We start from the raw sequence: 54,614 nt of genomic DNA on the forward strand, positions 1-54,614 counted from the left end.
TTGGCCAGCTTTTGCGCCATCCGGTTGAAGCCGATGTTCACCTCGCGGATTTCACTGGTCACCACTTCTTCGTCCAGGTGGCTGGCGGCAAAGTCACCGTCCTTGACGCGGTTGGCCGCATAGGACAGCTGCTTGAGTGGCCGGTTGATCAGTCGTGCAATGGCGGCGGCTCCGGCCAGGGACAGTGCTCCTGCCGTGATGAGCCAGATCAACCATGTGCGGCCCCCGGCCGGGCTGAAGCGCGAGCGGTCCATCAGCAGCCAGTTGGGGTCTCCGTTGATGTTGAAACCCACCCACAAGCCGGTCTCGCCATTGACGTTTTGCGCCACGATGGTGTCGGGCCCCAGGCGCTGGGTGAGCTCGTCGGTCAGGCGGTTGCCCAGGGCCGTGCCTTGGAGCAGTTCGAATTTGTCGGACGGCTCGCGCGGCAGGATGCGCACGCCTTCCTGGTCGGCCATGGTCTTGATGAGCGACACCCGGGCGATGGCGTCCGAGTGCACCAGCGCCGCGCGGCTGAGGTTGACCAGCGAGGCAATCTGCTGCGCGGTGTGCAGCGTGCGCGGCTCGAACTCCAGCGCACGCAGGGTCTGCAGCCAGGCCAGAATGCTCCCCACCAGCAGCAATGCCAGCAGGAAGAAGGTGCGCCAGAAAAGGTTGAGCCCCACGCGCGCACGGTGCTCGCGGGCCTGCCGCAGGGCTTCCAGGGGGGCGGGGCTGGTGGCGTCGGCAGGCCCGGTCACGGACTGCCGGGACGATGCTGAACGCGACCCCGGATTTCCGTCGGTTTTGCGCATAGGTAGCGGGTCAGCTCGTTCCGTCCGGCACGAACACGTAGCCCACCCCCCACACCGTCTGGATGTAGCGCGGCGCCGCGGCATCCACCTCTACGAGCTTGCGCAGGCGAGAGATCTGCACGTCCAGGCTGCGGTCAAAGGGCTCGAACTCGCGGCCACGGGCGAGCAGGGCAAGCTTCTCGCGCGACAGCGGCTGGCGGGGGTGGCGCACCAGTGCCTTGAGCATGGCGAATTCGCCGGTGGTCAGGGGCAACTCTTCGCCATTGCGCTGCAGTGCGCGGGTACCCAGATCGAATGTGAAGGGGCCGAAAGTGACCACCTCGTTGTCGCCAGAAGGGGCACCGGGTGCTTCCTGTGCGGGGCGGCGGCGCAGAACCGCGTGGATGCGGGCCAGCAGCTCGCGGGGGTTGAAAGGTTTGCCCAGGTAGTCGTCCGCACCCACTTCCAGGCCCACGATGCGGTCCACGTCCTCGCCCTTGGCGGTGAGCATGATGATGGGGGTGCGGTCGTTGGCAGCGCGCAGGCGGCGGCAGATGGAAAGCCCGTCTTCGCCCGGCATCATGAGGTCGAGCACGATGATGTCGACCGTCTCACGCAGCAGCAGGCGGTTCAGTGCCTTGCCGTCTTCAGCGACCATCACTTCAAAGCCTTCCTGGGTGAGGTAGCGGCGCAGCAGGTCGCGGATCCGTGCGTCATCGTCTACCACCAGAACTTTGTCGGTGCGATTGGTTGTTGTGGCCATCTTGATCCCAAGTCCAATTTGTAACAGAGCCGATTCTGACCAGTTGAAACGCCGAAGTTCGTGTTTTGGCCTCGGGTTTGACCAACTGTTACATGTTTTGCGCAGCTTCGCGATGGCAGCGAACACGCTTTATGGCCGGTGGGTCGCACTGCGGTTATGGTGACGATCCGCACAGCCCAAACCGGGCTCGCGCACCCGAAGCAAGGACGGAACTACCATGAAAAATACTACAAAATTAATAGCTGCAAGCGCTTTGATCGCTTGCGCTGGAGCCGCTTTTTCGCAAACCATGACCGCGCCAGAGCCGCGCAACGTCGTGCAGCTCTCGGCCTCCGGCACGGTGGAAGTCCAGCAGGATTTGCTGGTGCTCAATCTGGCCACCAGCAAGGAAGCCGCCGACGCTGCGACTGTGCAGACCCAGCTCAAGCAGGCGCTGGACGCGGCCCTGGCCGAAGCCAAACGCAACGCCCAGCCCGGGCAGATGGACGTGCGCACGGGGCCCTTCGGACTTTACCCACGCTATGGCAAGGACGGCAAGATCAACGGCTGGCAGGGCCGGGCCGAACTGGTGCTGGAGGGGCGTGACTTTTCACGCATCACGACCACGGCCGGCAAGATTCAGACACTGACGATCAACAACGTGGCGTTTGGTCTGTCGCGCGAGGCGCGCGCCAAGGTGGAGACGGAGGCGCAGACAGAGGCGATCGAACAGTTCAAGGCCCGGGCCGCCGAGCTGACCAAGGGTTTCGGCTTCACCCAATACAGCCTGAGGGAAGTGGCGGTGAACAGCAACGAGATGAACCCCGGACCACGCCCCCGCATGATGGCAGCCGAAGCCAAGATGGGCTCGTTCTCCGACGCGGCCGTGCCGGTGGAGGCTGGCAAGGCCCAGGTCATCGTGAACGTGTCGGGTTCCGTGCAGATGCGCTGATTTTCAAGCCAGATTAGCCGCCAGCGCTTACTGGATAAGCGCTGGTAGCTATCATTTTTGGGTGGTGTGATGACCCCGGTGCGCTGCAAGCGCAGCAGGGTGCCATGCGCTCATTGGGCGGCCCAGCCCCCATCCATGTTCCACGCTACGCCGCGCACATTGTTGGCGGCCGGCGAGCAGAAGAACACGGCTAGTTCGCCCAGCTCTTCCGGCGTGGTGAACTGCATCGAAGGCTCTTTCTCGCCCAGCAGCAACTTCTTGGCGTCCTCGTTGGACAGGCCCCGTTCCGCAGCCTTGGCATCGACCTGCTTTTGCACCAGCGGCGTGAGCACCCAGCCCGGGCAGATGGCGTTGCAGGTGACTCCGGTGGTGGCGTTCTCCAGGGCGGTGACCTTGGTCAGCCCCACGATGCCGTGCTTGGCCGCCACATAGGCAGACTTCTGTGCAGAGCCCACCAGGCCGTGCACCGACGCCACATTGATGATGCGGCCCCAGTTGGCAGCCTTCATGGCAGGCAGCGCAAGGCGCGAAGTATGAAAAGCGCTGGTGAGGTTGATGGCAATGATGGAATCCCAGCGCTCCACGGGAAAGTCTTCCACATTGGCCACGTGCTGGATGCCCGCGTTGTTCACCAGGATGTCCACGCGGCCAAATTGGCTTGCGCTGTACTTCATCATGTCCTCGATGTCGCTGGCGCGGCTCATGTCGGCCCCATGGTAGGCCACCTGGGCGCCAGCAGCTTCGCCCGCTGCCAGCACTTCGGCACGGGGGCCATCCACATCGCCAAATCCGTTGAGCACGATATTGGCGCCCTGGCGGGCGAGCGCCTTGGCGATGCCAAGACCAATGCCACTGGTAGAGCCGGTGACGAGGGCAGTTTTGCCTTTCAGCATGGGAGTCTCTCCGAATGAATTACGATGCAAAGCAAGGAAAAGTCGGCGCGCACGCTGGGCGATGCGGGCCGACTTTCACAAGCATTATCAAGCGCCGCTCCAGGATTTCGCACCCATGAATGAACCTACGCTGAACTACGTACTGTGCCCTGGTTCCGCGGCCCCACCGTCGTCTGCAGGCGCGGCCACGGCGGCAACATCGCAGCACCGCATGGCTTACTGGGAGTGGAATGCAACGGGCAATCCGGCCCACCCGCATGTGGTGGTGTGTGTGCATGGCCTCTCGCGGCAAGGGCGCGACTTTGACACCCTGGCGCGAACGCTGAGCGCGCATGCCCGCGTGATCTGCCCCGACGTGGTGGGGCGGGGCCGCAGCGACTGGCTGGCCGACCCGATGGGCTACCAGATTCCGCAATATGCAGCCGACATGCTGGCGTTGCTCGGCCAGATCCACCAGCAGGCACCCATTGCCACCTTGGATTGGGTGGGCACGAGCATGGGGGGGCTGATCGGCATGGGCGTCACGGGCCAGCCCGGGCTGCCGCCGCCCGTGCCCGTGCGCCGGCTGGTGCTGAACGACGTGGGGCCAGTGATCCAGTGGGAGGCGCTGCAGCGCATCGGGCAATACCTGGGGCAGACGGTGCGGTTTGAATCGCTGCAGCAGGCGGCCGATGCCATGTGGGCGATCTCTACCAGCTTCGGGCCGCACACGCCCGAGCAATGGCTGGAGCTGTCGCGCCACATGGTGCGTGAGCTGCCCGATGGGGGCCTGGTGCTCCATTACGACCCGGCAATCGCTGTACCGTTCAGGACATTGACCCAGGAGTCTGCGGCGGCGGGCGAGGCCACGCTCTGGCAGCTGTATGACCACATCACGGCCCGCACGCTGCTGCTGCGCGGTGCGCAGTCCGATCTGCTCTCGCACGAAACCGCGACGGCCATGGCCCTGCGGGGGCCGCGTGCGCGCCTGGTCGAATTTGACGGCGTAGGGCATGCGCCCACGCTGGTGGCGGCGGACCAGGTCGCTGCGGTCACACAGTTCCTCCTTGCGCAGGAAGGTGCTCTGGCCGGATGAAAACCCACCCTCCCGCTCAGGCGTCGCACGCTCCCCAGGCGGAGGCACTGCCACAGCTGCTGGCCGCCACCGCGCACACCCTGCCCGAGCAGGTGAACGCGCTGGCACGGGCCCGTGCCTTTGCGGAGCCGCTGATGGCCGGCGAAACGCTGGATTCGGGTGAGAACACCCTGGCCCACGCTGACGCCGTCGCCGCCATTCTCAAGAGCATCGGCGGTTCGGAGGCCATGCAGGCCGCCAGCTATCTGGTGCATGCCTGCATCCATCTGAACAAGCCCGAAGAGGTGATCGCCAAGGCCTTTGGCGCGAACTTTGCCGCCTTGGCGGTAGAAACCACCAAGCTGATGCGCGTGCAGCAGCAGGCCCGCGGTGCCGAGCACCTGGACGATCCCGCCGTGCAGACCGAGAACGTGCGCAAGATGCTGCTCGCCTTCTCGCGCGATCTGCGCGTGGTGATGCTGCGCCTGGCGTCGCGCCTGCAGACCCTGCGTTTTCATGCCGCCAGCAAGCTGCCCGTTGCGCCCAGTCTGGCGCGCGAATCCCTGCAGGTCTTTGCGCCGCTGGCCAACCGCCTGGGCATCTGGCAGGTGAAGTGGGAGCTGGAGGACCTGTCCTTCCGGTTTCTGGAGCCAGACACCTACAAGGAGGTGGCCCGACTGCTCGACGAAAAGCGCGGCGAGCGCGAGGTGTACATGGAGCAGCTGCGCGCGCGGCTTGAATCCGACCTGCGCGCCCGTAGTATCAGCGCCAGCGTGCAGGGCCGCCCCAAGCACATCTACAGCATCGTCAAGAAGATGCGCGGCAAGTCGCTCAATTTCGACCAGGTGTTCGATATCCGCGCCTTGCGGGTGGTCGTACCCAGCGTGAAAGATTGCTACGCAGCGCTGAGCTGGGTGCATGAGCAGTTCAAGCCCATCGTGGAGGAGTTTGACGATTACATCGCCAAGCCCAAACCCAATGGCTATCAGTCGCTGCACACCATCGTGCGCGACGACCATGGGAAACCCATCGAGATCCAGATCCGCACGCAGGCCATGCACGACCACGCCGAGCATGGGGTGGCTGCACACTGGGCCTACAAGGAAGCTGGCAGCAAAGGCTACGCGGGGGTGTCGGCCGCCGGCGAATATGACGCCAAAATTGCCGTGCTGCGCCAGCTGCTGGCGTGGGAGCGCGACCTCTCGGGCGCCGTGCCCAACCGGGGGCTCTTCGAGGACCGCATCTACGTGCTGACGCCCGATGCCGCCGTGGTTGAGTTGCCGCAAGGTGCCACCCCGGTGGACTTTGCCTATGCGGTGCATACCAGCCTGGGGCACCGGTGCCGGGGCGCCAAGGTGGACGGCGCCATGGTGCCGCTGAATACGCCTCTGCAAAACGGCCAGACGGTGGAAATTTCCACCGTGAAGGAGGGCCGCCCCTCCCGCGACTGGCTCAATGCCGAACTGGGCTACCTGACCAGCAACCGCGCCAAGGCCAAGGTGCGTGCGTGGTTCAACGCCCAGGCGACGCACGAGACGGTGGCTCGGGGGCGCGAGGCGGTCGAGAAACTGCTGCAGCGCGAAGGCAAAACTGCCATCAAGCTGGAAGACCTGGCGGTGCAGCTGGGGTTCAAGTCGGCCGACGGCCTGTTTGAAGTGGTGGGCAAGGACGAGTTTTCGCTGCGCAACATCGAAACCGTACTGCGCCCGCCCGAGCCGGTGGTGCCGCCCGATGATTTCCTGCTGCTGAAAAAGACGCGCACCAACGAATCGTCGCCCAAGGGGGGCGTGCTGGTGGTGGGTATCGACTCGCTGATGACGCAGCTGGCCAAGTGCTGCAAGCCTGCGCCGCCGGACGTGATCCGCGGATTCGTCACGCGCGGCAAGGGCGTGAGCGTGCACCGGGCGGATTGCAGCAACTTCCGCCAGATGGCGGCCCGCAACGCAGAGCGCGTGATCGACGTGGAGTGGGGCGCCCCGAAGGCCTCCGCCCTTGCTGCCGTCTACCCCGTGGATGTGGCGGTGGAGGCTGCAGACCGCCAGGGTCTGCTGCGCGATATTTCGGAAGTTTTTGCCCGCGAGAAGACCAACGTGATCGGCGTGCAGACGCAGTCTGTTAAAGGCACCGCATGGATGACCTTCACCGTGGAGGTGTCGGATTCGGGCCGGTTGAACAAGGTGCTGGGCATCGTGGCCGGGGTGCAGGGAGTGCGCTCGGCGCGCAGGCGCTGATCGGTTCCTGGGGCGCGAGGAGTCTTCGCAACGGTGCCTCGAGCGATTTGTCGAGCGCTGCGCTGAGGGCCCGTTTTTTATGGCTATAATCGTGGTCTAAACAACGACAGGCGCGTAGCTCAGCTGGTTAGAGCACCACCTTGACATGGTGGGGGTCGTTGGTTCGAGTCCAATCGCGCCTACCAAGTTTTTGTCCGAAGAAACCAGCTTCAGACGTTTCCAAAAAAACTTGCTGCAAGCACCTGCCTGCAAGCCATCTCTCAAGCCACCCCAGCGGGTGGCTTTTGTTTTTGTGCCCCTTGGGCGACGGGTTTCGAGGGACGTGCTTCTTCAGCCGAGCTCCCCGGCCCAAGGCAGATGCAGACCCTCTGCGGTCGTGATCGAGCGGGCCGCCCGCACAGCGCGCGCCGTGGCGATGGCCGTGGCCTCGGCGGCCATGGTGGCCAAGACCATCATCCCCACGCTCTTGCCGGCCCGGCCGGTTCCCAGGCTGAAAAGCGTGTCGCCGTCGGACATGGTGTGCACCGGGTTGATGCTGCGCGCCAGGCCGTCGTGGGCGGATACCGCCAGCCGGTGGGCCTGCACCTTGGTGATCACGGCATCCGTGGCCACCACCCCGATGGTGGTGTTGGTGCCTGCCAGGAGTGGTTGGGGGGCCTCGCCCCGCAGCAGGGCGCGGCGGGTGTCGCGCAGCCGCAGGCCGTCATCGGTGCGCGCACCGGCGATCACCTGGGCAGTGTCGGGGTCCACCACATCTCCCAGAGCATTGCAGGCGATGAGGGCGCCCACCGTGACTCCCTCTACCGTCACCGATGCGGTGCCGATGCCGCCTTTCATGGCGCGCTGCATTCCAAAGATCTTGCCTACGGCGGCGCCTGTTCCTGCGCCCACGTTGCCTTCTGCAGGATCTGTCGCAGATGCGGCATCGCAGGCGGCATAGCCGGCAGCGGCATCCGGGCGGATGCGCATGTCGCCCACCAGCAGGTCAAACAGCACGGCGGCGGGCACGATGGGCAGTCGGCCCACGGCCACGTCGAAGCCCACGCCGCGTTCCTCCAGCCAGCGCACGGCGCCGGTGGCGGCCTCCAGCCCCCAGGCGCTGCCGCCGGCCAGCACGATGGCGTGCACCTTTTCGACCAGGTTGCACGGGTCGAGCAGATCTGTCTCGCGCGTTCCGGGCGCTGCGCCGCGGACATCGACGCCGCCCACGGCACCTTCGCGCGCCATGATCACAGTGCAGCCCGTGGGGCGGCGCGTGTCGGTGAAGTGGCCTACCTCGATGCCGGCCACGCGGGTGATGCTGCCAGCGTCGCTGGCGGGAATGCGTGCGTTCATGGCGATGATTATGGTGCCCGGCGCCACCCCCTTCTTCGTGGGATCAGAGGATCTTCGCCCGGCGCAGCCGCAGCGCGTTGCTGATCACCGAGACCGAGCTCAGGCTCATGGCCAGCGCCGCAATCATGGGTGACAGCAGCCAGCCGGTGTACGGGTACAGCAGGCCCGCGGCCACCGGGATACCGAGGGCGTTGTAGACAAAAGCGAAGAGCAGGTTCTGCTTCATGTTGGCCACGGTGGCCACCGACAGAGCGCGTGCCGTGGCAATGCCGCGCAGATCGCCCTTGACGAGGGTGAGTTGCGCGCTGTTCATGGCGACGTCGGTGCCGGTGCCCATGGCAATGCCCACATCGGCACGCGCCAGCGCCGGTGCGTCGTTGATGCCGTCGCCCGCCATGGCCACGGTGCGGCCCTCCTTTTGCAGGCGCTCGACGAGCGCCAGCTTGTCGGCGGGTTTGACCTCGCCATGCACCTCATTAATGCCCAGCCGCTCGCCCACAGCGCGCGCCGTGGTCAGCCCGTCGCCGGTGGCCATCACCACGCGCAGGCCGGCGGCGCGCAGGGTGGACAGGGCTTCGGGTGTGCTGGCCTTGACGGGGTCGGACACCGCCAGCAGGCCGGCCAGCCGCCTGTTCACCGCCAGGTGCATCACGCTGGCGCCCTGGCTGCGCAAGGCCTCGGCCTGGGTGGCCAGCGGTGCCACATCCACGCCGCTTTGCTGCATCAGCACCGTGTTGCCCAACGCCAGTGCCTGCCCGGCGACGATGCCGCGCACCCCGATGCCGGAAGCGGAGTCGAACTGCTCGGGCTCGGTCAACGGCAAGCCGCGTTCGTGCGCCGCCTTGACGATGGCCGCCGCCAGCGGGTGCTCGCTGCCCTGGTCCAGGCTGGCGGCCAGGCGCAGTACGTCGTCTTCGACAAAACCGGCTGCGGCCACTGCGCGCTCGAAGGCCGGGCGGCCCTCGGTGAGGGTTCCGGTCTTGTCCACGATGAGGGTGTCGATCTTGCGCAGATTCTCGATGGCCGCCGCGTCGCGAAACAGCACACCGTGGGTGGCGCCGCGCCCGGTGGCAACCATGATGGACATGGGCGTGGCCAGGCCCAGCGCACAGGGGCAGGCGATGATGAGCACCGCCACGGCGTTGATCAGGCCATAGACCCAGCTCGGCTGCGGGCCGAACAGTCCCCAGCCAAAGAAGGTGAGCAGCGCCGCCGCCACCACTGCCATCACAAAATAGCCGGCCACGGTGTCGGCCATGCGCTGCATGGGCGCGCGCGAGCGCTGGGCCTGCGCCACCATCTGCACGATCTGCGACAGCACCGTGGCCGCGCCCACATGCTCCGAGCGCATGACCAGCGCGCCGCTGGTGTTGAGCGTGGCGCCGATGAGCTTGTCGCCCACGCGCTTGGTCACCGGCAGCGGCTCGCCGGTCAGCATGGATTCGTCGAGCGCGCTGCTGCCTTCCTCGACCACACCGTCCACCGGCACCTTCTCGCCGGGGCGCACGCGCAGCCGGTCGCCCACATGCACATGGGCCAGGGGAATGTCTTCTTCGGTGCCATCGGGCGCGATGCGTCGCGCCGTCTTGGGCGCCAGGCCGAGCAGCGATTTGATGGCGGCAGAGGTCTGCGAGCGCGCCTTCAACTCCAGAATCTGCCCCAGCAAGGTCAGCGAGATGATCACCGCCGCCGCTTCAAAGTACACCGCTACCCGCCCCATGGAAATGAACGAGTCGGGGAACACCTGCGGCGCCACGGTGGCCACCACGCTGTAGGCAAAGGCGGCGCTGGTGCCCAGGCCGATCAGCGTCCACATGTTGGGGCTGCGGTTCACCACCGACTGCACGCCGCGCACCAGAAACGGCCAGCCCGCCCACAGCGCAATCGGCAGCGTAAGCACCAGCTCGATCCAGCTTTGCACGGCCATGTCGAACCAGCCCAGCTGGTGGCCGAACATCGCCAGGAAGGTGACCACCACGGTGAGCGGCAGCGTCCACCAGAAGCGGCGCTGAAAGTCCACCAGCTCGGGATTCGCTTCCTCCGTCAGTTCGGGGATGAGCGGCTCCAGCGACATGCCGCACTTGGGGCAATTGCCGGGGTGGTCCTGCCGGATCTCGGGGTGCATGGGGCAGGTGTAGACCGTGCCGCCGCCTGCGGGCGCGCTGACGGGTGGCGCTGCAGATAAATGCCCGGGCCCAGGCGGGGTTTGAGCCCGACCATGTTGATGCACATGTTCGTGCCCGTGCCCGCTGCCTTCGGGCTGCAGCGTCATGTGGCACTTGGGGCAACTGCCGGGATGGTCTTGCCGCACCTCGGGGTGCATGGGGCAGGTGTAGAGGGTGCCAGGGGCCGCTGGGGCCTGCGCCGATGTGTGCTTCGCACGGGGGCCGTCGCGCGCAGGGCCCTGCGGGTGGCCGGGCGTGGGGATATCGGGCGGGTTCATGCGGGCCTTTCTGGCGGGGTGCACACGTAAAGGTGTGGGTGGTCAGCGCGCGGCTTCGATGCGGGTAATGAAGTACCCCGTACTTCGCCGCTCCACCCGGAAACGCACCTTGTCGCCCGGCTGGAAGGGCGCGAGCATGCTGGCGTCGTTCACGCGGAACACCATGGTCATGGGCGGCATGTCCAGGTTCTTGATTTCGCCGTGGCGCAGCGTGACCTTGAGTGTGCGCGGGTCCCAGCGGGTGATTTCGCCTTCGCTCAGCTCGCTCTGGTCCGCCGATGGATTGTCAGTGGCTCCCTGTGCGGCCGGAGCGGCAGCAGGGTGGTGGCTGTCATGGCCGTCCGCCGGGGCGGGGGCCTGCGCCAGGGCTGGACCCAGCGCGCAGGCCAGTAACAGGGCAGCTGTGGAGTGGGCGAGTGGTTTCATGACGGGGCCTTTGGGTTGTAGCTGTTGAAAACGCGGGTGGTGCCGTCGCGGGCGACCAGCAGCACATCGTAGGGGTCGCGGCGGTTGCCGTACACCGCGCCGTCCATGCCGGGCGAGCCCACGGGCATGCCGGGCACCGCAAGGCCCAGGGCTTTGGGTTTTTGCTGCAGAAGGGCGCGCACGTCACTGGCAGGCACATGGCCTTCCACCACATAGCCGCCAACGAGGGCGGTGTGGCACGAGCCGAGCTTTTGCGGCAGACCCAGGCGGGCACGCACGGCGTTGTTGCCGGTTTCGTGCACCTTCACGGCAAAGCCGTTGGCCTGCATGTGGTCCACCCAGTCCTGGCAGCAGCCGCAGTTGGGGTCTTTCCACACTTCCAGCGGTGTGGGCGTTTTGGGTGTTGCGCGGGACGCGCCGGGCAGCAGGGTGATGGCCGCGCCCGCAGCCAGCAAGGGTAGTGCCGTGGCGAGCCATTGGCGGCGTGCAGGGCTGGCTGCGGCGGATGCGCGGCGATGTTGGTGTACGGTGGTCATGGTTTCTCCTGGCGTTACTTGGTGCGGGGCAGCACGGTGATGGTGCCGGTCATGCCAGCCTGATAGTGGCCGGCGATCAGGCAGGCAAAGTCAAAGCTCCCGGCGCGGTTGAAGTGCCACACGATATCGCCGGTCTTGCCCGCCGCCACATGGGCCATGTAGGGCTCGTCGTGTTCCATGCCGGGGTGCTTTTTCATCATTTCGGCGTGGGCGTCCAGCTCGGCCTTGGTGCCGATCACGATCTCGTGCAGCACCTTGCCGCGGTTCTCGGCGCGCAGCCGCACGGTGTCGCCCTCGCGCACTTCGATGTGGTTCGGCGCAAAGCGCATGTCGTCGGTCATGCGCAGGGTGATGGTGCGGCGCACAGCCTTGGCGTCGCCCGCGATGCCCCAGTCCTTTTGCTCCTTGACCACCGGGCTGTTCGACGGGGTGTGATGAGCGTTTTCATGGCCAAAAGAGGTGCTGGCGCTTATACATAAAGCGCAAGCAGCTATCAATTTAATAGTGTTCATGGTGTGTCCTGATGGGAAAGGTTAGTGCTGGTGGCCGCTGGTGGGGGGTTTGCGTGCGTTGGCAGCGCCGGGTGCCGTGCCAGGGGCGTCGGTGCGCGCAGGGCGTGGGGTGGCGGCGGGGGTGCCCTGCCATTCGTAAGCCACGGTGCCTGCAGGGTGCTTGAAGTCGCCCGGGTCGCGGTAGTCGCCCGCTGGCTGGTCGGCCCGTACCTTGAATGAGGTGAACATGCCGCCCATCTCCACCGGGCCGAACTGTCCGGTGCCGGTCATCATGGGGAAGGTGTTGTCGGGCAGCGGCATTTCCATGGCACCCATGTCGGCCATGCCGCGCTCGCCCATCACCATGTAGTCGGGCACGATCTTTTGGATCTTGCCCACCAGGCCCCGGTGGTCCACGCCGATCATGGTGGGCACGTCGTGCCCCATGGCACCCATGGTGTGGTGGCTCTTGTGGCAGTGCAGGGCCCAGTCGCCCAGCTCGTCGGCAATGAAATCGATCTGCCGCATCTGGCCCACGGCGACATCGGTGGTCACCTCGGGCCAGCGGGCGCTTTTGGGCACGGGGCCGCCGTCGGTGCCGGTCACCTCGAATTCGTGTCCGTGGATGTGGATGGGGTGGTTCGTCATGGTGAGGTTGCCCACGCGGATGCGCACCCGGTCGCCCTGCCGCGCCACCAGCGGGCTGATGGCGGGGAAGACGCGGCTGTTCCAGCACCAGATGTTGTGGTCCAGCATGGTGTTGACCTTGGGGGTCATGCTGCCGGGTTCCACATCAAAGGCGTTCAGCAGAAAGGCGTAGTCGCGCTGCACCTTGGCAATCTGCGGATGCTGCCCTTTCGGGTGGGTGATCCACAAGCCCATCATGCCCATGGCCATCTGCACCATTTCATCGGCATGCGGGTGGTACATGAAGGTGCCCGGCCGGCGTGCCTCGAACTCGTAAACAAAGGTTTTTCCCGCAGGAATCGCTGGCTGGTTGAGCCCGCCCACACCGTCCATGCCATTGGGCAGACGCTGGCCGTGCCAGTGGATGGTGGTGTGCTCGGGCAGGCGGTTGGTGACGAAGATGCGCACGCGGTCACCTTCGACCACCTCGATCGTGGGGCCGGGGCTCTGGCCGTTGTACCCCCACATATTGACCATGAAGCCGGGCGCCACCTCGCGCACCACGGGCTCGGCGACCAGGTGGAACTCCTTGACGCCGGCGTTCATGCGCCACGGGGCGGTCCAGCCGTTAAGGGTGACCACTGGGTTATAGGGGCGGCCCGTCGGCGGGTGCAGGGGCGGCGCGGTGTCGGCGCTGGCCTGTGTGGCGGGCTCGGGCAGAGCGGCCAGGGCCACGCGGCTGACGGAGGCGGCAGCCACGGCGGTGGCGGCGCCGGAAAAGAAATTGCGGCGGTTCATGTCAGTGGCCTTGGGACTTGGTGGTGGTTGCGGCGCCGGGTGGCAAACCTTGCAAGGCGCCGGGCGACGTGCCGGTGAGCGCTAGCTGCAGGTCAGTCTCGGCCAGCCAGAAGTCACGCTGCGCTTCGATGGCGTTGGCCACGGCCTGGGTGCTGTTGCGGGCCTCGGCCAGCATGTCCCACACGCTGGCCAGCATGCCGTTGTAGCGCAGCGTGGTTTCGTCGGCGATGAACTGGCGCAGGGGCACCACTTCACTTTTCTGCTGGCGCGCCAGGTCGAGCGCGGTGCGGTAAGTGAGCCACGCGCTGCGCACCTCGCTGCGGGCGCGCACTGCGGTGTCCTGCAGCTGGGCGGCGGCTTGTTCGACCTCGGCCTGCGCGCGGGTGCGGGCGGCACCGCCCCAGTCGAACAGGGGCAGCGGCAACTCCAGCTCCCAGCCGCGTGTGGTGTCGCGGTGGCCACCATCGCGGTCGGTACTGGTGTTGCGGCTGTAGGCCAGCCCGATGTCGTCAAAGACGGCACCCGCGCGGCTCCAGCCCTGGCGTGTGGCCTGGGTGTCGAGCTGGCGGCGGGCGGCTTGCACATCCAGGCGCTCGCGCAGCGCGGTGGCTTCGATGCCGTCGGCAGGCAGCGGGCTCGCAGGCAGCGGGGGCAGTGGTGTGGCCAGGCGGTATTGCGCATGCAACCCCCACACTCCAAGGCGGCGGTTGAGCTGCTCACGCTCGGTGTTTGCCGCCAGCCGGGCGCGCGCCAGCTGGCTGCGTGCCTCTTGCAGCACCGCCTGTTCACGTGCGAGCTGCAGGCGGCTCCAGTTCCCCACCCGCACCATGCGGCGGGCCAGCTCGGTGCCAGCGTCTGCCGCATCTGCCATGCGCTCGTGCGCGGCGGCTAGCTGCTCGGCGGCCACCGCCCGCAACCAGGCGCGGCGGGTGTCGGCGGCGAGCTGCACCACGTCTTGTGCGGCTTGCAGGGTGGCGATTTGCAGGCGTTCGTTTTCACGGGCAGCGCGCCAGGGCATGGTGAGGAGGTCCAGCAGGCTGAAAGCCAGGGTGCGTTCAATTTCACGCTCGTGGCTGTTGGTAAAGCGTCCCAGCGACAGGTGGGGGTTGGGCAGGGTGATGGCCTGCACGCGCTCAGCGTCGCTGACACCCAGTGCCGCCAGTCGCGCTTGCAGGCCCGGATTGTTCAACAGCGCAATGCGCACGGCAGCGTCTTGGGTGAGTGGCTGTGCCAGCCAGCTCTCGATCGACTGCTGCGCTTGCGCGCGGGCTGCCGGGTCTGTGGCGGGCAGCGCCGCCTGTGGCACCACGGAGGTGCGGCCCGCCGTGAGCGCAGCGACATCGCCCCGCAGTCCATCGGGCGATACGCTGGCGCAGCCCGCCAGCAGGGCGGCACCACAGAGCACGGCCAGGTTCTGCAACGCACTCATGGCTTGCTCCCGTGCGAATGGTGGTGCGGGTGCATCGCCGGGGGGGTGAAGGGTGGCCCCCCGCATTCCCCATGTGCCGGTGCTGCGAGCTGTGTCCCGAATGGGGTGCACTGGCAGCGGGGGTGGCGGCAGGCTGGGCGGCCGCCTTTTGCTCCCAGGCCACGATATCTGCATGACCGCGCGGAAATTCGGCCACGGCATCGTGGCCTTGATGCCAGGTCTGGGGGGAAGGCGTTTCGATGTCAGGGGGCAGTACAGCCAGTGCGGGGTGCACGAGCGCGGTCACCGCGCCTTCAGGGTCGGCCGCATCGCGCGGATGCGCCGGGCCTTGGGCCAGGGCGATCCCGGGGCTGAGCAAGGCCAGGCAAAGTGCATGCCGAAGCGTAAATGGGAGAAAAACAGGTGCGCGCATGGCGATCTCCAGGCATTGAGAATGTTGCGCTGCCGCTGATGGCACCTCGTCGGGTGGGTTTCAGGCGTTGGCAGACGCACTTCTGGCGTGGGAGATCAGGCGATGGGCGGTTTGATGTCCGGCGCAGCGGGCGCGCTGTGAAAGGTGGTCGCGCCCTGTGGGGGCATTGGGTCCAGGGGGACAGGGGGTACGCGCGAAGGCGCTGATGGGGCAAGCATGGCCGAGTGGCAAATCTCGCAGGCGGAGCAGGTGCCTGCATGGTCCGCATGCAGGCCGCAGCCCTCCGAACCGCTTGCGCAGGGCTCGGCAGCGTCATACGCGAGAGTCACGTGACCAACGAAGACGCCGGCGTGATGACTGGACGTGCCCTGAGCCTCCACCGAGCCATGGTGATGGGCTGGCTCCTGGAGATGAGAACCCGCGGGCACCAACGGGGGTAGAACCCCTGCGGCCATGGCCATGCCGGTGAGTCCTCTGAGGACCAGCACCAACATCAGGAACATGAAAAAGCCGCGACGCATGCGAGAGATGATACGACGGCTGACCAGTTGGTTCTCACCCGTTCCGACGTTACCGAAGGGAAATGGGGCGCTATCTGCGCACTACACCGCCATGTAGCGTCCGGGCCGGTGGTTCATGGCGAGGACCAGGTTCAGGGCCACTGCACCGGCGATGGACCACGCGACCCGCAGGGGGTCGACCGTCCAGAGGGCCAGCAGCACGATACAGCAGTCCACCGCCATCTGCACCTTTCCGGCGCGCCATCCGTAGCGGTCCTGCAGGTACAGCGCCGCGATGCCCACGCCGCCGAGGCTGCAGCGGTGCCGGAACAGCACCAGAAAACCTGTCCCGGTGATCAGTCCCCCCGCAATGGCGGCATAAAGCGGTTGCAGCTGCGCAAACTGCAGAAACTGTGCCTGCATCTCTGACAGCAGCGAAAGCAGCAGGACGGCAGCAAAGGTCTTCACGGTGAATGCGCGCCCGAGCTTGCGCAATGCCAGCCAGTAAAACGGCAGGTTCAGCACAAAGAAGATCTTGCCGAAGCCGATGCCTGTGGCGTAGTGCAGCAGAAACGCAAGGCCCGCTGTGCCCCCGGTCAGAAGCCCCGCGCTGGTAAAAAATGCCACCCCCACGGAAATCAGCAGCACGCCGGTGAAGATGGCGACCGCGTCTTCTGTAAGCGTGTGGGGCACGGCAACGGGGGCAGCTTCCCGGGCGGGTGTCTTCGCCATGGGCGCGCCAAGGGGTGCGGAAGGGTTGGACATGGCAAATTGCAGGTAAATAGGGGATCCCACGGCATGCGCAGGCGGCGCAGCGTGAGGGCGATTGGACCTCCCGGGCGGCCGTCAGAACTTGTCCGTGGTCAATAAAACACCATTCGGCAGCGTGATTTGCCCCGCGCGCGCGATGGGCAGGGGCCCCCAGAGACAGATGTAACACCTGCAACCCAGGGCACCCGGGGGCTGGGGCGCCAGCGTTCCTGCGAAAATAGCAGGCTTTGCCGATTGCGGGGACCTTCTCCCCAAGGCGCCTGCACCCTCTGGCTGCTGCAGGCGCCCTGACCGGCCCCCACCGATGTACCAGCACCACAAACTCAACAGCTCAAGACTCGTTCTCCTGCTAAAGCAATGGGCGCATGCCCAGGGCGTGCAGCCGCGCCTGGACGTGGCCGAGCAGCTGAGCCAATGGCTCAGCACCGTGGATGCTGTCGCGCTGAGCCGTGCGCTGCACGCCCTGGAGTCCACGGATTCCCCGGCGATTCCCCACAAGCAGCACCCTGTGGACTCGCGCGCGCTGCAGGCGGCTTTCCAGTCCACCAGGGCGGAGCTGGTCGAGCTTGTCACCGTTCCGCCGGCCCCCGTCAAACCGGGGCGGCAGCGGGCCGACAACACCTCGCCCGACCAGCCGGACCCCCAGGCCGCAGCAGAGTTTGCCGTCCACGTGGCGCGGTATCTGGCACTGCACAAGCAGCTGGACGCGCGGGTGGCCGCCCTGCGGCTGCAACTGCGCCAAGGTTTGTCGGTGGGGCCGCCGGGCTTGCGCAGGCTCGCGGCTCTGGATGCCGTGTTGCAGCAGATGCTGGGCGCACGCGAGCAAAGGCTTTGGGCCTCATTACCCGGCCATCTGGAGCGGCGGATGGCGCAGCTGCGCACGGCCCATGAGCAGCATCTGAAGGCCGCAGGGCGGGACGACGATCCGCACCGGTGGTCGCTGCCGGGGGGCTGGCTGCATGCCTTTGAGCGCGACCTGCAGGCGCTGCTGCTGGCCGAGCTGCAGGTGCGGCTCGAACCCCTTGCGGGCTTGCTGGAAGCGGCACAGAACGACGCCCCCTGCTCCACGCACAGCGCCCCCAAAACCAGGAAGACCCCGGAACCGGAAACAGGAATGATCGAATGAACAAGAGTGTGATGGCTGCCATCTTTGCCACAGGCCTGGCCGTGGTGGGCTGGGTGGGCTGGGGCTTTGCCGGTTCCAGCCCGCTGGCGCTCACCATGACGGTGGTGATCGCCGCCGTCTATGTACTGGGCGCCTTTGAACTGATGCAATTCCGGGCCGCGACCTCGTCGCTATCGGCAGCTCTGGCCGGGCTGGGGCAGCAGTCCCTGGAGAACCTGGGCGGCTGGCTTGAGCGCCTGCATCCGTCCCTGCGCAACCCGGTACGACAGCGGATTGACGGGGAGCGTGTGCCGCTGCCGGGCCCTGCGCTGGCGCCCTACCTGGTGGGGCTCTTGGTCATGCTCGGCATGTTGGGTACCTTTCTCGGCATGGTGGTCACGTTCAAGGGTGCGGTGTTCGCATTGGAAGCCTCGTCCAGCCTGGAGTCGATCCGGGCGGCGCTGGCCGCGCCCATCAAGGGGCTGGGTCTGTCGTTTGGCACTTCGGTGGCCGGGGTGGCTGCGTCGGCCATGCTGGGGCTGATGTCCGCCTTGTGCCGCCGCGAGCGGCTGGCAGCGTTGCGCACGCTCGATGCCCGCATCGCCAGCGAGCTGCGCCCCTTCTCGGCGGCCCACCGGCGCCAGGAAATGTTCGAGGCCCTGAAGGCCCAGGCGCAGGCCATGCCGCTGATTGCGGAGCGCCTGCACGGCCTGATGGAAGGGCTGGAGCGCCGCCACGAGCAGTTAAACGGCCAATTGCAAGACCAGCAGCAGGTGTTTCATCGCGAAGCGGCCGCGGCCTACACCCAGCTCGCCACCACCGTGGGCGCATCCCTGCACGACAGTCTGGGCGCCAGCGCCCGCATGGCGGGTGAGACGATCCGCCCGGTGGTGGAGCAGGCCATGGCAACGCTGGCGCAAGAGGCCGAGCGCTCGCACCAGCGGCTGCGCGAGGCTACCGGTGTGCAGATGCATGCCCTCACTGCCCAATGGGAAGGCACGGCCCGCCAGGTGGCCGACACCTGGACGGAGGCCTTGCACCGCCACACGCAGACGCAGGACCAGCAGGCGGTGCAGTTGGGCAGCGCGCTGCAGTCCATCACCCAGATGCTGGAGCAGCGCACCACCGCGCTGGTGATCACATTGCAAGAGACAGTGGCCCAATCACAGGCGGCCCAACTGGCGGCGGACCAGCAGCGCCTTGCAGGTTGGAGCCAGTCCATGGAGGGCATGGCCAGCCGACTGGCGGAGAAATGGCAGCAGATGGGCGAACAAACGGCGCAGCAGCAGCGCGGCGTGTGTCAGGCGCTGGAGGGCGCTGCGGTGCAGCTTGACCAGTCGCTGCAGACCGCATCGCAGGCCTTCGAACAGCGCACCACGGCGCTGCTGGCTTCCTTGCAGGAGACGGTCGAGAAATCGCAGGCCGAACAGGCGGCGGCGGACACGCAGCGCCTTGCGGGCTGGAGCCAGTCCATGGAGGGCATGGCCAGCCGACTGGCGGAGCAATGGCAGCAGGTGGGCGAGCAAACGGCGCAGCAGCAGCGCGGCGTATGCCAGGCGCTGGAGGGCGCTGCGGCGCAGCTCACCGAGCGCATGACGGAGCAGGTGCACCAGGCCCTGGGCGGTGCCGCCCGGTTGATGGACCAGTCGGACGCACTGTTGCACACCCGCATCGAGGCCGAAGCCCAATGGGCCGAAACCCAGGCCCAGCGCATGGATGCGCTGGCGGGCGTGTGGCGCACGGAATTGGTGGCGCTGCGGGATGCCGAGGCGGCACGTGGCCAGGCCGCAGTGGAGCGGCTCGATGCGTTGCAGGCCGCTGTGGCCGGGCACCTGGCCACCCTGGGTTCTGCGCTGGAAGCCCCACTCACGCGATTGCTGCAGACAGCGTCGGATGTGCCGCAGGCCGCGGCCGAGGTCATCACCCAGCTGCGCCAGGAGATGGCCCACCTGAGCGAACGCGACAACGCGGCCCTGGCAGAGCGCACGGCGATGATGGAGCAGCTGGGTGTGTTGCTCCAATCGGTGAACGAAGCCGCCGGGCAGCAGCGCGCGGCCATTGAATCGCTGGTGGGGTCTGCGGCCTCGGTGCTGGAGCAGGCGGGGCAGGAGTTTGCCCAGGCGCTCGGCGCGCAGGCGGGCAAGGTGGATGAAGTGTCCGCGCATGTGGCCGCCAGCGCGGTGGAGCTGTCGGGCCTGGGTGAGTCCTTTGGCCACGGCGTGGGCCTGTTCACGGCCAGCAACGAGAAGCTGATGGACAGCCTGCAGCGCATCGAAGTCGCCATTGGCCAGTCCATGAGCCGCAGCGATGAGCAGCTGGCCTACTACGTGGCACAAGCCCGCGAGGTGATCGACCTGAGCATTGCATCGCAGCAGGGCATCGTGGAAGACCTGCGCCGCCTCAACGGGCAGATGGCCGCAGCGGTGCACGGAGTCGCCGCGTGACCGGCCTGGACGACACGCTGGACGATGCCACCGAGCAGACGGCCCCGGTGTGGGCCGTGTTTGGCGATCTCATGGCGGGCTTGCTTGGTGCATTTGTGCTGATTCTGGTGGGCGTGCTGGTGGTGCAGATCGACCTCGTGGCCAGCCTCAAGCAGGAAGTGGAAAAGCGGCAGATGGAAGAAAAGCGCCGCATGGCGCTGGAGAAAGCGCTGGCGATTCCGCTGGCCAGCGGCCGCGTCACGGTCAATGAAGGCCGTATCGGCATCAGCGGCAGCGTGCTGTTTTCGGCAGGCTCTGCCGAGCTGCGCACTGAGGGCCGCCAGCTACTGCAAAGCCTTGTTGGACCGTTGAAGGTGTACCTGATGGAGCGCGACGAGATGCTGATGGTCAGCGGCTTCACCGACAACACCGCACTGCTGCAGGGGCGCCAGCAGCGTTTTGCCGACAACCTGGAGCTGTCTGCTCAACGTGCGTTGACGGTGACCCGAGCCCTCATCGACGAGGGCATGCCCTCATCCCAGGTGTTTGCCGCCGCCTTCGGTGCCGAGCAACCGGTGGCCGACAACGCCGACGAAAGCGGGCGGGCCCAGAACCGCCGCGTCGAGATGGCGCCTGTACCCCGCGCTGCACCTCCCAAATCTGCCCGCAATGAGTGAAAGCGAGCCATCGCTGGATTCGCTGCGGGCGGAGGGCGCACACCGCCACGACCCGGTGCGTTTCCGGTACCTGGAGGTTCTGGCCGCGCGCCTGCCCGCGCAGACACCGGCCGTGCAGCAGGTGCTGGCGGGCAGGCTGCAAGCCGCGATGGCGGACTACGCGGCGTGCGCCCGGGCGGCGGCCTCCCGACCGCAGGCTGCAACAGCGCCAGCCGGGGCACCCTCTGCACTGGAGGCGCTAAACGGCGACCTCGCTGCCCGCGCCCGGGCTGATGCAGATGCAGATGCAGTGTTGCTGGATGGTGGCGCCAGCGTTTCAGACATGAAGAGCGTGCGCCGCTTCGGCGAAGTCTGGTCGAAAATTTCTGCAGAGCAGCAGGTGGCCCAGGCCATCACGCGCGGGCCGGAGAACGCCGGGCCGCTCAATGCGCACCGGCTTGTGCTGCGTTCCCTGGCCTTGATGCGGTCGCTCTCGCCCGACTACCTGCGGCACTTTTTGTCGCAGATGGACACCCTGCTGTGGCTGGAGCAAGCCGCTGCAAAACCGGCCCGGACCCCTCTCAGGCCAGGCCGCGCGGCACGCTCTGCCAAGCCCTGAATGCCGCCGCGGCCCCGTGTTCAGACACCCACGTCGGTCGGCCACGCCGGGGCGATCGCCGTTTCTTCCAGCGCCTTCTGCATAAGCACCGTCACTTCAGCCGCCGGCACCATGGGTCTGAAGGCGCTCACATGGGATCTTCCGATGTTGCCCAGCGGCAGCCGTGCCAGCAGATGCCCCAGGGGCACCAGCGCCAGCCGCAGGAGCTGACCAGCGGCCTCGCGCGCATCGCGCAGGGCCAAGGCATAGCGCAGCATGGCGGTGTGTGAGCGCCAGTGCAGGGGCAACGAGGTCTGCCCCAGCACGTGCGCCGCCTCGAGCCATCGCCAGCGATGGGCCGGGGGTGCGTCAGGCTGGCGGGCAAAGCTGGTCAGCAGGTGGTCAAAAGCGGCGCGCCGGTGCTGCGCGTCAGGTGCAGGTCGCGGCGCGCTCAACGGGGTGGACAGGCGTTCACGCATGGCTCATTGCCCCTGGGTTTGCGGGCTTGCGTGGGTGCTGGCAAGCTCTTGCCGAGCGTGGCGAATCACGGTCCAGCCGCCGCTGATGGCCAGGCCCGCCATGACGGCCGCCACCGCCAGGTCGGGCCAGGCGGTGCCGGTGCCCAGCACGCCCAGGGCTGCGCCCATCACGGCCATGTTGCCCAGTGCATCGTTGCGGGTGCACAGCCACACACCGCGCATGTTGGCGTCGCCCTCCCGGTAGGCGTAGAGCAGGGCGGCCACGCCCAGGTTGGCGGCCAGTGCCAGCAGGCCTACGCTGCCCATGGTGACGGGCTCGGGCGGAACGCCTTGCAACGCACCCCAGGCCACGCGGCCGATTACGAACACGCCGAACGCCAGCATGCTGGCCCCCTTGAACAGCGCGGCGCGTGCGCGCCAGGTAAGCGCCATGGCCAGCACCCACAGCGACAGACCGTAGTTGGCGGCATCCCCCAGAAAATCGATGGCATCGGCCAGCAGCGATGCCGAACCTGATCGGGTGCCTGCCCCCAGTTCCACCACGAACATGGCAGCGTTGACCACCAGGGCGATCCACAGGATGCGACGATAGCGAGGGTCCGCGGTGGCGGCAGAGCCGGTGGTGCAATGGTCGTCATGGCAATGGGCAGACATGGGTTTCTCCGTTCAGTTGTGTAGGCGATGGCATGATTGGAAACCTTGAAGTCACTTGAAGGTCAAGCCATGGATCACAAGCTTGCGCATTTCCGCATCGGTGAAGCGGCTGAGCAGTCGGGCGTTTCGGCCGCCAACATCCGTTACTACGAAAAAGAAGGGTTGCTGCCGCTTGGGGCACGGGGCGAAAACAGCTACCGTTTGTACAGCGAGCACGATGTGCACCAGCTGCGTTTCATCCGCCTGTGCCGCGCCATGGACATGTCGCTGCAGGAGGTACGCACCCTGCAGGCGCTGGACTGGAGCCACAAGGCAGACTGTGATGCTGCGCGCGACACGCTGGACGCGCATCTGCAGCATGTGCGTTCCCGCCTCGCTGAGCTGCAAACGCTGGAGGCTGATCTGCTGGCATTGCGCAACCGGTGTGATGGCACCGACGGCACCTGCCACATCATCGAAGCCCTGCACGCACGCGCGGATGTCGCGCCCGCAGCGCCCATCACGGCAAGCGGTGCAAAGCGGCATGTCTAGGTCCTGGCTACGGTGTGAACAACTGTTACTCTCAAACGCCTGAAAATGCTACTAAAATGATAGCTGTTTGCGCTTTACCAATAAGCGCCAGAGGCATAAAACATGCAAATATTGCAGCACCCCACCGCGTGCGTAGCCCCCTGCGCATGCACCGCTATGATCCGCCCATGATTTCGCGTTTGCCCGGCCTCTCCCTGCCAGAACGTGTGTGGAATACCGCGCGGCGCTGGGCGATTGCCTGGTGGCGCATCCTTTATCTGGGGGCCGTGGTGCTGGTACTGGTGCTGTCGCCGTCCAGCTATGGCAAGGGCACGCGCAGGGCGCTGGCGCGCCACATTTACCTGGACACGGCCCCGGTGCTGCTGGGTTTCACGGTGCTGGCGGCGCTGCTCAGTCTGGTGCTCACGCGCATCGTGGTGGTTACGGCGCTCAGTTACGGGTTGTCCCGCTATGCGCTGGAAATGGTGATCCGGGTGCTGGTGCTGGAGCTGATCCCCCTCACGGCAGCGCTGTTTGTGGCCATGCGCTGCACGATACCCAATGGCACGCAGATCTCTCGACTGCGCCAGACCGGCCGCTTTCATGCCCTGCGCGTGAACGGTTTTGACCCGGTGCGCATCGAACTTCTGCCCCGCGTGATTGCAGGCGTCTTTGCCTGCATCACGCTGGCCGCGCTCAGCTGCGTGGTCGCCCTGGTGCTGGCCTACCTTGGGGTGTACGGCTTCAATCTGGCAGGGCTGCCCACCTACACACGCATGTTCGGCCAGGTGTTCACGCCCAGTGTCACCATGGTGTTCGCGCTCAAGACCGTGTTTTTCAGCCTGGCGGTGGCGCTGATCCCCATGGCGGCTGGCCTGTATGACACTGGCGACCGCACCCAGCCCGATTCGGAACTCGGCGGGCTGGCCCGCATGTTTGCGGTGCTGCTGCTGATCGAGGTCATCTCCCTCATGGGCAACTACTACTGATCCCGGGTCATCGCCGCAATCCTGCGCCCACCGTACCTCCCCCATAGATCCACGCCACGGCACCATGAACGACGAGCATCACGAACCCCGCCGAACGCCGCCCCCTGGGCCGGCCGAGGCTTCTCCGGCCACCGACGTACCGCCTGTGGAAACCCTGCGCCCGGTGGCCTATCTTGAGATCAAGGCTGCGGCGCTGTTGCTGTTTACCCTGGCGCTCATTCTGGGATCCGGCCTGTACCTGCTGTATGCACGCGGGGCGTTCGAGCCCACGCAGACCCTGGTGCTCACGGCCGACGACTCTGAAGGCGTGGTGGTGGGCATGGACATGACGTTTTCGGGTTTCCCCATTGGCCGTGTGCGCCGCATCGAACTGGCCGACACCGGCAATGCCCGCATCATCGTGGACGTGCCGCGCAAGGACGCGCACTGGCTGCGTGAGTCGAGCGTTTTCACCCTGGTGCGGGGCATTGTGGGGGGCACCAACATCCGCGCGTACACCGGCATGCTTGACGACAAGCTCCTGGCCGATGGCGCCGTACGCCCGGTGCTGCGCGGCGACGCCACGGCCGAGATTCCGCAGCTCATGGCCTCTGCCCGGGAGCTGCTGACCAACCTGAATGCGCTCAGCGCCCAGGACGGAGCCCTGGGCGGCAGCCTTGCCAACGTGCAGGCGCTGACCGAACGCCTCAACGGCCCGGGTGGAGTGCTGGGCGTGCTGATGGGCAACGAAACCGATGCGAAAAAAATTGTCTCCACGCTGGAACGCACCAATGCCCTGCTGGCGCGCCTGGACGGCATGGCTGCGCGCGCAGACCGGCAGGTGTTTGGTGCCGAGGGGAGCAAAGACGCCCTGGTGCCCGAGGTGCGCGCCACGGTGGCCCAGCTCAACGGGCTGCTTGCAGACACCCGCACAAGCCTGCAAAAGGTGGACGCCGTATTGGTGGAGGCACAGGCCATAGGCGCCAACGCCCGCGAAGCCACCACCGACCTGGGTGCCCTGCGTGCCGAGGTTGAAAGCAACCTGCGCAAGGTGGAAAGCCTGGTCAACGAAATCAACCGCAAATGGCCATTTGCCAAGGACACGGAGATCAAGCTGCCATGATGACCGATCACGCCGCCTTGCGTACTTTTGGCGCCATTCTGGGCGCAGCAGTGCTGTTGTCCGCTTGCTCCAGCAAACCTCCGGTGCCAGACTGGCAAATGAACGCACAGGCTTCCGTCCAGAAAGGAGTCGAAGCCTATCTGTCGGGCAATGCCCGGGTCGAGAAGCTTGAATGGGACCGCGCACGCGCGGAAGTAGCCCGCACAGGGCGCCCTGACCTCCTTGCGCGCCTCGAACTCATGCGCTGCGCAGCCCAAGTTGCAAGCCTGGTGCCAGGCACGTGCGAGCGCTTCGAGCCCCTGCGGGCCGACGCGGCGGAGCCCGAACGTGTGTACGCAGAGTACCTGGCGGGCCGTGTGCAGCCCAGCGCGGTGGCTTTGCTGCCCGAAGCGCAGCGCAAGGTGGCAGCGTCCTCCGACACGGCAGCTTTGGCCGCGGTGCAAGACCCGCTTTCCCGCCTGGTGGCGGCGGGCGTGCTGTTTCAGTCCGGTCGTGCCAGCCCCGAGGTAATTGTGATGGCGACAGACACTGCGTCAGCCCAAGGCTGGCGCAGGCCTTTGATGGCCTGGCTCAGTGTGGATCTGCGGCGCGCTGAAGCTGCGGGCGATCAGAGCGCGGCGGCAGCATTGCGTCGACGCCTCACCATCGTGGAGCAGGGGACTTCCCCCCGCTAGAAAACCCATCGGCCTCCACGCTGCGCCTAGTGAAGGCGTGCCTGCAACTGGTTCTCAATCGATTGGCGTTCGATGGTGAACTGCTGTGCGCTGATTTCGTTGGCTTCGTATTTTCTTGCGGTCGACAGCAGCAGGATCGTGTTTTCAAGCCGCGTGTCTTGTTGCAAAGACGGCGGAAGCGCTGTCAGCCGGTCAAAGCTTTGCTTGTACAGCTCACTCCACCGCAGTGCACCTGCCCGTGCCTGCGCGTGCGCGCCATCGTGCCACCGCACATACTCTTCCAGCGAGCCATCCCGAGGGCTGGTGCAGCCCGCCAAGGCGGCCATCAGGGCAACGACCGAAAGGGTTCTTGCAACCACTTCACGGCTAAGAACCATTTGAGAGATTCGACAACGTGTAGCCACGATCGCCCTCCGTTCTGCACATTCACCGAAAAACCCGGTGTGCAGCGTCGGATCGTACTCCGATGCTATGGTTTTTTCCAGCTACATGATCCGAAAGCGGTGGATTGTGCGTGGCGAGGTCACTCCAGGAAGCTGGAATCGACGAGCTGGTTAAGCCCACTGGGGAGCAACGGCATGGAGTCCGCCGATTGCACGGTGACATCCGGCATGAGCAGGGATGCAGCGGCAAGCACTGCGAGCACAACCGTACCGGCAAACGCAGCCAGAGCACGGGTTCGTGGTGTGAGAGGGCGGCGTTGCATGGTAGGTCCTTTGGTCAAATTCGAATGGGAGTCCCAATGAGCTCCCGGCAGCCTCAATGGCTGATGGGCAGGATTTCATCAAACCCACCGCCGGGCGTCTGTCAGACAACGGCGACTATCTCGACTCGACAGCCCGTGAAATGTTTCGTTTGGTTGCAAACGCCGAGCAGAGCGTCATCCAATGAGGGCCCGGCTCACGAGTCCAATGTCGTCTTGTTTGCATCACGTTCCATAAGGCAGCTGTCTGCGGCAGGCAGCCATTCAGGGGAGCGCATGCCTTCTGCGGGGACCGGACTGATGTATTGAAATCGGTGGTGGGGGTAAGTCTTTGACAGCGCAGCCCGCCCCTGCGGCGAAATGGCCAGCACTTTCGCCTTCTGCTCTGTGGCACCAATACCTGGCAGCTGCGCCTCCACCAGCCGCGCCGCCGCCAGCACCCGCAGTTTGTCGACCTCGCACGCAGTCTCGATGGTCATGGGCAGCTTGCTCTGTGCAACCACGAACAACAACTCCATGGGCATGGGAAGCTCCTTCAGAATAGAGCCATTTATTCTGAATCTGGCAATTGCGGTTGCCAACTATTTAAACTTTTTGCAACAACTACATGCGTGTGTTGCGATCCTTTTCGCGTTTGATCAGCGCATCGCCAACAAAAAAGCGCCCGAAGGGCGCTTTTTTTGATGACCGACTGGCGGGAGGGCGTCGTTCACATGACGGGCTGTAGGCCGCGTGGATTCTCGATTTTCTTGATTTGTTTTTCGAAGATACCACCAAAAATACCACCACGTCTCATCTACGGCTTTTCTGCCCTGAGTGAGTAGTTCAAAAAAAGCTTCTTGAGCATCCGGCGATTAGAGTATCTAGAAAAAAACGGTGCTACATGCTGATGACGACCCCTCCCGCGTCGCAGACACGTTGAGGCCGGCAGCCTGGGTCGTGCCCTCAAGGGCCTGATACGCATCCGGTCCCGTACGGTCAGTAAGGACGTCAGGTTCCTCGCTTTGTCTGGGCCCTCGCCAAAGAGTTTCTTAGCAAGGTCTGGCTTTTGCGCTCTAAGCCATCCATTACAAACTGAACACTTGATCTTGTCGGGACACCACCGCATCCCAGCCCACTCCCCGTTTAATGCGCACGCGCAGCGCGTCTGCGGCGTCCGGCACTCCATGCACTATGAAGATACGCCGAGGCGCGCGCCGAAAACCGCCGAGCCAACGCAGCAATTCATTGCTATCGGCATGCGCAGACAGCATGGGCAGCTCCGCAACCTCTGCCCGCACCGAGACCCATTGACCGTGAATCTTCACCTCGCGCGCGCCTTGGAGCAACGTGCGACCTCGCGTGCCCGCCGCCTGGAAGCCAGAGAACAGGATGGTGTTGCGGTGATCTGGCCCAAAGGCGGCGATGTGATGGAGCACTCGTCCGCCAGTGGCCATGCCACTTGCGGAGACGATCACCTTGGGAAAGGGTTGGATGGCGTCGGGAGCCTCGTAGTCGTTGACGTTCTGCGCCAATGGCAGCTTCTTGAATAGTGTCACGAGGTATCGGTAGCGCTCGATGCAGTTGGCCCAGTTCTGGAAGGTAACATTTCACTTTGATGGCGGCTGTGGAATTTTATCTCTCAGTCGAAAGCCGAGACGATCTAAAGACTCGCATTGGGCGTAGTTGAAGGCCAAATAAAACAAGGACTTACGTGGGCCTCCCAGGGTATTCCCGCGAGGCGCATGCACTGGCGCGCGATTTGCAATGAAGACTCGCCCCCGCCCATAAGCGTGCCGCGTTGTCTCTCCATCCCGATGCGGACAGGACAGCGTGGTGCTCACCACAAGTACCTGGAGACATTCGCCATGGAAACCTTCTACGAGGTCATGCGCCGCAAAGGCATTTCGCGCCGCAGCTTTCTCAAATACTGCTCGCTCACGGCCACTTCGCTGGGCTTGGCGCCGTCCTTCGTACCGCAGATCGCGCACGCCATGGAGAACAAGCCGCGCACACCGGTGCTTTGGTTGCATGGCCTGGAATGCACCTGCTGCACCGAGAGCTTCATCCGCAGCGCCCATCCGCTGGCCAAAGACGTTGTGCTGTCCATGATCTCGCTTGATTACGACGACACACTGATGGCCGCCGCAGGCCACCAGGCCGAGGCGATCCTCGAAGAGATCATGACCAAGTACAAGGGCCAGTACATCCTGGCCGTGGAAGGCAACCCGCCGCTCAACGAAGACGGCATGTTCTGCATCCAGTCCGGCAAGCCCTTCGTGGAGAAGCTCAAGCACGTCGCTAAGGACGCCAAGGCCATCATCGCCTGGGGCTCTTGCGCGTCCTGGGGTTGCGTGCAGGCGGCGAAGCCCAATCCGACGCAGGCCACGCCCATCCACAAGGTCATCACCGACAAGCCCATCATCAAGGTGCCGGGCTGCCCGCCCATTCCCGAGGTGATGACGGGCGTGATCACCTACATGCTCACCTTCGACCGCGTGCCCGAGCTCGACCGCCAGGGTCGCCCGAAGATGTTCTACAGCCAGCGCATCCATGACAAGTGCTACCGCCGCCCGCACTTCGATGCCGGCCAGTTCGTCGAGGCCTGGGACGACGATTCCGCGCGCAAGGGTTATTGCCTCTACAAGGTCGGTTGCAAGGGACCCACCACCTACAACGCCTGCTCCACTGTGCAGTGGAACGAGGGAACGAGCTTCCCGATCAAGGCCGGTCACGGCTGCATCGGCTGTTCGGAAGACGGCTTCTGGGACAAGGGCTCGTTCTACGACCGCCTGACCGACATCCATGCCTTCGGCATCGAGGCCAACGCCGACCAGATCGGTGGCACGGCGGCCGGTGTGGTTGGTGCGGCAGTGGCCGCGCATGCGGCGATTTCGGTGGCCAAGCGCGTGCGCGACAACAACAACGCCAGCAAGCCGGAAGACAAGCGCACACCCGCCGACCACTGACTGACCCCACGACGAGAACGAGGAAAAAATGGGTGCTTACGAAACTCAAGGCTTCCGCATGGACAACACCGGTCGGCGCATCGTCGTCGACCCGGTGACGCGGATCGAAGGCCACATGCGCTGCGAGGTGAACCTCGACAGCAACAACGTGATCCGCAATGCGGTCTCCACCGGCACCATGTGGCGCGGTCTGGAGGTGATTTTGAAAGGCCGCGACCCGCGCGACGCCTGGGCGTTCGTCGAGCGCATCTGTGGTGTCTGCACCGGTTGCCACGCGCTCGCGTCGGTGCGCGCGGTGGAAGACGCGCTGGACATCCGCATTCCGCTGAACGCCCACCTCATCCGCGAGATGATGGCCAAGACGCTGCAGGTGCACGACCACGCGGTGCACTTCTACCACCTGCACGCACTCGACTGGGTGGACGTGATCTCGTGCCTGAAGGCGGACCCGAAGAAGACGAGCGACCTGCAGCACATGGTGTCGCCGTCGCATCCGATGTCGTCGCCCGGTTATTTCCGTGATGTGCAGAACCGTTTGAAGAAGTTCGTGGAGAGCGGCCAGCTCGGCCCGTTCGCCAATGGCTACTGGGGTTCAAAGGCGTATGTTTTGCCGCCCGAGGCGAACCTGATGGCGGTGACACACTACCTGGAGGCACTGGACCTGCAGAAGGAATGGGTGAAGGTGCACACCATCTTCGGCGGCAAGAACCCACACCCCAACTACCTGGTGGGCGGCGTGCCGTGCGCGATCAACATCGACGGCGACGGCGCTGCGGGGGCCCCGATCAACATGGAGCGGCTGAATTTCGTGCAGGCCCGCATCCAGGAAATGATCGACTTCAACAACAACGTCTACGTGCCAGACGTGCTGGCCATCGGCACCATCTACAAGCAGGCGGGCTGGCTGTACGGTGGCGGCCTGTCGGCCACCAACGTGGCCGATTACGGTACGTACGAGAAGGTGCCTTACGACCACAGCACGCACCAGTTGCCGGGCGGCGTGATTCTGGATGGCGACTGGAACAAGATTCACGAGATCGACCCGCGCGATCCCGAGCAGGTGCAGGAGTTCGTGACGCACAGTTGGTACAAGTACGGCGACGAGACCAAGGGTCTGCACCCATGGGACGGCGTGACCGAGGCAAACTACAACCCCGAGGGGCCGAACTTCAAGGGCACGCGCACGAAGATCGAGCAGCTCGACGAATCGGCCAAATACTCGTGGATCAAGTCGCCTCGCTGGCGCGGCCACGCGGTGGAAGTGGGCCCGCTGTCGCGCTACATCCTGGGTTATGCGCACGCCACGCAAGGCAACAAGTATTGCCAGCGCGTGAAGCAGCAGGTGGACGAGGCGGCGGCGGCCATCAATAGCGGCATTCCGAAGGCGCTGGGCCTGCCCGAGACCAGGTACACCGCCAAGCAGCTCCTGCCGACCACCATTGGCCGCACGCTGGCGCGCGCACTGGAAAGCCAGTACGCCGCTGAAATGATGATGGACGACTTCAAGCAGATGGTCGACAACATCAAGGGCGGCGACAGTAGCACCGCCAACATCGAGAAGTGGGACCCGAAGACCTGGCCGAAGGAGGCCAAGGGCGTGGGCACGGTGGCTGCACCGCGCGGCATGCTGGGCCACTGGATCCGCATCAAGGACGGCAAGATCGAAAACTACCAGTGCGTGGTGCCCACCACCTGGAACGGCTCGCCGCGCGATCACAAGGGGCAGATCGGTGCCTTCGAGGCCTCGTTGATGAATACGCCAATGGTCAACCCTGAGCAGCCGCTGGAAATTCTGCGCACGCTGCACAGTTTCGACCCCTGCCTGGCCTGCTCCACGCACGTGATGAGCGAAGACGGGCAAGAAATGAGCCGCGTCACGGTGCGGTGAACATCCACCCCAGAACAACGAGGAGACTCCCATGAACGCAAAAACAACGCGCGGCCTGATCGCCGCCGCACTGCTCGCCGGCCTGGCCAGCACCTCGCAGGCCCACACCGGCCATGGCACCAGCAGTCTTTATGAGGGCCTGGTGCATCCCTTCGGCGCAGACCATCTTCTGGCCATGGTGGCCGTGGGCGTGTGGTCGGTCTCGGCGCTGCCGGCTGGTAAAGCCTGGCAGGGCCCGGTTGTGTTCCTGCTCGCGCTCATCGCCAGCGCCACGCTGGGCATGCTCGGCTTCACCGTGCCCTACCTGGAGCACGGCGTGTCGCTCTCGGTGGTGATGTTCGGCGCAATGCTGCTGCTCGCGCGCCGCGCCACCGTGACGCCTGCCATTGGCCTCGGGCTGATCGCAGCGGCCGCTTCGCTGCATGGCCTGGCGCACGGTTCCGAAACGCCCGAGAGCGGCTTTGCCGGCTACGCGGCGGGCTTCCTGATCACCACGGCGCTGCTGCATGGGGGTGGCGTGGGCATGGGCATGGGTATCAAGCGCTGGCTGGCCGAGCGCAGCGGCGTGGTGCTCGGTGGGCTGGGCGCGCTGCTGAGCGCGGCGGGCCTGTATCTCTTCGGGCAGCTTGCGGCCTGAGCCCACTCATTCCAGGAGGTCATCACTATGTCCGCCACACACCAACACACGCCTCACCACGCCACGGGTGCCGAGCGCGATGCGCTGGAACTGCAGCAGGGCCAGACGATCCGCTCGGTCTATGTGTACGAAGTGCCGGTGCGCCTCTGGCACTGGATCAATGCGCTCGCCATCACGGTGCTGTGCGTCACCGGCTATTTCATCGGTGTGCCGCTGCCTACCATGCCGGGCGAGGCCAGCGCGAACTACCTCATGGGCTACATCCGCTTCGCGCACTTTGCGGCTGGCTACATCATGGCCGTGGGGCTGGTGGGGCGCGCCTACTGGGCGCTCGTGGGCAACCACCACGCCAAGGAACTGTTCTGGGTGCCGGTGTTCCAGAAGGCGTACTGGCTCGAGGTGTTCAACATGTTGCGCTGGTACCTGTTTCTCATCCCGAAGCCGAACCAGTACGTGGGCCACAACCCGCTGGCGCGCTTTGCCATGTTCTTCTTCTACCTGATGCTGTCGATCTTCATGGTCGTGACCGGCTTCGCGTTGTACGGCGAGGGCTCGCAGATGGGCTCGTGGCAGGAGCGGATGTTTGGATGGGTGATCCCGCTGTTTGGTCAGAGTCAGGACGTGCACACCTGGCACCGCATGGGCATGTGGGGCGTGGTGTTGTTCGTCATCCTGCACATCTACGCCGCCATCCGCGAAGACATCATGGGCCGGCAGAGCATTGTGAGCACGATGATTTCCGGCCACCGCACGTTCAAGGAATGACGTGAGCCGCGCAGCCCGCTCCAGGTTCAGGGCGGCACCGGTGCAACCACCGGTGGGAGTGCCGCTGCGCGTGCCCACGCACCCAGGCCGCTTGCTGGCGCGCACCTGCCTGTTGCCGCTCTCGCTGAACCAGAGCGAAGCCGCGCGGCTGCTCGGCATGTCGCGCCGCCGGCTCCACGAGCTGGTGCACGGCCAGCGTGCCATGTCGCCCGACACCGCCATCCGCTGCGCGCGCGTGTTCCGCGTCGACGCCGCGTTCTGGCTGACGCAGCAGGCCGCCTGGGACAGCTTCCACGCCTGGAAGCGGCTGCGTTCCGCCTCTTCCCCTTCCTCATCCTTCTGATCTCCCAGTGAGCCCAGCCATGCGCCCCACCTCGCCCCAAACGACCTGTCACCCCGGTGGTGACACGCCGCCCACTTCCATCTGCGTGCTCGGCATCGGCAACCTGCTGTGGGCCGACGAGGGCTTTGGCGTGCGCTGCGTGGAAGCGCTGCAGCAGCGCCACGCGTTCGCGCCGCATGTGTCGCTGGTGGACGGTGGCACGCAGGGCCTGTACCTGATCCAGCACGTGCAGGAAGCGGACGCGCTGCTGATCTTCGACGCCATCGACTACGGCCTGGCGCCCGGCACGCTGAAGCTGGTGCGCGACGACGCGGTGCCGCGCTTCATGGGCGCGAAGAAGATGAGCCTGCACCAGACCGGCTTCCAGGAAGTGCTGTCGCTCGCGCAGCTCACGGGCAAGTACCCGTCGCGCGTGCTGCTGATCGGTTGCCAGCCGCAGGAGCTGGAAGACTACGGCGGCAGCCTGCGCCCGGTGGTGAAGGCCGCGATGGAAGAAGCGCTGTTGCTCGGCGTGGCCGAGATCGCGCGCTGGGGCGGCCAGCCCGCGCCGCGCTTGGCGCCGTTGAGCAGCCGCGAGACCGTAACCATGGACGAGCTTGCGCTCGCGGCCTACGAAACGCAGCGCCCCGCGCCGGAAGCGGCCTGCCGCGAAGGCGATGATCGCTTCTTCCCCAAAGAGGCGGCCTGACATGTGCATCGGCATTCCCATGCAAGTGACCGCTGTCGAGCCGGGCCATGCGGTGTGCGAAGGGCGCGGTGAACGCCGCCGCGTCAACACCGCACTGGTGGGTGACGTGGCGCCGGGCGACTGGCTGCTGGTGTTTCTGAGTGACGCGCGCGAGTGCATCGACGCCGCTCGCGCCAGCGAAGTCAACGCCACGCTGGATCTGGTGCTGGGCGCCATGCAGGGCGATGTATTGAGTGGCGATGCCGGCTTCGAGCTGCCTTCGCGCATGAGCGCCGAACAACTCCGCCAGCTTGCTGGCCCTTGATTTTCTGGAGACCTTCATGACCATCGAAACCGCTTTCCGCCCGCTGGCCGTCACCCCGCCCAGCACCGACCCCGCCGCGCCGCTGGTGATGCGCCTGGTGCGCGACTTCGGCGCCGCGCTGGTGGACGAAACCAGCGTGGCCGACTGGGCCGCGCTGCCCGGCGACCGCGTGCTGCTGCTCGCAGGCGACGCGGTGCGCTTCCCCGAAGGGCAGGACGTGGCCGCCGTGCTGCCCGAGCTGATGAAGGTGTTCCCCCAGCGCTTCGAAGTGGCCGCCGTGCCGCGCGACAGCGAAGACGCGGTGGCGCGCCGCTACGGCTCGCAGCGCTGGCCTTCGCTCCTCTTCTTCCGCGGCGGCCAGTACGTGACCGCCATCGCCGGCATGCAGGACTGGGACGTGTACCTGCAGGGCGTGGACGCCGCGCTGCGCATGCCGCCCTCACGCCCGCCCACCATCGGCATTCCGGTGGTGAGCAAGACCGCTTCTTCCAGCGACGCCGGCGGTTGCCACTGAACGCCACGCCTTCCCGCACCTTGCAAGGACACACCCCATGAAAGAATTCCCCATTCCCCTCGTGGCCCTGGGCCCCGGCACGCACACCGAGGACGATTCGCTCGACTACATGCCCATGCCGAAAGACATGGACACCTACCGCCCGCCGATGCTGCCCGAGCCCGAGGAACTCGCGGGCCTGGACCAGGCGCGCAACGCGCTGCAGCAGGTGCTGGCGCTGCTCGAGCGCGGCGCCAATGGCGGCGCGCCGGGCATGGTGCCGCTGGGCCGGCTGGCCCCGCGCGACTTCCAGGTCATCAACCAGGTGATGGGCGAGGGCGAGGCCAGTGCCATCGTGCAGCTGAGCGCAGGCAATCTGGAAGTGCGCGTGCAGGAATCGGTATTCGCCGGCGTCTGGCGGCTCATGACCTGGCGGCGCGGCGAGGGCGCAGACGAACCCGTGCTGGTGCCGGTGGACGACGCGATCGAGGTCGGCCCGGTGCCTTCGCTGTTCGCCGCCATCGCCGCCGAGGATGTGTGGGCCGAACAGCCCGTGTGGCGCGGCGAGCTGCCGCCCAACGTGCAGAACGCGCCACTGCTGGTGGACGAGATCCGCGACCAGGTGGCGCAGTGGCGGCCCGGCCAGGTGCCGCACGTGGTCAACCTCACGCTGCTGCCGGTGTCGCCGGAAGACATCGGCTTTCTGGACCACCAGCTCGGCACCGGCCGCGTGCTGATGCTGTCGCGCGGTTACGGCAACTGCCGCATCTCCAACACGCGCTTGCCGAACTGCTGGCGCGTGGTGTACTACAACTCCATGGACAAGGTCATCCTCAACACGGTGGAGGTGGTGGACATGCCCGAGGTGGCGATGGCCGCACCCGAAGACCTACGCGACTCGCACGACCGGCTGCGCGAGGTGATGGCCTGGCTGGAAGGGAGTTGAGCGTGGAACACTTCGAAGGCTTCGAGGGCTCCTACCTCGGCAACCGCGAGGTGCTGCGGCCGGACTCGCGCCTGGAATGCAAGATCTGCTGGTGGGTGTACGACCCCGCCACGGGCGACCCGCAATGGCAGATTCCCGCCGGCACGCCCTTCGCCGATCTGCCCTCGCACTGGCGCTGCCCGAACTGCGATTGCGAACCCGATCAGTTTCTGTTGCTTCCATGAACGCCGCCTTGCAAACCCGCGTGCAGACCCTGGTGGATTTCTACCGCCGGGTGCAGGTCGAGCGCATGCAGGGCATTCCCTTGCTGAACGCGGCGCTGTGCGTGGAAGCGGTGGGCTTCGAATGGGGCGCGGACGCCGAAGAGCCGGTGGCCGAGGGCGTGCTGATCACGCCGTGGTTCATGAGCCTGGTGCGCCTGCCCGCGCCACCGCTGCCGCACGGCAACCAGGTGGGCCGCAGCTTCGTGCGCAACTTCGGCAGCGAGCGTTTCGATTTCATCGGCGCGCACGATCCCGCCATCGGCTACCACGAGACCTGCGCGCTGTTCTCACCCATGGGCGAATTCACCACCCAGGCGCTGGCGCGCGAGACCGCGCAGGAAGCGCTGGCGTTGGCCCGACCCGCGCCGGTGGCCACGCCGGTGCCGGTTGAACCCGTGCCGGCGCGCCGGGCGTTCTTTCTCGGTCGGGGTGCGGGGGTGCGCGCATGAGCGCAGCGGCCATGCCCGGCCTGCAGCAGCTCGCGGGCGCGCTGCGCATCACCCCCGGTGCGCCGCCGCCACTCGGTTTGATGAGCACACGCCAGGACTGGGCCGCGCGCATGGGCCATGGCGTGCCGGCGGCGCGCCTGCCCGGCCTCATGGGCAGCCTGTTCAACCTCTGCAGCCAAGCGCACCGCCTGTGCAGCCAGCTCGCCATCGACGCCGCCGCGCCCGGCCTGTTGCCGCCACAGGAGCGCGTGGCCGAACAGTTGCGCCGCGAGACCGCGATGGAGCACGTGCGCCGCATCGGCCTGGACTGGCCGCGCCTGCTGGCCGATGGCGCCGCGCGCAGCGCACACGCCGCCAGCGCGCTGTCCGCGCTGCGCCACTGGCCTTCGCCCACGCAGGCCCTGCCCGAACCCTGGCCGCCGCTGCGCGAGTGGCTGCAACACACGCTGCTGCAGATGCCCGCCGCCGACTGGCTCGCGGCCTGGCAGGCCGGCGGCCCCGACTGGCTGCACACCTGGAGCCGCCGCCACACTCACCACTGGATGCCCGCGCTGGTGGCCGGCGCGCGCAGCAGCGCCGACGGTTTCGCGCCGCTGTCGCTCGACCACGCGCTGCGCCCGCACGCCGAGCCGCCCGGCCTGCGCATGCTGGGCGCCACGCTCGCGCTCAAGCCGCAGTTCGCGCTGCGCCCGCAGTGGCACGGCGCCTGCGCCCACACCGGCCCGTGGACGCGCCTGGCCGGCGCGGCCGACGACACACCGCGGTCACCCTGGGCGCTGCTGGGCAGCCGCCTGGCAGAGCTGTCGCGCCTTGCGCTCGACGGTGGCGACGCCTGGCTGCACTGGGGCGGGCTTTCCACCGGGCCGAACCGGGGTCTGGCCTGGGTGGAGATGGCGCGCGGCCTGCTGGTGCACCAGGTGGAGGTGGACCCGGTGTCCCAGCGCGTGCTGGCCTGCCGCGTGGTCGCGCCCACCGAATGGAATTTCCACCCGCAGGGCGAGGTGGCCCGGCACGTGGCCCGGCTCGACCCCGCCCTGCCCGAAGCCGCGCTCGCGCGGCGCGTGAACCTGCTGGTGGCCGCGTTCGACCCCTGCGTGCCGTTCGCCATCGAACACCGCGCGTTGCCCCGCGCCCAGGCACAGGAGGCCGGCCATGCATGAAGCCAGCCTGGCCGGCGGCGTGCTCCAGCTGGTGGAAGAGACCGCCGCGCGCGAAGGCTTCACGCGCCTGCTGGCGCTGCGCCTCGAAGCCGGCCAGCTCGCGGGCGTGGACGTGCGCGCGCTGCGCTTCGCGCTGGAGGCGCTGGCGCCCGGCACGCTGCTGGACGGCGCGCGCATCGAGATCGACGAACCGGCCGGCCAGGCCTGGTGCCTGGGCTGCTCGACGACTGTGGCCCTGGCGCAGCGCGGCGACGCCTGCCCGGCCTGCGGCAGCTTCCACCTGCAACCGACCGGCGGCAGCGAATTGCGCGTGCTCGACATGCAAGTGGCCGATGATTGAAATGCCTCACGAGACAGAACAGGAGACCCGACATGTGCGTCGTATGCGGATGCAGTGACAGCGGTGCCACGCACCCACACCCCTCACACCAGCACCACCACGCCCCGGCCACGGAAGCGCCGGTGCAGGTGAACCCGGCCAACGGCGACCTGCACTTCGGCGCGGGCTCGGCCCGCGTGTCGGTGCCGGGCATGAGCCAGGCGCGCGCGATCAAGCTGGAGACCGACATCCTCGGCGCGAACAACCGCGTGGCCGCGCAGAACCGCGCGCACTTCGAGTCGCACGGCGTCACAGCGCTCAACCTCGTCTCGAGCCCGGGCTCGGGCAAGACCACGCTGCTGTGCGCCACCATCGAAGCGCTGAAGGCGCACGCGCCGGGCCTGGCGGTGTCGGTGATCGAAGGCGACCAGCAGACCAGCTTCGACGCCGACCGCATCCGCGCCACCGGCGCACCGGCGATCCAGGTCAACACCGGCAAGGGCTGCCACCTCGACGCGCCCATGGTGTCCGAGGCCTTCGCGCGCCTGCACACGCACGACCACGGTCATGACCACGGCCACCACCACCCTCACGCGCACAGCCTGTTGTTCATCGAGAACGTGGGCAACCTGGTGTGCCCCGCCGTGTGGGACCTGGGCGAGGCCGCGAAGGTGGCGATCCTGTCGGTGACCGAGGGCGAGGACAAGCCGCTGAAGTATCCGGACATGTTCGCCGCCGCCTCGCTCATGGTGCTCAACAAGATCGACCTGCTGCAGCACGTGCGCTTCGACGTGGCGCGCTGCATCGAACTCGCGCGGCGCGTGAACCCGGGCATCGAGGTGATCCAGCTCTCGGCCACCACGGGTGAGGGCATGGACGCATGGCTGCACTGGCTGGACCACCGCATGGGCCACGACCACCACCATCACCACCACGACGAAACCCACGGCAGCGAAACCGCGCTGCGCGAGCGCGTGCGCCAGCTCGAGGCCGAACTCGCCCGCACACGCGAGGCCCTGAGCGCCACCACCGCGGGCTGACACCAGCATCATGGAACGCACCGCCCCTTCCGTGCTCGCCTGCGGCGCCTGGCTGAAGAACGCCGCGTGCCTGCTCGACGCGCGCGGGCAGGCCCACTGGTCGCCAGTGCACGGCGACCTGAGCGACCCGGTGGCCTGCGCCGCACTGGAAGCCTCGGCGAGCGCGCTGCTGGGCCGGCACGGCCAGCCGGTGCAGGCGGTGGCGCACGACCTGCACCCCGATTTCTTCAGCACCCGCTTCGCCGTGGAACTCGCGGACGCGCTGGGCGTGCCCGTCATCGGCGTGCAGCACCACCACGCGCACATCGCGGCGGTGGTGGCTGAACAGGGAATCGAAGGCCCGGTGATCGGTCTCGCGCTGGACGGCGTGGGCCTCGGGGACGACGGCGAAGCCTGGGGCGGCGAACTGTTGCTGGTGGACGGCGCGCGGCTGCGGCGCCTGGGCCACCTGCACCCGCTCGCGCTGCCCGGCGGCGACCGCGCTGCGCGCGAGCCCTGGCGCATGGCCGCGAGCGCGCTGCACGCGCTGGAGCGCGGCGACGAGATCGTGCCGCGCTTCGCCCCAGCGGTGGGCGAGGCCACGGCGAGCGGTGTGCGGCAGATGCTGGACCGCCGCCTGAACAGCCCGCTCACCAGCAGCACCGGCCGCTGGTTCGACGCCGCCGCCGCCGCGCTGGGCCTGAGCGTGCGCCAGACCGACGAGGCCGAGGCCGCGATCGCGCTGGAAGCGGCGGCCAGCCGCTGGCTTGCGCACCACGCGGGCCCCGAGCCGCTGGCCGACGCGCTGGTGGACCTGCTCACCGACACCCTGCCCGATGGCCAGCACCGCCTGGACCTTCGCGGTCTGTTCGCGCGCCTGCTCGACGTGCCCGCGGAGCGCGTGGACGAAGCGGCGGCGGGCTTTCACCTCGCGCTGGCCGACGCGCTGGCGCACTGGGCCACACAGGCCGCGCGCGCACACGGCACACGCACCGTGTGCCTGGGTGGCGGCTGCTTCTTCAACCGTGTGCTGCGCGAGCGCGTGAGCGAACGCCTGCGCGCCGCCGGCCTCGCGGTGCACCTGCCAGGCTCCAGCGGCTGTGGCGATGCCGGTCTCGCCCTCGGCCAGGCCTGGGTCGCGGCGCGCCAGCTCGAAGCCGGCACCGCACACCACAACGACACCCACGAAAAGGAATCTCAACCATGTGCCTAGCCATACCCGCGCGGCTGGTGGAGCTGCGACCCGACGACCAGGCCGTGGTCGACCTCGGTGGCATCCGCAAGGAGATCTCCATCGCCCTGGTCGCCGACGTGCAGGTGGGCGACTACGTGATCGTGCACGTGGGCCACGCCATCGGCACCATCGACCCCGAAGAGGCCGAGCGCACGCTCGCGATGTTCGCGGAGATGGCGCAGCTGAATGAAGACGTGGTGGTGGAGACGATCAAATGAAATACATCGACGAATTCCGCGACGGCGAACTCGCCCAGCAGATCGGCGCGCGCATCGCCGCCGAGGCCGACCCGGCGCGCACCTACAGCTTCATGGAGTTCTGCGGCGGCCACACGCACGCGATCTCGCGCTACGGCGTGATGGAGCTGCTGCCGCCCAACGTGAAGATGGTGCATGGCCCCGGCTGCCCGGTGTGCGTGCTGCCCATCGGCCGCATCGACCAGGCCATCGGCCTCGCGCTCGCGCAGGGCGCCATCGTCTGCACCTATGGCGACACCATGCGCGTGCCGGCTTCGGAAAGCCTTTCATTGATCCGCGCGAAGGCGCGCGGCGGCGACATCCGCATGGTGTATTCCGCCGCCGACGCGCTCACCATCGCGCGGCAGAACCCGCAGCGCGAGGTGGTGTTCTTCGCCATCGGTTTCGAGACCACCACGCCACCCACCGCCCTCACCCTGCAGCTCGCGAAGCGCGAAGGCCTGACCAACTTCAGCGTGCTGTGCTGCCACGTGCTCACGCCCTCGGCCATCACGCACATCCTCGAATCGCCCGAGGTGCGCCAGTACGGCACCGTGCCCATCGACGGCTTCGTCGGCCCCGCGCACGTGAGCATCGTGATCGGCTCCGGCCCCTACGAACACTTCGCCGGGGAATACCGCAAGCCGGTCGTCATCGCGGGGTTCGAACCGCTGGATGTGATGCAGGCCATCCTGATGCTGGTGCGCCAGGTCAACGAAGGCCGCGCGCAGGTGGAGAACCAGTTCCGCCGCGCCGTCACCTCCGAAGGCAACCTGAAGGCGCAGGCCGTGGTGTCCGAGGTGTTCGAGCTGCGGCCCAGCTTCGAATGGCGCGGCCTGGGCGAGGTGCCGTACAGCGCGCTGAAGATTCGCGAGGCCTACGCGGCCTTCGACGCCGAGCGCCGCTTTGCGCTCGACTACAAGCCGGTGGCCGACAACAAGGCCTGCGAGTGCGGCGCGATCCTGCGCGGCGTGAAGCGGCCGACCGACTGCAAGATCTTCGGCACCGTGTGCACGCCCGAGAACCCGGTGGGCTCGTGCATGGTGTCGAGCGAAGGCGCCTGCGCGGCGCACTACACCTACGGGCGCTTCCGCGACATTCCGGTCGTGGCCGCCACCGAGGAGGCCACACCATGAGAGCCGACATCGACCAGACCGCCAGCGGCGAGGCCCCGGCGCCGAAGCCGGTGAAGAAGAACTACACCCGACCGCTCGACATCAAACACGGCCGCGTGGACATGGGCCACGGCGCGGGCGGCAAGGCGGCGGCGCAGCTGATCGAGGAACTGTTCCTCGCCGCCTTCGACAACCCTTACCTGCGCCAGGGCGACGACGGCGCGCGCCTGCCGCTGCCCGCGTTCCCGAACGGCCAGGGCCGGCTGGTGATGGCCACCGACGGCCACGTGGTCTCGCCGCTGTTCTTTCCCGGCGGCGACGTGGGTTGCCTGTCGGTGCACGGCACGGTGAACGACGTGGCCATGTCCGGCGCCACGCCGCTGTGGCTGAGCGCGAGCTTCATCCTGGAAGAAGGTTTTCCGCTGGCCGAGCTGCAGCGCATCGTGCGTTCCATGGCGGCGGCCGCGCGCGCCGCCGGCGTGCCCATCGTCACCGGCGACACCAAGGTGGTGGAGAAGGGCAAGGGCGACGGCGTGTTCATCAGCACCACCGGCATCGGCGTGGTGCCGCCGGGCGTGGACATCGCCGGGCGCAACGCGCGCGCGGGCGACGTGCTGCTGCTCTCCGGCACCATCGGCGACCACGGCGTGGCGGTGCTCTCGCAGCGCGAGTCGCTCGCGTTCGAGACCACCATTGAAAGCGACACCGCCGCGCTGCACACGCTGGTGGCCGCCATGCTGCACGCCGCGCCGGGCGCGGTGCGCGTGCTGCGCGACCCCACGCGCGGCGGGCTGGCCACCACGCTGAACGAGATCGCGCGCCAGTCCGGCGTGGGCATGCTGCTGCAGGAGGCCGCCATTCCGGTGCGCGCCCAGGTGGACGCGGCCTGCGAACTGCTCGGCCTGGACCCGCTGTACGTGGCCAACGAAGGCAAGCTGGTCGCGGTGTGTGCGCCCGAGGCGGCCGACGCGGTGCTGGCCGCCATGCGCGCCCATCCACTGGGCGCCGAGGCCGCGCGCATCGGCGAGGTCACCACCGACCCGCACCACTTCGTGCAGATGGCCACGCGTTTCGGCGGGCGGCGCGTGGTCGACTGGCTCAGCGGTGAACAGCTTCCCAGGATATGTTGACCCCCCTGCGTCGCCTTCGGCGCCTCCCCCCGAGGGGGCGACAACTTGGGCCGGCGAAGCCGGACCCTCGTTGTCTCTGGATGAAAGCACTTCGCGCCGGAAGGAGTTGATGGTGTCTTCTCAGGTGTTCCAGAAAACCGCGCGCGGACGGGCCGAGATCGTGCAGCGCTCGGAGCGCGTGCCGGCCGCCATGCGCTCGGTGCTGATCATGGTGAACGGCAGCGACACGGTGCGCGCGCTGGCCGAGCGCGGTGTGCCGCAGGTGCGCGAACACATGCAGGCGCTGCTGGCGCTGGGGCTGATCGAACCGGTGGCACCGCCGGCCGCACCGTCACCACCGCCGCCTTCGCCCCCAACCGAGCTGGAACGCGAGCTGCCGGCGCCGGTGCACGAAGCGCTGTGCCGCCAGGCCCTGGCGCGGCTGGCGGCGCATTTCGGCGTGGACACGCCCGAGGTGGTGCAGCCCCTGCGCGCCGCGCGCACGGTGACTTCGTTCAACACCGCGCTGGACCACATCGAAACGCGGCTCTCGGCCCACATGGGCCGCAAGCACGCCGCGCGCGAGCTGCAGGGCCTGCGGCCACCCACATGAGCGCAGCACCCGGCGGCCTGCGCATCCTGTTGCTGTGCCACAGCTTCAACAGCCTCACGCAGCGCCTGTTCGCCGAGCTGCGCGCGCGCGGCCACACGGTGAGCGTGGAACTCGACATCAACGACCGCGTGACCGAAGAGGCCGTGGCGCTGTTCCGGCCCGACCTGCTGCTCGCGCCCTTTCTCAAGCGCCGCATACCGGCCAGCGTGTGGCAGGCGCTCACCTGCCTGGTGGTGCACCCCGGCCCACCGGGCGACCAGGGGCCGAGCGCGCTGGACTGGGCGGTGCTGCGCGGCGAGCGCACATGGGGCGTGACGGTGCTGCAGGCCAACGCCGATTTCGACGCCGGCCCGGTGTGGGCGCACGCGGCGTTTGCCATGCGCGAAGCTAGCAAGGGCAGCCTGTACCGCCGCGAGGTCACGCAGGCCGCGCTGCAGGCCACGCTCGCCGCCGTGCAGCGTTTCGGGAACGGCGAGCGCCATGGCGATGCACCACCACCCGCGCAATGGCGGCCCGCGATGCGGCAGGCCGACCGCGCCATCGACTGGGCGCGGCACGGCACCGCCGAGGTGCTGGCGCGGCTGCGCTGCGCCGACGGCCAGCCCGGCGTGCTCGATGCGCTCTGGGGCCACGCCTGCCACCTGGGCGACGGCCACGCCGCTTCTGCCGCCACGATGGCGGCTTTCGCGCACGCCGCGCCGGGTGAGGTGCTGGCGGTGCGCGATGGCGCGCTGCTGCGCCGCACGCGCGATGGCGGCGTGTGGATCGGCCAGGCGCGCCGCGTGGCCGACGGCGCACCCGGCTTCAAGCAGGCCGCGGCCGACGCCTTCGCCACCGAGGCCCTCGCCCTGCGCCGCCTGCCCGTGCCGCTGCAACGCGCCGACGACGAGTGGAGCGAGCTGCGCTACACCGAACACGGCCCCGACGGCGCGCGCGTGGGTTGCCTGCGCTTCGACTTCCACAACGGTGCGATGTCCATCGCGCGCTGCGAGCGCCTGCGCGACGCGCTGCTCGAACTGCGAGAGCGGCCGGTGCGCGTGCTCATGCTGCTGGGGGGTGAAGACTTCTTCAGCAACGGCATCGACCTCAACGCCATCGAGGCGGCCGCGCACCGGCCCGGCGACAGCGCGGCCGACGCCTCGTGGCGCCACATCCAGGCGATGAACGACGCGGCGCTCGCCGTGATCGAGACGCCGGACCGCCTCACCGTGAGCGTGCTGCGCGGCAACGCGGGCGCGGGCGGTGCCTTCCTGGCGCTGGCGGCGGACGAGGTGTGGGCGCACGGTGGCGTGGTGCTCAACCCGCACTACAAGAACATGGGCAACCTCTACGGCTCCGAGTACTGGACCTACCTGCTGCCGCGCCGCCTGAGTGAGGCCGGCGCGAAGGCGCTGATGGCGCAGCGCCTGCCGCTGCTGGCGCGCGAGGCCGCGGCGATGGGCCTGATCGACCACTGCGACGATGGGGCACGCGAGGGCTTCGAAACGCGCTGCCTGGAACGCGCGCTGGCGCTCGCGGCCTCCTACAATCTGCCGCAGAGGCTGGCGGCCCGCCAGGCCACCCGCGAGCGCGATGAAAACCTTCGCCCGCTGGCCCACCACCGCGAACAGGAACTCGCGCGCATGCACCGCAATTTCTACGGCTTCGATCCCAGCTACCACGTCGCGCGCCACCACTTCGTGCACAAGGTGCCGCACGCCTGGACGCCGCGCCACCTGGCCTTGCACCGATGAACGCGCCATTGCCCATCGACGCCCTGCCCACCGTGCTGGTGGTGGACGACGAGGTGCGCTCGCAGGACGCGATGCGCCGCACGCTGGACGAGGACTTCACCGTGTTCACCGCCAGCAGCGCCGACGAGGCGCGCGGCCTGCTGGAGCGCCAGCCGGTGAGTGTGATCCTGTGCGACCAGCGCATGCCGGGCATCACCGGCGTGGCCTTCCTCAAGGAAGTGCGCGAGCGCTGGCCCGAGGCGGTGCGCATCGTGATCTCGGGCTACACCGACAGCGAGGACATCATTGCCGGCATCAACGAGGCCGGCATCTACCAGTACATCCTCAAGCCCTGGGCGCCCGACCACCTGCTGGACTCGGTGCGCAACGCGGTGGAGGCGCAGTCGCTGCAGCGCCAGACCAGCCGGCTCGACCTGGAGCTGCGCACCAGCACCGGCGTGCTGCGCCAGCGCACCGCCACGCAGATCGACCGCGCGCGCGCCAGCTTCGGTTTCGACCGCATCGTGCGCGCGCCGGGCAGCCCGCTGGACGCCGTGTGCGCGATGTCGCAGCGCGTGGCGCGCTACGACATCGCGGTGCTCGTGCTCGGCGAGTCGGGCACCGGCAAGGAATTGCTGGCGCGCGCGGTGCACTACGCCTCGCCGCGCCTGACCGGCCCCTTCGTGGTGGAGAACTGCGCGGCCATTCCCGACACGCTGCTCGAGTCCGAACTGTTCGGCCACAAGCGCGGCGCCTTCACCGGCGCCTACGAAGACCACCCCGGCCTGTTCCAGCGCGCGCACGGCGGCACCGTGTTCCTCGACGAGATCGGCGAGACCTCGCCCGCGTTCCAGGTGAAGCTGCTGCGCGTGCTGCAGGAAGGCGAGGTGCGGCCCGTGGGCGGCGCGCGCCCGATGCCGGTGGACGTGCGCGTGATCGCCGCCACCCACCGCGACCTGGAGCAGCGCGTGCGCGACGGCCTGTTCCGCGAAGACCTGTACTACCGGCTGGCGGGCGTCACGCTCACCGTGCCGCCGCTGCGCGAGCGCGCGGCCGACATCGCGCCCATCGCGCACCAGCTGGTGCAGGACGTGGCAAACGAGCTGGGCCACCCCGGCGCCTCGCTGCCCGACGCCACGCTGGCCTGCCTGCTCGCCTACCCCTGGCCCGGCAACATCCGCGAGCTGCGCAACGAGATCGCGCGCGCGCTCGCGCTGCAGGACGGGCGCGAGCTGGAAGCCGCGTCGTTCTCGGCGCGCGTGCTGCAAGGCCACGGCAAGGGCGGCGAAGACCTGCAGGCCGCCCTGCCCACCAGCGGCACGCTGGCCGAGCGGCTGGACGTGATCGAGGCGATGGTGCTGCGCGAGACCCTGCAGCGCCACCGCTGGAACAAGACCCGCGTGGCGCAGGAACTCGGCCTCTCGCGCGTGGGCCTGCGCGGCAAGATGCAACGCCTGGGACTGGAGAAGTGACATGGCACTGAACGATACGGCGCCGGGCCGCCCCAAGCCGGATCAGCCCCCTCGGGGGGCAGCGACCCGCGCAGCGGTGGAGCGTGGGGGCTTGAACGTTCTTTGGCTTCAGAGCGGTGGGTGCGGCGGCTGCAGCATGTCGCTGCTGTGCGCGGACACGACCGACTTTCAGGGCCACCTGCGCGACGCAGGCATCCACCTGCTCTGGCATCCCTCGCTGTCGATGGAGAGCGGCGACGAACTGCTGGACCTGCTCGACGCGGTGCTCGACGGCCGCACGCGGCTGGACGCGCTGTGCGTAGAAGGTTCGCTGCTGCGCGGCCCGAACGGCACCGGCCGTTTCCACATGCTGGCCGGCACGCAGCTGCCGATGATCGACTGGGTGCGCCGGCTCAGCGCGCGCGCGAAACACGTGGTGGCCGTGGGCAGCTGCGCGGCCTGGGGCGGCATAACCGCCGGTGGCGACAACCCCACCGACGCGTGCGGTCTGCAATACGAAGACGACGAAGCGGGTGGCCTGCTCGGCGCGGCTTTCCGCTCGGCCAGTGGCCTGCCAGTGATCAATGTGGCCGGATGCCCGACGCACCCGAGCTGGGTGATCGACACACTGATGGCGCTGGCCGCCGACAGCTTCGGCGCAGACGACCTCGACCCGCTCAACCGCCCGCGCTTCTACGCCGACCAGCTGGTGCACCACGGCTGCACGCGCAACGAGTACTACGAGTTCAAGGCGAGTGCAGAGAAGCCGTCCGACCTCGGCTGCATGATGGAACACATGGGTTGCAAGGGCACGCAGGTGCACGCCGACTGCAACACGCGGCTGTGGAACGGCGAAGGCTCGTGCACCCGCGGCGGCTATGCCTGCATCGCCTGTACCGAACCGGGCTTCCAGGAACCCGGCCACCCGTTCCACGAAACGCCCAAGCTCGCCGGCATTCCCATCGGCCTGCCCACCGACATGCCCAAGGCCTGGTTCGTGGCGCTGGCGTCGCTCTCCAAGAGCGCCACGCCGAAGCGCGTGAAGCACAACGCGGTGGCCGACCACCTCGTCGTCAAGCCGGCTGTGCGGAAGACACGCTTGAAATGACACGTCTGCTCGTTGGCCCCTTCAACCGCGTCGAAGGCGATCTGGAAGTCCAGCTCGACGTGCAGGGCGACCGCGTGGCCTCGGCGCAGGTCAACGCCACCATGTACCGCGGCTTCGAGCAGATCCTGCAGGGCAAGGCGCCGCACGATGCGCTGGTGTACGTGCCACGCATCTGTGGCATCTGCTCGGTGTCGCAGTCGGTGGCTTCGGCGCGCGCGCTGGCGCACCTGGGTGGCATCGCCATGCCGGCCAACGGGCAGCACGCGAGCAACGTGATCCTGGCGACCGAGAACCTGGCCGACCACCTCACGCACTTCTACCTGTTCTTCATGCCCGACTTTGCGCGCCCGGTGTACGCCGGCCACGGCTGGCATGCCGAGGCGGTGCGCCGTTTTGCGCCTAACCGCGGTGAGCAGGTGCGCGCGGCCACCGCGGCGCGCCAGCGCTGGTTCACTTTGCTGGGCACGCTGGGTGGCAAGTGGCCGCACACGCAGTCCATCGAACCCGGTGGCAGCACGCGCCCCATCGACGCCGCCGAGCGCGTGCGGCTGCTCTCGCGTGTGCGCGAGTTCCGCTCATTCCTGGAACGCCAGCTGTTTGCCGCGCCACTGGAAGCCATCAACAGCATCGACAGCGAAGACGCGCTGTGGACTTGGCACGCACAAGCTCCGCTGAGCGGCGACCTCCGTTTCTTCCTCACGCTGGTGCGGGAGCTGCAGTTGCACACGCTCGGCCCCGGGCCGGGTCGCTACCTGAGCTACGGCGCCTATGCCCAGCCCGATGGAGGCTGGGCTCTGCCCGGTGGCGTGTGGCGCGCCGATATGGCGCGGCTCGACGCGGTGGACGCCAGCGCCATCACCGAAGACGCCACACACGCGTGGCTGGCCGACGGCAGCGGCCCGTTGCACCCGCTGCAGGGCCAGACCCGGCCCGACCCCGACAAGGCGCGCGGCTACACCTGGAACAAGGCGCCGCGTCTTGGTGGCGAAGTGATCGAGACCGGTGCCATCGCGCGCCAGCTCGCCGCCGGCCACCCCCTAGTGCGCGATGCGGTGGTGCGCTGTGGCGGTAACGTCTATACCCGCGTGCTCGCGCGTGTTCTGGAGCTCGCGCGCGTGGTCCCCATGATGGAAGACTGGCTCGGCGCTCTGCGCCCGACAGAGCCTTTCTGCGTGCCGTCCGAGTTGCCCGACGAGGGCAGTGGCGTCGGCCTGTCGGAAGCCGCGCGCGGCAGCCTGGGGCACTGGGTGGTCCTGAGGAACGGGCGCATCGCCAACTACCAGATCGTGGCGCCCACCAGCTGGAACTTCTCGCCACGAGACGCCGCCGGCATACCGGGCGCACTCGAACAGGCGCTGGTGAACGCGCCGGTGCGCGAAGGCGAGAAGACACCGGTGGCTGTGCAGCACATCGTTCGCTCGTTCGACCCGTGCATGGTCTGCACCGTCCACTGACGATGAACAAGCCGCGCCCGCCCAGTCTGCCGCTTCCCACCGGCCCGATGGATGGTGTGGACGAATCCACCTGGATGGACGTCATCCAGAAGATGGACGAGGTCTACACCCGGCTGATCGACGATGAGGTCGAACTTGAGAAGAAGAACGCCGAGCTGGAGCAGTCGCAACAGTTCATCTTCAGCGTGCTCACCTCCATGTCCGACGTGCTGGTGGTCTGCGACGACAGCGGCGTGATCGAGCAGGCCAACGCCGCGCTCTGCGAGCTGACCGGGCGCCCCGAGGAGCAGCTGCGCGGCACGCCGCTCTACGGCCTGCTGGCCGACGCTCAGAGCCAGGAGCTGGCGCGTGCGGCGATGGAAAAGGCCGACGCACCGCGTGCAGGCGAGGGCATCGAACTCAACCTGCTGGACCGGCAAGGCCAGGCCGTCTCGGTGGATGCGAACTGCACACCGCGCATCGGCGAGCGGGGCCGTCGCGTCGGCACGGTGTGGGTGGGTCGTCCGACGGCCGAGCTCAAGCGCGCGTACCACGAGATGCGCGCCGCGCACGAGGCCTTGAAGCGCACGCAGCAGCAGCTGCTGCACTCCGAGAAGATGGCCTCGCTCGGCCAGCTGGTAGCTGGCGTGGCACACGAGCTCAACAACCCGATCAGCTTCGTGCTGGGCAACGTGCACGCGCTCAGCAAGTACAGCGACCGACTGCGCACCTACCTCGCTGCGATGCATGCTCACGAGCCGCCGGCCGTGCTGGATGAGATGCGACGCAAGCTGCGAATCGAGCACCTGCTGGCCGATCTGCCCTCGCTGATTGAGGGCACGCTGGAAGGCGCGCAGCGCACAGCCGACATCGTGCATGGCCTCAAACGCTTCTCGGCGATGGATTCAGAGGAGCGCAAACCGGTCAACCTGGTGGACGTGATCGAGCGCGCCGTGCACTGGGTGCAGAAGGGGCTTTCGACGCCCATCGATGTGCAATGGGCCGGCGGCGCACCCTGCACCGTGATGGGCAGCGCCGGCCAGTTGCAGCAGGTGATGATGAACCTGCTGCAGAACGGCTTTGACGCCGTGGGCCAGCACGCGGCACCGCGCATCTGGGTGAGCATCGACCAGGCCGATGGCATGGCACGCGTGGTGCTGCGCGACAACGGCCCGGGCATTCCGCCCGAGCACCTGCTGCGCATCTTCGATCCCTTCTTCACCACCAAACCGGTGGGCAAGGGCACGGGCCTGGGCCTGTCGATCAGCTACGGCATCGTGGAGCAGCACGGCGGACGGCTGAGCGCCCGCAACGCGGAATCCGATGCCGAGCGTGGCGGTGCCGAGTTTGTGCTGGAGCTGCCGCTGGCACCTCAGGCGTAGCTGTCGGCCATTGCGTCCAGCGGCACGGGTTTCATCTTTCCTGCCTGTCCCGCGCTGCCAAACGCTTCGAAGCGTTCTCGGCACACGCCGCGCGCGGCCTTCTTGGCGGCCAGCAGCGCCTTGCGCGGATCGAACTCGCTGCGTTCCTTCGCGAAGGTCTGGCGCATGGCGCCGGTCATGGCCAGGCGGATATCGGTGTCGATGTTCACCTTGCGCACGCCGTTCTGGATGCCACGCCGGATCTCTTCCACCGGCACGCCGTAGGTTTCCTTGATGTCGCCACCGTGCTCGCGGATGATGGCCAGCCACTCCTGCGGCACGCTGGAGCTGCCGTGCATCACCAAATGCGTGTTCGGCACCTTGGCGTGGATGGCTGCAATGCGGTCGATGGCGAGAATGTCGCCGGTGGGCTGGCGCGTGAACTTGTAGGCGCCGTGACTGGTGCCGATGGCGATCGCCAGTGCGTCCACGCCGGTGCGGCGCACGAAGTCCTCGGCCTGGTCGGGATCGGTCAGCATCATGTCGTGCGTAAGTTTGCCCACCGCGCCCACGCCGTCTTCTTCACCCGCCTCGCCGGTTTCCAGCGAACCCAGGCAACCGAGTTCACCCTCCACCGACACGCCCACGGCATGCGCCATGTCGCAGACGCGGCGTGTCACCGCGAGGTTGTAGTCGTAGGTGGCCGGCGTCTTGCCGTCCTCGCGCAGCGAGCCGTCCATCATCACGCTGGTGAAGCCGGAGCGGATCGACTGCATGCACACCGCCGGCGTGGCGCCGTGGTCCTGGTGCAGCACCACGGGCAGGTCGGGGTGGGCCTCCACCGCCGCCAGCACCATGTGGCGCAGGTAGGCCTCGCCCGCGTACTTGCGCGCGCCGGCCGAGGCCTGCAGGATCACCGGGCTGTCGGTCTCCTGCGCGGCTTCCATGATGGCGAGGATCTGTTCAAGGTTGTTGACGTTGAAGGCGGGCACGCCGTAGCCATGTTCGGCTGCGTGATCGAGCACCTGTCGGAGGGAAACGAGCGCCATGGGAATCTCCTGTGGATTGAAAAAGAAAAGGGGGCATCAGGACGAACGGCGTTCGAGGATTTCGAACGCCGGCAGCGTCTTGCCTTCGAGCACTTCGAGGAAAGCGCCGCCGCCGGTGGAGATGTAGCCCACGTCCTTCTCGATGCCGTACTTGGCAATCGCGGCCAGCGTGTCGCCACCACCGGCGATGCTGAAGGCGCTGCTGTCGGCAATAGCCTGCGCAATCGCCTTGGTGCCACCTTCGAACGCGGCGAACTCGAACACGCCCACCGGGCCGTTCCAGACGATGGTGCCGGCCTGCTTGAGCTGTGCCGCCAGCTTGGCCGCGGTCTCGGGGCCGATGTCCAGGATCAGGTCGTCGTCGGCCACGTCGGTGGCCTTCTTGACCGTGGCCGGCGCATCGGCACTGAAAGCCTTGGCGGTCATCACGTCGGTCGGGATCGGTACCTCGGCGCCACGCGCCTTCATCGCCTCGATTACCGCCTTGGCCTGGTCCACCAGGTCGGCTTCGGCCAGGCTCTTGCCGATCTTCAGGCCGGCGGCCAGCATGAAGGTGTTGGCGATGCCGCCACCGACGATCAGGTTGTCCACGTTGTTCGCCAGGCTCTTGAGGATGGTGAGCTTGGTGCTGACCTTGCTGCCGGCCACGATGGCGACCAGTGGGCGCTTCGGCGCGGCCAGCGCCTTGGCGATGGCGTCCATCTCGGCCGCCAGCAGCGGGCCGGCGGAGGCGATGGGCGCGGTCTCGGCGATGCCGTAGGTGGTGCCTTCGGCCCGGTGGGCGGTGCCGAAGGCGTCGTGCACGAAGATGTCGCACAGCGCGCCGAGTTTCTTCGCGAGTTCGGGGCTGTTCTTCTTCTCGCCCACGTTGAGGCGGCAGTTCTCCAGCAGCACGACCTCGCCGGGGGCGACCGAGAAGTCGCCGTCGATCCAGTTGGCCACGAGGCGCACCGGGCGGTCCATGAGCTCGCCCAGGCGTGCGGCCACGGGGGCGAGCGAGTCCTCGGGCTTGAACGCCCCTTCGGTGGGCCGGCCCAGGTGGCTCGTGACCATGACCGCCGCGCCGGCGTCCAGCGCCATCTGGATGGCCGGGATGCTAGCGCGGATGCGCGTGTCTTCCGTGATGCGGCCGCTGTCGTCCCAGCCGCCGCCGGGCCGCCCCAAGGCGGTTGCTCCCCCCTCGGGGGGGCAGCGAAGCATGGGGGGCGATAGAGGCACGTTGAGGTCGGCACGGATGAAGACCCGCTTGCCGCGCGCGAAGCCGGTTGCACACACATCGCTGAATCGCAGAGGCTTCATTTCGCGTAGCCCACGACGCGCACCATTTCCAGGCACTTGTTGGAGTAGCCCCACTCGTTGTCGTACCAGCTCACCACCTTGATGAAGGTCTTGTCCAGCGCGATGCCGGCTTCGGCGTCGAAGATCGAGGTGCGGGTATCGCCGCGGAAATCGGTGGCGACCACCTTGTCTTCCGTGTAGCCCAGCACGCCCTTGAGCGCGCCTTCGGACTGGGCCTTCATCTCGGCCTTGATCTCGTCGTAGCTGGCTTCGCTGTTGAGTTCCACCGTCAGGTCGACCACCGACACGTCGGAGGTCGGCACGCGGAAGGACATGCCCGTGAGCTTCTTGTTCAGCTCGGGGATCACCACGCCCACGGCCTTGGCCGCACCGGTGCTGGAAGGGATGATGTTTTCCAGGATGCCGCGACCGCCGCGCCAGTCCTTGTTGCTCGGGCCGTCCACCGTCTTCTGCGTGGCCGTGGCCGCGTGCACCGTGGTCATCAGACCGCGCTTGATGCCCCACTTGTCGTTGAGCACCTTGGCAATGGGCGCCAGGCAGTTGGTGGTGCAGCTGGCGTTGGAGATGATGGCCTCGCCCTTGTAGGTCTTGTCGTTCACGCCGAAGACGAACATCGGGGTGTCGTCCTTGCTCGGGGCCGACAGAATGACCTTCTTGGCGCCCGCGTCCAGGTGCTTCTGCGCGGTGACCTTGTCCAGGAACAGGCCGGTGGATTCGATGACGACCTCCGCACCAACGTCGGCCCACTTCAGGTTGGCCGGGTCGCGCTCCTGCGTCAGGCGGATCTTCTTGCCATTGACGATCAGGGTGTTGCCCTCGACCTTGACGTCGCCCTTGAAGCGGCCGTGCACGCTGTCGTACTGCAACATGTAAGCCAGGTACTCGGGCTCCAGCAGGTCGTTGATGGCCACGACTTCGATGTCCTGGAAGTTCTGGATGGCGCTGCGCAGCACGTTGCGGCCGATGCGGCCGAAGCCGTTGATGCCGATCTTGATGGGGGCTTTCTGTGTCATGGGGTGTTCGAGGGAAATTCAGTTCAACAGGACAGAGATGTCGGGAATGACGCGATCGGGTTGGTTGGCGGTGATGGGCTCACCCATGTTGTAGCCATAGGGCAGCGCCCACACGCGCACGCCGGCGTTGCGCGCGGTGGCCACGTCGATGGAGGAGTCGCCCACGAACAGCGCGCGTTCTGCGGCCGCGCCGAACTGCGTGAGGCAACTGTGGATGCCAGCGGGGTCGGGCTTCTTGGTGGGCAGGGTGTCGCCGCTGATCACGCGGTCGAACAGCGGTGCGAGGCGGTGTGCATCGAGCACGGTGGCGGTGTAGCGGCTTTCCTTGTTGGTCACGACGGCGAGCTTGACGCCGCGCTCGCGCAGGGCCAACAGGGTGTCGCGCACCTGGGGGTAGAGCTGGCTGCGCGTGCCGCAACGGCGTTGGTAGTGGCGATCGAATTCGGCAGCGATCAAGCTCAGTGAGCTGCTGGACCGGATCACCTCGGCGGTGGTGTCGTTGGCCGATGCCAGTGCCTGGATCAGCAGCTCGCGCGTGCCGTGGCCGATCCAGCGCTCCACCTGCACCTGCGAGACCGCTGGCAGCTCGAAGCGCACCAGCGTGTCGTTGACGGCGTCGCCAATCTCGCCGGCGGTGGCGACCAGGGTGCCGTCGAGGTCGAACATTGCCAAGTCGAAAGCCTGGACGTTCGCGCTCATGCCGTCACCGCTTCGATGCCGGCGCGCACACGCGGGCGTGGGTGCACCAGTGCGCGCACCTCGTCGGCCACGCGCGCGGCGGTGATGCCGAAGTGTGCGTACAGGTCTTTCGCGGGTGCCGATTCGCCGAAGCTGGCCATGCCCACCACGCGCCCGGTGCGGCCGACGTACTTGCGCCAGAAATCGGGGTGCGCGGCCTCCACCGCGATAGCGGGCAGCGCGGGCGGCAGCACCGCGTCCTGCCAGGCGGCGTCCTGCCGGTCGAACAGGTTGGTGCAGGGCATGGAGACCACGCGTGTGGCGATGCCTTCGGCCGCGAGCGCGGTCTGTGCCTGCATGGCGAGCGCCGTTTCGGAACCGGTGGCGACGATCACCGCCTGAGCACCGTCCATGTCCGAGAGCACGTAGCCCCCGCGCCGGATGTCCGCTGCGCGCGACGCATCGCCCAGCTGCGGCAGGTTCTGACGCGAGAGCGCGAGCGCGGTGGGACCGTCGCGCCGCAGCAGCGCATGGGACCAGGCCACGGCCGTTTCCAGCGCATCGGCGGGCCGCCACACGTCCAACCCCGGGATGATGCGCAAGCTGGGCACATGCTCCACCGGCTGATGGGTCGGACCGTCTTCGCCCAGGCCGATGCTGTCGTGCGTGAACACA

Annotated in this window: 59 protein-coding genes and 1 tRNA gene (2 of these 60 only partly in view); 38 read left to right on the plus strand and 22 right to left on the minus strand. The window is 67.3% G+C overall.

Features of this window, described 5'->3' with window-relative positions; translation table 11 throughout:
* A protein-coding gene (locus AAFF19_RS10375) for an ATP-binding protein (RefSeq protein WP_246330815.1) crosses the window boundary here: on the minus strand, positions 1-794 show its 5' portion. 745 nt of this gene lie to the left of the window's left edge; the window shows 794 of its 1,539 coding nt (coding positions 1-794); its start codon is at positions 792-794; its stop codon lies off the left edge, out of view.
* 10 nt (positions 795-804) lie between these two features.
* Positions 805-1,536, minus strand: coding sequence for a two-component system response regulator OmpR (gene ompR / locus AAFF19_RS10380; protein WP_008906125.1), 732 nt, complete (start codon positions 1,534-1,536; stop codon positions 805-807).
* Positions 1,537-1,753: 217 nt separating this feature from the next.
* On the opposite strand from ompR, the gene AAFF19_RS10385 reads away from it, so the two are divergent.
* Positions 1,754-2,467, plus strand: a complete 714-nt coding sequence (locus AAFF19_RS10385) for an SIMPL domain-containing protein (protein WP_182119094.1) — start codon at positions 1,754-1,756, stop codon at positions 2,465-2,467.
* A gap of 110 nt (positions 2,468-2,577) precedes the next feature.
* Here the strand turns inward: AAFF19_RS10385 and AAFF19_RS10390 are convergent, their stop codons facing one another.
* Positions 2,578-3,360 carry a 3-hydroxybutyrate dehydrogenase gene (locus AAFF19_RS10390; RefSeq protein WP_008906123.1) on the minus strand — a complete coding sequence of 261 codons (783 nt, stop codon included), beginning with the start codon at positions 3,358-3,360 and terminating at the stop codon, positions 2,578-2,580.
* A 115-nt stretch (positions 3,361-3,475) separates the two neighbouring features.
* Here AAFF19_RS10390 and AAFF19_RS10395 point away from each other — a divergent pair, with 115 nt between their 5' ends.
* The 3 genes from AAFF19_RS10395 (at position 3,476) to AAFF19_RS10405 (ending at position 6,830) form a co-directional block, all read left to right on the plus strand.
* Positions 3,476-4,435, plus strand: a complete 960-nt coding sequence (locus tag AAFF19_RS10395) for an alpha/beta hydrolase (protein WP_342721768.1) — start codon at positions 3,476-3,478, stop codon at positions 4,433-4,435.
* Positions 4,432-6,645, plus strand: coding sequence for a bifunctional (p)ppGpp synthetase/guanosine-3',5'-bis(diphosphate) 3'-pyrophosphohydrolase (locus AAFF19_RS10400; RefSeq protein WP_342721769.1), 2,214 nt, complete (start codon positions 4,432-4,434; stop codon positions 6,643-6,645). The genes AAFF19_RS10395 and AAFF19_RS10400 overlap by 4 nt, the downstream gene beginning before the upstream one ends.
* Before the next feature lie 108 nt (positions 6,646-6,753).
* A tRNA-Val gene (locus AAFF19_RS10405) sits at positions 6,754-6,830 on the plus strand.
* 145 nt (positions 6,831-6,975) lie between these two features.
* Here AAFF19_RS10405 and AAFF19_RS10410 read toward each other — a convergent pair.
* The 7 genes from AAFF19_RS10410 to AAFF19_RS10440 are packed head-to-tail and all read right to left on the minus strand — an operon-like array spanning position 6,976 to position 14,730.
* The gene (locus tag AAFF19_RS10410; protein WP_342721770.1) at positions 6,976-7,980 is read right to left on the minus strand and encodes a P1 family peptidase; all 1,005 of its coding nucleotides are present in this window, start codon (positions 7,978-7,980) and stop codon (positions 6,976-6,978) included.
* A 43-nt stretch (positions 7,981-8,023) separates the two neighbouring features.
* Positions 8,024-10,423 (minus strand): copper-translocating P-type ATPase, encoded by a 2,400-nt coding sequence (locus AAFF19_RS10415; RefSeq protein ID WP_342721771.1) that lies wholly within the window; start codon positions 10,421-10,423, stop codon positions 8,024-8,026.
* A gap of 42 nt (positions 10,424-10,465) precedes the next feature.
* Entirely contained in the window at positions 10,466-10,849 is a 384-nt protein-coding gene (locus AAFF19_RS10420) for a copper-binding protein (protein WP_182119099.1), read from the minus strand.
* Complete coding sequence (locus AAFF19_RS10425) at positions 10,846-11,385, minus strand: DUF411 domain-containing protein (RefSeq protein ID WP_008906118.1); 540 nt, start codon at positions 11,383-11,385, stop codon at positions 10,846-10,848. Before AAFF19_RS10425 ends, AAFF19_RS10420 begins: the two co-directional genes overlap by 4 nt.
* 14 nt (positions 11,386-11,399) lie before the next feature.
* Positions 11,400-11,897 (minus strand): cupredoxin family protein, encoded by a 498-nt coding sequence (locus AAFF19_RS10430; RefSeq protein WP_034695072.1) that lies wholly within the window; start codon positions 11,895-11,897, stop codon positions 11,400-11,402.
* Positions 11,898-11,918: 21 nt separating this feature from the next.
* Positions 11,919-13,301: a copper oxidase gene (locus AAFF19_RS10435; protein ID WP_182119100.1), complete on the minus strand. Its 1,383-nt coding sequence runs from the start codon at positions 13,299-13,301 to the stop codon at positions 11,919-11,921.
* Between the two features lies 1 nt (position 13,302).
* Positions 13,303-14,730, minus strand: a complete 1,428-nt coding sequence (locus tag AAFF19_RS10440; protein ID WP_182119101.1) for a TolC family protein — start codon at positions 14,728-14,730, stop codon at positions 13,303-13,305.
* Between the two features lie 172 nt (positions 14,731-14,902).
* Here AAFF19_RS10440 and AAFF19_RS10445 point away from each other — a divergent pair, with 172 nt between their 5' ends.
* The gene (locus AAFF19_RS10445; RefSeq protein WP_342721772.1) at positions 14,903-15,181 is read left to right on the plus strand and encodes a hypothetical protein; all 279 of its coding nucleotides are present in this window, start codon (positions 14,903-14,905) and stop codon (positions 15,179-15,181) included.
* Positions 15,182-15,744: 563 nt separating this feature from the next.
* Here the strand turns inward: AAFF19_RS10445 and AAFF19_RS10450 are convergent.
* Complete coding sequence (locus AAFF19_RS10450; RefSeq protein ID WP_182119131.1) at positions 15,745-16,374, minus strand: YitT family protein; 630 nt, start codon at positions 16,372-16,374, stop codon at positions 15,745-15,747.
* Positions 16,375-16,717: 343 nt separating this feature from the next.
* Here AAFF19_RS10450 and AAFF19_RS10455 point away from each other — a divergent pair, with 343 nt between their 5' ends.
* The 4 genes from AAFF19_RS10455 to AAFF19_RS10470 are packed head-to-tail and all read left to right on the plus strand — an operon-like array spanning position 16,718 to position 21,216.
* Positions 16,718-17,539, plus strand: a complete 822-nt coding sequence (locus tag AAFF19_RS10455; RefSeq protein WP_182119103.1) for a DUF3348 family protein — start codon at positions 16,718-16,720, stop codon at positions 17,537-17,539.
* Positions 17,536-19,962, plus strand: a complete 2,427-nt coding sequence (locus tag AAFF19_RS10460) for a DUF802 domain-containing protein (RefSeq protein WP_342721773.1) — start codon at positions 17,536-17,538, stop codon at positions 19,960-19,962. Before AAFF19_RS10455 ends, AAFF19_RS10460 begins: the two co-directional genes overlap by 4 nt.
* Positions 19,959-20,618, plus strand: a complete 660-nt coding sequence (locus tag AAFF19_RS10465; protein ID WP_008906833.1) for an OmpA family protein — start codon at positions 19,959-19,961, stop codon at positions 20,616-20,618. Before AAFF19_RS10460 ends, AAFF19_RS10465 begins: the two co-directional genes overlap by 4 nt.
* Complete coding sequence (locus tag AAFF19_RS10470) at positions 20,611-21,216, plus strand: DUF2894 domain-containing protein (protein WP_342721774.1); 606 nt, start codon at positions 20,611-20,613, stop codon at positions 21,214-21,216. Before AAFF19_RS10465 ends, AAFF19_RS10470 begins: the two co-directional genes overlap by 8 nt.
* A gap of 20 nt (positions 21,217-21,236) precedes the next feature.
* Here AAFF19_RS10470 and AAFF19_RS10475 read toward each other — a convergent pair whose 3' ends face one another.
* Together AAFF19_RS10475 and AAFF19_RS10480 are read right to left on the minus strand one after the other, a co-directional pair.
* A complete protein-coding gene (locus AAFF19_RS10475) occupies positions 21,237-21,674 on the minus strand; it encodes a DUF3703 domain-containing protein (protein ID WP_182119106.1) in 438 nt (145 codons plus the stop codon).
* 3 nt (positions 21,675-21,677) lie between these two features.
* Positions 21,678-22,328 carry a cation transporter gene (locus AAFF19_RS10480; RefSeq protein WP_342721775.1) on the minus strand — a complete coding sequence of 217 codons (651 nt, stop codon included), beginning with the start codon at positions 22,326-22,328 and terminating at the stop codon, positions 21,678-21,680.
* Positions 22,329-22,397: 69 nt separating this feature from the next.
* Between AAFF19_RS10480 and AAFF19_RS10485 the strand changes: the two genes are divergently transcribed.
* From AAFF19_RS10485 to AAFF19_RS10500, 4 genes are all read left to right on the plus strand, one after another.
* Positions 22,398-22,859 (plus strand): Cd(II)/Pb(II)-responsive transcriptional regulator, encoded by a 462-nt coding sequence (locus AAFF19_RS10485; protein ID WP_342721776.1) that lies wholly within the window; start codon positions 22,398-22,400, stop codon positions 22,857-22,859.
* A gap of 167 nt (positions 22,860-23,026) precedes the next feature.
* Positions 23,027-23,827 (plus strand): ABC transporter permease, encoded by an 801-nt coding sequence (locus AAFF19_RS10490; protein ID WP_182119108.1) that lies wholly within the window; start codon positions 23,027-23,029, stop codon positions 23,825-23,827.
* Positions 23,828-23,891: 64 nt separating this feature from the next.
* Complete coding sequence (locus AAFF19_RS10495; RefSeq protein ID WP_342721777.1) at positions 23,892-24,929, plus strand: MlaD family protein; 1,038 nt, start codon at positions 23,892-23,894, stop codon at positions 24,927-24,929.
* A complete protein-coding gene (locus AAFF19_RS10500) occupies positions 24,929-25,603 on the plus strand; it encodes a hypothetical protein (protein WP_342721846.1) in 675 nt (224 codons plus the stop codon). Before AAFF19_RS10495 ends, AAFF19_RS10500 begins: the two co-directional genes overlap by 1 nt.
* A gap of 26 nt (positions 25,604-25,629) precedes the next feature.
* On the opposite strand, the gene AAFF19_RS10505 is transcribed toward AAFF19_RS10500, so the two are convergent.
* From AAFF19_RS10505 to AAFF19_RS10515, 3 genes are all read right to left on the minus strand, one after another.
* On the minus strand, positions 25,630-25,929 hold the full coding sequence (locus AAFF19_RS10505; RefSeq protein WP_008906825.1) for a hypothetical protein: 300 nt from the start codon (positions 25,927-25,929) through the stop codon (positions 25,630-25,632).
* Positions 25,930-26,126: 197 nt separating this feature from the next.
* Entirely contained in the window at positions 26,127-26,309 is a 183-nt protein-coding gene (locus tag AAFF19_RS10510) for a hypothetical protein (RefSeq protein WP_342721778.1), read from the minus strand.
* Positions 26,310-26,503: 194 nt separating this feature from the next.
* Positions 26,504-26,830: a hypothetical protein gene (locus tag AAFF19_RS10515; protein WP_008906823.1), complete on the minus strand. Its 327-nt coding sequence runs from the start codon at positions 26,828-26,830 to the stop codon at positions 26,504-26,506.
* On the opposite strand from AAFF19_RS10515, the gene AAFF19_RS10520 reads away from it, so the two are divergent.
* The gene (locus AAFF19_RS10520) at positions 26,823-26,990 is read left to right on the plus strand and encodes a hypothetical protein (protein WP_182119111.1); all 168 of its coding nucleotides are present in this window, start codon (positions 26,823-26,825) and stop codon (positions 26,988-26,990) included. The two genes, AAFF19_RS10515 and AAFF19_RS10520, sit on opposite strands and share 8 nt — an antisense overlap.
* Before the next feature lie 383 nt (positions 26,991-27,373).
* On the opposite strand, the gene AAFF19_RS10525 is transcribed toward AAFF19_RS10520, so the two are convergent.
* A complete protein-coding gene (locus AAFF19_RS10525; RefSeq protein WP_342721779.1) occupies positions 27,374-27,844 on the minus strand; it encodes an MBL fold metallo-hydrolase RNA specificity domain-containing protein in 471 nt (156 codons plus the stop codon).
* Between the two features lie 309 nt (positions 27,845-28,153).
* Between AAFF19_RS10525 and AAFF19_RS10530 the strand changes: the two genes are divergently transcribed.
* The 24 genes from AAFF19_RS10530 (at position 28,154) to AAFF19_RS10645 (ending at position 49,921) form a co-directional block, all read left to right on the plus strand.
* Positions 28,154-29,254: a hydrogenase small subunit gene (locus tag AAFF19_RS10530; RefSeq protein WP_026436976.1), complete on the plus strand. Its 1,101-nt coding sequence runs from the start codon at positions 28,154-28,156 to the stop codon at positions 29,252-29,254.
* Between the two features lie 28 nt (positions 29,255-29,282).
* Positions 29,283-31,142, plus strand: coding sequence for a nickel-dependent hydrogenase large subunit (locus AAFF19_RS10535; RefSeq protein WP_026436975.1), 1,860 nt, complete (start codon positions 29,283-29,285; stop codon positions 31,140-31,142).
* Positions 31,143-31,173: 31 nt separating this feature from the next.
* The gene (locus AAFF19_RS10540; RefSeq protein WP_026436974.1) at positions 31,174-31,779 is read left to right on the plus strand and encodes a HupE/UreJ family protein; all 606 of its coding nucleotides are present in this window, start codon (positions 31,174-31,176) and stop codon (positions 31,777-31,779) included.
* Between the two features lie 27 nt (positions 31,780-31,806).
* A complete protein-coding gene (gene cybH / locus AAFF19_RS10545; protein ID WP_026436973.1) occupies positions 31,807-32,544 on the plus strand; it encodes a Ni/Fe-hydrogenase, b-type cytochrome subunit in 738 nt (245 codons plus the stop codon).
* A 1-nt stretch (position 32,545) separates the two neighbouring features.
* Positions 32,546-32,887, plus strand: coding sequence for a HigA family addiction module antitoxin (locus tag AAFF19_RS10550; RefSeq protein WP_233250309.1), 342 nt, complete (start codon positions 32,546-32,548; stop codon positions 32,885-32,887).
* Between the two features lie 19 nt (positions 32,888-32,906).
* Positions 32,907-33,575 (plus strand): HyaD/HybD family hydrogenase maturation endopeptidase, encoded by a 669-nt coding sequence (locus tag AAFF19_RS10555; RefSeq protein ID WP_026436971.1) that lies wholly within the window; start codon positions 32,907-32,909, stop codon positions 33,573-33,575.
* A 1-nt stretch (position 33,576) separates the two neighbouring features.
* Positions 33,577-33,879 (plus strand): HypC/HybG/HupF family hydrogenase formation chaperone, encoded by a 303-nt coding sequence (locus tag AAFF19_RS10560; protein WP_026436970.1) that lies wholly within the window; start codon positions 33,577-33,579, stop codon positions 33,877-33,879.
* Between the two features lie 16 nt (positions 33,880-33,895).
* Entirely contained in the window at positions 33,896-34,393 is a 498-nt protein-coding gene (locus AAFF19_RS10565) for a hydrogenase (RefSeq protein WP_026436969.1), read from the plus strand.
* Positions 34,394-34,430: 37 nt separating this feature from the next.
* Positions 34,431-35,318 (plus strand): hydrogenase expression/formation protein, encoded by an 888-nt coding sequence (locus AAFF19_RS10570; protein ID WP_026436968.1) that lies wholly within the window; start codon positions 34,431-34,433, stop codon positions 35,316-35,318.
* The gene (locus AAFF19_RS10575; RefSeq protein ID WP_026436967.1) at positions 35,315-35,542 is read left to right on the plus strand and encodes a rubredoxin; all 228 of its coding nucleotides are present in this window, start codon (positions 35,315-35,317) and stop codon (positions 35,540-35,542) included. Before AAFF19_RS10570 ends, AAFF19_RS10575 begins: the two co-directional genes overlap by 4 nt.
* Positions 35,539-36,030 (plus strand): [NiFe]-hydrogenase assembly chaperone HybE, encoded by a 492-nt coding sequence (hybE, locus tag AAFF19_RS10580; RefSeq protein ID WP_051248958.1) that lies wholly within the window; start codon positions 35,539-35,541, stop codon positions 36,028-36,030. Before AAFF19_RS10575 ends, hybE begins: the two co-directional genes overlap by 4 nt.
* Entirely contained in the window at positions 36,027-37,190 is a 1,164-nt protein-coding gene (locus AAFF19_RS10585) for a hydrogenase formation protein (protein ID WP_182119112.1), read from the plus strand. Before hybE ends, AAFF19_RS10585 begins: the two co-directional genes overlap by 4 nt.
* Complete coding sequence (locus tag AAFF19_RS10590) at positions 37,183-37,530, plus strand: hydrogenase maturation nickel metallochaperone HypA (protein WP_026436965.1); 348 nt, start codon at positions 37,183-37,185, stop codon at positions 37,528-37,530. Before AAFF19_RS10585 ends, AAFF19_RS10590 begins: the two co-directional genes overlap by 8 nt.
* A gap of 32 nt (positions 37,531-37,562) precedes the next feature.
* Entirely contained in the window at positions 37,563-38,549 is a 987-nt protein-coding gene (gene hypB / locus AAFF19_RS10595; protein WP_026436964.1) for a hydrogenase nickel incorporation protein HypB, read from the plus strand.
* Positions 38,550-38,559: 10 nt separating this feature from the next.
* Positions 38,560-39,741: a hypothetical protein gene (locus AAFF19_RS10600; RefSeq protein WP_026436963.1), complete on the plus strand. Its 1,182-nt coding sequence runs from the start codon at positions 38,560-38,562 to the stop codon at positions 39,739-39,741.
* Positions 39,732-39,980 (plus strand): HypC/HybG/HupF family hydrogenase formation chaperone, encoded by a 249-nt coding sequence (locus AAFF19_RS10605; protein ID WP_026436962.1) that lies wholly within the window; start codon positions 39,732-39,734, stop codon positions 39,978-39,980. Before AAFF19_RS10600 ends, AAFF19_RS10605 begins: the two co-directional genes overlap by 10 nt.
* Positions 39,977-41,134: a hydrogenase formation protein HypD gene (hypD, locus tag AAFF19_RS10610; RefSeq protein ID WP_026436961.1), complete on the plus strand. Its 1,158-nt coding sequence runs from the start codon at positions 39,977-39,979 to the stop codon at positions 41,132-41,134. The genes AAFF19_RS10605 and hypD overlap by 4 nt, the downstream gene beginning before the upstream one ends.
* Complete coding sequence (gene hypE / locus AAFF19_RS10615; RefSeq protein WP_051248951.1) at positions 41,131-42,243, plus strand: hydrogenase expression/formation protein HypE; 1,113 nt, start codon at positions 41,131-41,133, stop codon at positions 42,241-42,243. Before hypD ends, hypE begins: the two co-directional genes overlap by 4 nt.
* Before the next feature lie 109 nt (positions 42,244-42,352).
* Positions 42,353-42,835, plus strand: a complete 483-nt coding sequence (locus AAFF19_RS10620; RefSeq protein ID WP_034712729.1) for a hypothetical protein — start codon at positions 42,353-42,355, stop codon at positions 42,833-42,835.
* On the plus strand, positions 42,832-44,568 hold the full coding sequence (locus tag AAFF19_RS10625) for an enoyl-CoA hydratase-related protein (RefSeq protein ID WP_034712726.1): 1,737 nt from the start codon (positions 42,832-42,834) through the stop codon (positions 44,566-44,568). The genes AAFF19_RS10620 and AAFF19_RS10625 overlap by 4 nt, the downstream gene beginning before the upstream one ends.
* Positions 44,565-46,019 (plus strand): sigma-54 dependent transcriptional regulator, encoded by a 1,455-nt coding sequence (locus AAFF19_RS10630; protein WP_026436957.1) that lies wholly within the window; start codon positions 44,565-44,567, stop codon positions 46,017-46,019. Before AAFF19_RS10625 ends, AAFF19_RS10630 begins: the two co-directional genes overlap by 4 nt.
* A gap of 91 nt (positions 46,020-46,110) precedes the next feature.
* Positions 46,111-47,106: a HupU protein gene (locus AAFF19_RS10635; protein WP_026436956.1), complete on the plus strand. Its 996-nt coding sequence runs from the start codon at positions 46,111-46,113 to the stop codon at positions 47,104-47,106.
* Positions 47,103-48,560: a nickel-dependent hydrogenase large subunit gene (locus AAFF19_RS10640; protein WP_026436955.1), complete on the plus strand. Its 1,458-nt coding sequence runs from the start codon at positions 47,103-47,105 to the stop codon at positions 48,558-48,560. The genes AAFF19_RS10635 and AAFF19_RS10640 overlap by 4 nt, the downstream gene beginning before the upstream one ends.
* 2 nt (positions 48,561-48,562) lie before the next feature.
* The gene (locus tag AAFF19_RS10645; RefSeq protein WP_051248948.1) at positions 48,563-49,921 is read left to right on the plus strand and encodes an ATP-binding protein; all 1,359 of its coding nucleotides are present in this window, start codon (positions 48,563-48,565) and stop codon (positions 49,919-49,921) included.
* Here AAFF19_RS10645 and fba read toward each other — a convergent pair.
* The 5 genes in view from fba to tkt are tightly spaced (at most 36 nt apart) and all read right to left on the minus strand, a layout consistent with a single transcriptional unit that may run on beyond the window.
* A complete protein-coding gene (gene fba / locus AAFF19_RS10650) occupies positions 49,912-50,949 on the minus strand; it encodes a class II fructose-bisphosphate aldolase (RefSeq protein ID WP_026436953.1) in 1,038 nt (345 codons plus the stop codon). The genes AAFF19_RS10645 and fba overlap by 10 nt on opposite strands.
* A gap of 36 nt (positions 50,950-50,985) precedes the next feature.
* Positions 50,986-52,248, minus strand: a complete 1,263-nt coding sequence (locus AAFF19_RS10655) for a phosphoglycerate kinase (RefSeq protein ID WP_026436952.1) — start codon at positions 52,246-52,248, stop codon at positions 50,986-50,988.
* Positions 52,245-53,261 (minus strand): type I glyceraldehyde-3-phosphate dehydrogenase, encoded by a 1,017-nt coding sequence (gene gap / locus AAFF19_RS10660; protein ID WP_026436951.1) that lies wholly within the window; start codon positions 53,259-53,261, stop codon positions 52,245-52,247. The genes AAFF19_RS10655 and gap overlap by 4 nt, the downstream gene beginning before the upstream one ends.
* Positions 53,262-53,279: 18 nt before the next feature.
* Positions 53,280-53,960 (minus strand): HAD-IA family hydrolase, encoded by a 681-nt coding sequence (locus tag AAFF19_RS10665; RefSeq protein WP_182119115.1) that lies wholly within the window; start codon positions 53,958-53,960, stop codon positions 53,280-53,282.
* On the minus strand, positions 53,957-54,614 hold the final stretch of the coding sequence (gene tkt, locus AAFF19_RS10670) for a transketolase (RefSeq protein WP_081679690.1). Its footprint extends 1,421 nt past the window's final position; 658 of the gene's 2,079 nt are visible here — the last part of the coding sequence; its start codon lies off the right edge, out of view; it ends in the stop codon at positions 53,957-53,959. Before tkt ends, AAFF19_RS10665 begins: the two co-directional genes overlap by 4 nt.

The organism is Acidovorax sp. FHTAMBA, assembly GCF_038958875.1.
Taxonomy (GTDB): domain Bacteria; phylum Pseudomonadota; class Gammaproteobacteria; order Burkholderiales; family Burkholderiaceae_C; genus Acidovorax.

Bases quoted from the DNA above. Each gene is read 5' to 3' on its own strand.
- AAFF19_RS10640 (WP_026436955.1), top strand. From the start codon at position 47,103: ATGACACGTCTGCTCGTTGGCCCCTTCAACCGCGTCGAAGGCGATCTG.
- AAFF19_RS10515 (WP_008906823.1), bottom strand. From the start codon at position 26,830: ATGCCCATGGAGTTGTTGTTCGTGGTTGCACAGAGCAAGCTGCCCATG.
- AAFF19_RS10400 (WP_342721769.1), top strand. From the start codon at position 4,432: ATGAAAACCCACCCTCCCGCTCAGGCGTCGCACGCTCCCCAGGCGGAG.
- AAFF19_RS10490 (WP_182119108.1), top strand. From the start codon at position 23,027: ATGATTTCGCGTTTGCCCGGCCTCTCCCTGCCAGAACGTGTGTGGAAT.
- AAFF19_RS10520 (WP_182119111.1), top strand. From the start codon at position 26,823: ATGGGCATGGGAAGCTCCTTCAGAATAGAGCCATTTATTCTGAATCTG.
- AAFF19_RS10390 (WP_008906123.1), bottom strand. From the start codon at position 3,360: ATGCTGAAAGGCAAAACTGCCCTCGTCACCGGCTCTACCAGTGGCATT.
- hypD (WP_026436961.1), top strand. From the start codon at position 39,977: ATGAAATACATCGACGAATTCCGCGACGGCGAACTCGCCCAGCAGATC.
- AAFF19_RS10665 (WP_182119115.1), bottom strand. From the start codon at position 53,960: ATGAGCGCGAACGTCCAGGCTTTCGACTTGGCAATGTTCGACCTCGAC.
- AAFF19_RS10585 (WP_182119112.1), top strand. From the start codon at position 36,027: ATGAGCGCAGCGGCCATGCCCGGCCTGCAGCAGCTCGCGGGCGCGCTG.
- hypB (WP_026436964.1), top strand. From the start codon at position 37,563: ATGTGCGTCGTATGCGGATGCAGTGACAGCGGTGCCACGCACCCACAC.
- AAFF19_RS10475 (WP_182119106.1), bottom strand. From the start codon at position 21,674: ATGCGTGAACGCCTGTCCACCCCGTTGAGCGCGCCGCGACCTGCACCT.
- AAFF19_RS10620 (WP_034712729.1), top strand. From the start codon at position 42,353: ATGGTGTCTTCTCAGGTGTTCCAGAAAACCGCGCGCGGACGGGCCGAG.
- AAFF19_RS10435 (WP_182119100.1), bottom strand. From the start codon at position 13,301: ATGAACCGCCGCAATTTCTTTTCCGGCGCCGCCACCGCCGTGGCTGCC.
- hypE (WP_051248951.1), top strand. From the start codon at position 41,131: ATGAGAGCCGACATCGACCAGACCGCCAGCGGCGAGGCCCCGGCGCCG.
- AAFF19_RS10480 (WP_342721775.1), bottom strand. From the start codon at position 22,328: ATGTCTGCCCATTGCCATGACGACCATTGCACCACCGGCTCTGCCGCC.
- AAFF19_RS10455 (WP_182119103.1), top strand. From the start codon at position 16,718: ATGTACCAGCACCACAAACTCAACAGCTCAAGACTCGTTCTCCTGCTA.
- AAFF19_RS10560 (WP_026436970.1), top strand. From the start codon at position 33,577: ATGTGCATCGGCATTCCCATGCAAGTGACCGCTGTCGAGCCGGGCCAT.
- AAFF19_RS10590 (WP_026436965.1), top strand. From the start codon at position 37,183: ATGCATGAAGCCAGCCTGGCCGGCGGCGTGCTCCAGCTGGTGGAAGAG.
- ompR (WP_008906125.1), bottom strand. From the start codon at position 1,536: ATGGCCACAACAACCAATCGCACCGACAAAGTTCTGGTGGTAGACGAT.
- AAFF19_RS10450 (WP_182119131.1), bottom strand. From the start codon at position 16,374: ATGGCGAAGACACCCGCCCGGGAAGCTGCCCCCGTTGCCGTGCCCCAC.
- AAFF19_RS10395 (WP_342721768.1), top strand. From the start codon at position 3,476: ATGAATGAACCTACGCTGAACTACGTACTGTGCCCTGGTTCCGCGGCC.
- AAFF19_RS10535 (WP_026436975.1), top strand. From the start codon at position 29,283: ATGGGTGCTTACGAAACTCAAGGCTTCCGCATGGACAACACCGGTCGG.
- AAFF19_RS10445 (WP_342721772.1), top strand. From the start codon at position 14,903: ATGACCGCGCGGAAATTCGGCCACGGCATCGTGGCCTTGATGCCAGGT.
- AAFF19_RS10565 (WP_026436969.1), top strand. From the start codon at position 33,896: ATGACCATCGAAACCGCTTTCCGCCCGCTGGCCGTCACCCCGCCCAGC.
- AAFF19_RS10415 (WP_342721771.1), bottom strand. From the start codon at position 10,423: ATGAACCCGCCCGATATCCCCACGCCCGGCCACCCGCAGGGCCCTGCG.
- AAFF19_RS10495 (WP_342721777.1), top strand. From the start codon at position 23,892: ATGAACGACGAGCATCACGAACCCCGCCGAACGCCGCCCCCTGGGCCG.
- AAFF19_RS10385 (WP_182119094.1), top strand. From the start codon at position 1,754: ATGAAAAATACTACAAAATTAATAGCTGCAAGCGCTTTGATCGCTTGC.
- AAFF19_RS10625 (WP_034712726.1), top strand. From the start codon at position 42,832: ATGAGCGCAGCACCCGGCGGCCTGCGCATCCTGTTGCTGTGCCACAGC.
- AAFF19_RS10605 (WP_026436962.1), top strand. From the start codon at position 39,732: ATGTGCCTAGCCATACCCGCGCGGCTGGTGGAGCTGCGACCCGACGAC.
- AAFF19_RS10600 (WP_026436963.1), top strand. From the start codon at position 38,560: ATGGAACGCACCGCCCCTTCCGTGCTCGCCTGCGGCGCCTGGCTGAAG.
- AAFF19_RS10505 (WP_008906825.1), bottom strand. From the start codon at position 25,929: ATGGCCGCCTTGGCGGGCTGCACCAGCCCTCGGGATGGCTCGCTGGAA.
- AAFF19_RS10655 (WP_026436952.1), bottom strand. From the start codon at position 52,248: ATGAAGCCTCTGCGATTCAGCGATGTGTGTGCAACCGGCTTCGCGCGC.
- AAFF19_RS10425 (WP_008906118.1), bottom strand. From the start codon at position 11,385: ATGACCACCGTACACCAACATCGCCGCGCATCCGCCGCAGCCAGCCCT.
- AAFF19_RS10630 (WP_026436957.1), top strand. From the start codon at position 44,565: ATGAACGCGCCATTGCCCATCGACGCCCTGCCCACCGTGCTGGTGGTG.
- AAFF19_RS10410 (WP_342721770.1), bottom strand. From the start codon at position 7,980: ATGAACGCACGCATTCCCGCCAGCGACGCTGGCAGCATCACCCGCGTG.
- AAFF19_RS10540 (WP_026436974.1), top strand. From the start codon at position 31,174: ATGAACGCAAAAACAACGCGCGGCCTGATCGCCGCCGCACTGCTCGCC.
- AAFF19_RS10530 (WP_026436976.1), top strand. From the start codon at position 28,154: ATGGAAACCTTCTACGAGGTCATGCGCCGCAAAGGCATTTCGCGCCGC.
- AAFF19_RS10485 (WP_342721776.1), top strand. From the start codon at position 22,398: ATGGATCACAAGCTTGCGCATTTCCGCATCGGTGAAGCGGCTGAGCAG.
- AAFF19_RS10440 (WP_182119101.1), bottom strand. From the start codon at position 14,730: ATGAGTGCGTTGCAGAACCTGGCCGTGCTCTGTGGTGCCGCCCTGCTG.
- gap (WP_026436951.1), bottom strand. From the start codon at position 53,261: ATGACACAGAAAGCCCCCATCAAGATCGGCATCAACGGCTTCGGCCGC.
- AAFF19_RS10555 (WP_026436971.1), top strand. From the start codon at position 32,907: ATGCGCCCCACCTCGCCCCAAACGACCTGTCACCCCGGTGGTGACACG.
- AAFF19_RS10460 (WP_342721773.1), top strand. From the start codon at position 17,536: ATGAACAAGAGTGTGATGGCTGCCATCTTTGCCACAGGCCTGGCCGTG.
- AAFF19_RS10470 (WP_342721774.1), top strand. From the start codon at position 20,611: ATGAGTGAAAGCGAGCCATCGCTGGATTCGCTGCGGGCGGAGGGCGCA.
- cybH (WP_026436973.1), top strand. From the start codon at position 31,807: ATGTCCGCCACACACCAACACACGCCTCACCACGCCACGGGTGCCGAG.
- AAFF19_RS10510 (WP_342721778.1), bottom strand. From the start codon at position 26,309: ATGCAACGCCGCCCTCTCACACCACGAACCCGTGCTCTGGCTGCGTTT.
- AAFF19_RS10570 (WP_026436968.1), top strand. From the start codon at position 34,431: ATGAAAGAATTCCCCATTCCCCTCGTGGCCCTGGGCCCCGGCACGCAC.
- AAFF19_RS10420 (WP_182119099.1), bottom strand. From the start codon at position 10,849: ATGAAACCACTCGCCCACTCCACAGCTGCCCTGTTACTGGCCTGCGCG.
- AAFF19_RS10500 (WP_342721846.1), top strand. From the start codon at position 24,929: ATGACCGATCACGCCGCCTTGCGTACTTTTGGCGCCATTCTGGGCGCA.
- fba (WP_026436953.1), bottom strand. From the start codon at position 50,949: ATGGCGCTCGTTTCCCTCCGACAGGTGCTCGATCACGCAGCCGAACAT.
- hybE (WP_051248958.1), top strand. From the start codon at position 35,539: ATGAACGCCGCCTTGCAAACCCGCGTGCAGACCCTGGTGGATTTCTAC.
- AAFF19_RS10430 (WP_034695072.1), bottom strand. From the start codon at position 11,897: ATGAACACTATTAAATTGATAGCTGCTTGCGCTTTATGTATAAGCGCC.
- AAFF19_RS10645 (WP_051248948.1), top strand. From the start codon at position 48,563: ATGAACAAGCCGCGCCCGCCCAGTCTGCCGCTTCCCACCGGCCCGATG.